At 72.8% G+C, this 43088-nt stretch carries 42 protein-coding genes; 18 read left to right on the top strand and 24 right to left on the bottom strand.

Features of this window, described 5'->3' with window-relative positions; translation table 11 throughout:
* Positions 1 to 277 precede the first annotated feature (277 nt).
* Complete coding sequence (locus AC07FY_RS23810) at positions 278 to 649, top strand: hypothetical protein (protein ID WP_479009323.1); 372 nt, start codon at positions 278 to 280, stop codon at positions 647 to 649.
* A 79-nt stretch (positions 650 to 728) separates the two neighbouring features.
* Here the strand turns inward: AC07FY_RS23810 and AC07FY_RS23815 are convergent, their stop codons facing one another.
* Positions 729 to 1223 carry a MarR family winged helix-turn-helix transcriptional regulator gene (locus AC07FY_RS23815; protein WP_479009325.1) on the bottom strand — a complete coding sequence of 165 codons (495 nt, stop codon included), beginning with the start codon at positions 1221 to 1223 and terminating at the stop codon, positions 729 to 731.
* A 74-nt stretch (positions 1224 to 1297) separates the two neighbouring features.
* Between AC07FY_RS23815 and AC07FY_RS23820 the strand changes: the two genes are divergently transcribed.
* Positions 1298 to 3427, top strand: coding sequence for an MMPL family transporter (locus AC07FY_RS23820; RefSeq protein ID WP_479009327.1), 2130 nt, complete (start codon positions 1298 to 1300; stop codon positions 3425 to 3427).
* A gap of 58 nt (positions 3428 to 3485) precedes the next feature.
* Here the strand turns inward: AC07FY_RS23820 and AC07FY_RS23825 are convergent, their stop codons facing one another.
* A complete protein-coding gene (locus AC07FY_RS23825) occupies positions 3486 to 5081 on the bottom strand; it encodes a hypothetical protein (protein WP_479009329.1) in 1596 nt (531 codons plus the stop codon).
* A gap of 315 nt (positions 5082 to 5396) precedes the next feature.
* On the opposite strand from AC07FY_RS23825, the gene AC07FY_RS23830 reads away from it, so the two are divergent.
* Entirely contained in the window at positions 5397 to 5897 is a 501-nt protein-coding gene (locus AC07FY_RS23830; RefSeq protein WP_479009331.1) for a C40 family peptidase, read from the top strand.
* Between the two features lie 128 nt (positions 5898 to 6025).
* Here the strand turns inward: AC07FY_RS23830 and AC07FY_RS23835 are convergent, their stop codons facing one another.
* On the bottom strand, positions 6026 to 6433 hold the full coding sequence (locus tag AC07FY_RS23835) for a DUF3662 domain-containing protein (protein WP_479009332.1): 408 nt from the start codon (positions 6431 to 6433) through the stop codon (positions 6026 to 6028).
* Positions 6434 to 6665: 232 nt separating this feature from the next.
* On the opposite strand from AC07FY_RS23835, the gene AC07FY_RS23840 reads away from it, so the two are divergent.
* Complete coding sequence (locus AC07FY_RS23840; RefSeq protein WP_479009334.1) at positions 6666 to 6908, top strand: protealysin inhibitor emfourin; 243 nt, start codon at positions 6666 to 6668, stop codon at positions 6906 to 6908.
* A 125-nt stretch (positions 6909 to 7033) separates the two neighbouring features.
* Here AC07FY_RS23840 and AC07FY_RS23845 read toward each other — a convergent pair whose 3' ends face one another.
* Entirely contained in the window at positions 7034 to 7288 is a 255-nt protein-coding gene (locus AC07FY_RS23845; protein ID WP_479009336.1) for a hypothetical protein, read from the bottom strand.
* Positions 7289 to 7704: 416 nt separating this feature from the next.
* Between AC07FY_RS23845 and AC07FY_RS23850 the strand changes: the two genes are divergently transcribed.
* Positions 7705 to 8175: a hypothetical protein gene (locus AC07FY_RS23850; protein WP_479009338.1), complete on the top strand. Its 471-nt coding sequence runs from the start codon at positions 7705 to 7707 to the stop codon at positions 8173 to 8175.
* Between the two features lie 43 nt (positions 8176 to 8218).
* Here AC07FY_RS23850 and AC07FY_RS23855 read toward each other — a convergent pair whose 3' ends face one another.
* From AC07FY_RS23855 to AC07FY_RS23870, 4 genes are all read right to left on the bottom strand, one after another.
* The gene (locus tag AC07FY_RS23855) at positions 8219 to 8680 is read right to left on the bottom strand and encodes a DUF3618 domain-containing protein (RefSeq protein ID WP_479009340.1); all 462 of its coding nucleotides are present in this window, start codon (positions 8678 to 8680) and stop codon (positions 8219 to 8221) included.
* Positions 8677 to 9090: a phage holin family protein gene (locus tag AC07FY_RS23860; RefSeq protein WP_479009342.1), complete on the bottom strand. Its 414-nt coding sequence runs from the start codon at positions 9088 to 9090 to the stop codon at positions 8677 to 8679. The genes AC07FY_RS23855 and AC07FY_RS23860 overlap by 4 nt, the downstream gene beginning before the upstream one ends.
* Positions 9091 to 9301: 211 nt before the next feature.
* Positions 9302 to 9784 carry an MSMEG_6728 family protein gene (locus AC07FY_RS23865; protein WP_479009344.1) on the bottom strand — a complete coding sequence of 161 codons (483 nt, stop codon included), beginning with the start codon at positions 9782 to 9784 and terminating at the stop codon, positions 9302 to 9304.
* A gap of 105 nt (positions 9785 to 9889) precedes the next feature.
* Positions 9890 to 10165, bottom strand: a complete 276-nt coding sequence (locus AC07FY_RS23870) for a hypothetical protein (RefSeq protein WP_479009346.1) — start codon at positions 10163 to 10165, stop codon at positions 9890 to 9892.
* Positions 10166 to 10543: 378 nt separating this feature from the next.
* On the opposite strand from AC07FY_RS23870, the gene AC07FY_RS23875 reads away from it, so the two are divergent.
* From AC07FY_RS23875 to AC07FY_RS23885, 3 genes are all read left to right on the top strand, one after another.
* A complete protein-coding gene (locus AC07FY_RS23875; RefSeq protein WP_479009438.1) occupies positions 10544 to 11017 on the top strand; it encodes a VOC family protein in 474 nt (157 codons plus the stop codon).
* Between the two features lie 105 nt (positions 11018 to 11122).
* A complete protein-coding gene (locus AC07FY_RS23880) occupies positions 11123 to 11731 on the top strand; it encodes a DJ-1/PfpI family protein (RefSeq protein WP_479009348.1) in 609 nt (202 codons plus the stop codon).
* A 103-nt stretch (positions 11732 to 11834) separates the two neighbouring features.
* Positions 11835 to 12503 carry a CatB-related O-acetyltransferase gene (locus tag AC07FY_RS23885; RefSeq protein WP_479009350.1) on the top strand — a complete coding sequence of 223 codons (669 nt, stop codon included), beginning with the start codon at positions 11835 to 11837 and terminating at the stop codon, positions 12501 to 12503.
* A 118-nt stretch (positions 12504 to 12621) separates the two neighbouring features.
* On the opposite strand, the gene AC07FY_RS23890 is transcribed toward AC07FY_RS23885, so the two are convergent.
* Positions 12622 to 12876: a hypothetical protein gene (locus AC07FY_RS23890; protein WP_479009352.1), complete on the bottom strand. Its 255-nt coding sequence runs from the start codon at positions 12874 to 12876 to the stop codon at positions 12622 to 12624.
* Positions 12877 to 13096: 220 nt separating this feature from the next.
* On the opposite strand from AC07FY_RS23890, the gene AC07FY_RS23895 reads away from it, so the two are divergent.
* The gene (locus AC07FY_RS23895) at positions 13097 to 13690 is read left to right on the top strand and encodes a VOC family protein (protein ID WP_479009354.1); all 594 of its coding nucleotides are present in this window, start codon (positions 13097 to 13099) and stop codon (positions 13688 to 13690) included.
* Between the two features lie 143 nt (positions 13691 to 13833).
* On the top strand, positions 13834 to 14496 hold the full coding sequence (locus AC07FY_RS23900; protein ID WP_479009356.1) for a GNAT family N-acetyltransferase: 663 nt from the start codon (positions 13834 to 13836) through the stop codon (positions 14494 to 14496).
* 49 nt (positions 14497 to 14545) lie between these two features.
* Here AC07FY_RS23900 and AC07FY_RS23905 read toward each other — a convergent pair whose 3' ends face one another.
* The 3 genes from AC07FY_RS23905 to AC07FY_RS23915 all read right to left on the bottom strand — a co-directional run bounded on the left by AC07FY_RS23905 (position 14546) and on the right by AC07FY_RS23915 (position 16788).
* Positions 14546 to 15670, bottom strand: a complete 1125-nt coding sequence (locus tag AC07FY_RS23905; RefSeq protein ID WP_479009358.1) for an ABC transporter substrate-binding protein — start codon at positions 15668 to 15670, stop codon at positions 14546 to 14548.
* Positions 15671 to 15832: 162 nt separating this feature from the next.
* Positions 15833 to 16183: a hypothetical protein gene (locus AC07FY_RS23910; RefSeq protein ID WP_479009441.1), complete on the bottom strand. Its 351-nt coding sequence runs from the start codon at positions 16181 to 16183 to the stop codon at positions 15833 to 15835.
* A 5-nt stretch (positions 16184 to 16188) separates the two neighbouring features.
* Positions 16189 to 16788 carry an RNA polymerase sigma factor gene (locus AC07FY_RS23915; RefSeq protein WP_479009360.1) on the bottom strand — a complete coding sequence of 200 codons (600 nt, stop codon included), beginning with the start codon at positions 16786 to 16788 and terminating at the stop codon, positions 16189 to 16191.
* Positions 16789 to 17147: 359 nt separating this feature from the next.
* Here AC07FY_RS23915 and AC07FY_RS23920 point away from each other — a divergent pair, with 359 nt between their 5' ends.
* The 3 genes from AC07FY_RS23920 to AC07FY_RS23930 all read left to right on the top strand — a co-directional run bounded on the left by AC07FY_RS23920 (position 17148) and on the right by AC07FY_RS23930 (position 19885).
* Positions 17148 to 17633 (top strand): cation:proton antiporter regulatory subunit, encoded by a 486-nt coding sequence (locus tag AC07FY_RS23920; protein ID WP_479009362.1) that lies wholly within the window; start codon positions 17148 to 17150, stop codon positions 17631 to 17633.
* Between the two features lie 6 nt (positions 17634 to 17639).
* Positions 17640 to 18884, top strand: a complete 1245-nt coding sequence (locus AC07FY_RS23925) for a cation:proton antiporter (protein ID WP_479009364.1) — start codon at positions 17640 to 17642, stop codon at positions 18882 to 18884.
* Positions 18885 to 19153: 269 nt separating this feature from the next.
* Positions 19154 to 19885, top strand: coding sequence for a carbonic anhydrase (locus AC07FY_RS23930; RefSeq protein ID WP_479009366.1), 732 nt, complete (start codon positions 19154 to 19156; stop codon positions 19883 to 19885).
* A 4-nt stretch (positions 19886 to 19889) separates the two neighbouring features.
* On the opposite strand, the gene AC07FY_RS23935 is transcribed toward AC07FY_RS23930, so the two are convergent.
* The 6 genes from AC07FY_RS23935 to AC07FY_RS23960 form a co-directional block, all read right to left on the bottom strand.
* Positions 19890 to 21173 (bottom strand): extracellular solute-binding protein, encoded by a 1284-nt coding sequence (locus AC07FY_RS23935; protein ID WP_479009368.1) that lies wholly within the window; start codon positions 21171 to 21173, stop codon positions 19890 to 19892.
* Positions 21174 to 21373: 200 nt separating this feature from the next.
* Positions 21374 to 22306, bottom strand: coding sequence for a carbohydrate ABC transporter permease (locus AC07FY_RS23940; protein WP_479009370.1), 933 nt, complete (start codon positions 22304 to 22306; stop codon positions 21374 to 21376).
* Positions 22303 to 23646 carry an ABC transporter permease gene (locus AC07FY_RS23945; RefSeq protein WP_479009372.1) on the bottom strand — a complete coding sequence of 448 codons (1344 nt, stop codon included), beginning with the start codon at positions 23644 to 23646 and terminating at the stop codon, positions 22303 to 22305. Before AC07FY_RS23945 ends, AC07FY_RS23940 begins: the two co-directional genes overlap by 4 nt.
* Before the next feature lie 10 nt (positions 23647 to 23656).
* Positions 23657 to 24991: an ABC transporter substrate-binding protein gene (locus AC07FY_RS23950; RefSeq protein ID WP_479009374.1), complete on the bottom strand. Its 1335-nt coding sequence runs from the start codon at positions 24989 to 24991 to the stop codon at positions 23657 to 23659.
* 98 nt (positions 24992 to 25089) lie between these two features.
* Positions 25090 to 26772, bottom strand: coding sequence for a glycoside hydrolase family 13 protein (locus tag AC07FY_RS23955; RefSeq protein ID WP_479009376.1), 1683 nt, complete (start codon positions 26770 to 26772; stop codon positions 25090 to 25092).
* 240 nt (positions 26773 to 27012) lie between these two features.
* Entirely contained in the window at positions 27013 to 28287 is a 1275-nt protein-coding gene (locus AC07FY_RS23960) for an ABC transporter substrate-binding protein (RefSeq protein ID WP_479009378.1), read from the bottom strand.
* A 167-nt stretch (positions 28288 to 28454) separates the two neighbouring features.
* Here AC07FY_RS23960 and AC07FY_RS23965 point away from each other — a divergent pair, with 167 nt between their 5' ends.
* The 5 genes from AC07FY_RS23965 to AC07FY_RS23985 all read left to right on the top strand — a co-directional run bounded on the left by AC07FY_RS23965 (position 28455) and on the right by AC07FY_RS23985 (position 34603).
* On the top strand, positions 28455 to 28961 hold the full coding sequence (locus AC07FY_RS23965; RefSeq protein WP_479009380.1) for a PadR family transcriptional regulator: 507 nt from the start codon (positions 28455 to 28457) through the stop codon (positions 28959 to 28961).
* Entirely contained in the window at positions 28958 to 29722 is a 765-nt protein-coding gene (locus AC07FY_RS23970) for an ABC transporter ATP-binding protein (protein WP_479009383.1), read from the top strand. The genes AC07FY_RS23965 and AC07FY_RS23970 overlap by 4 nt, the downstream gene beginning before the upstream one ends.
* Positions 29723 to 29724: 2 nt before the next feature.
* The gene (locus AC07FY_RS23975; RefSeq protein ID WP_479009386.1) at positions 29725 to 32052 is read left to right on the top strand and encodes an ABC transporter permease; all 2328 of its coding nucleotides are present in this window, start codon (positions 29725 to 29727) and stop codon (positions 32050 to 32052) included.
* Positions 32053 to 32217: 165 nt separating this feature from the next.
* Positions 32218 to 33258 carry a vWA domain-containing protein gene (locus tag AC07FY_RS23980; RefSeq protein WP_479009389.1) on the top strand — a complete coding sequence of 347 codons (1041 nt, stop codon included), beginning with the start codon at positions 32218 to 32220 and terminating at the stop codon, positions 33256 to 33258.
* 223 nt (positions 33259 to 33481) lie between these two features.
* Positions 33482 to 34603, top strand: coding sequence for a nucleotide disphospho-sugar-binding domain-containing protein (locus AC07FY_RS23985; RefSeq protein WP_479009392.1), 1122 nt, complete (start codon positions 33482 to 33484; stop codon positions 34601 to 34603).
* 68 nt (positions 34604 to 34671) lie between these two features.
* Here the strand turns inward: AC07FY_RS23985 and AC07FY_RS23990 are convergent, their stop codons facing one another.
* The 6 genes from AC07FY_RS23990 to AC07FY_RS24015 all read right to left on the bottom strand — a co-directional run.
* Positions 34672 to 35742, bottom strand: a complete 1071-nt coding sequence (locus tag AC07FY_RS23990; protein WP_479009395.1) for a polyprenyl synthetase family protein — start codon at positions 35740 to 35742, stop codon at positions 34672 to 34674.
* Between the two features lie 194 nt (positions 35743 to 35936).
* Positions 35937 to 36671 (bottom strand): DUF4360 domain-containing protein, encoded by a 735-nt coding sequence (locus AC07FY_RS23995; RefSeq protein WP_479009398.1) that lies wholly within the window; start codon positions 36669 to 36671, stop codon positions 35937 to 35939.
* A gap of 79 nt (positions 36672 to 36750) precedes the next feature.
* Positions 36751 to 37404, bottom strand: coding sequence for a DUF4360 domain-containing protein (locus tag AC07FY_RS24000; RefSeq protein ID WP_479009444.1), 654 nt, complete (start codon positions 37402 to 37404; stop codon positions 36751 to 36753).
* A 269-nt stretch (positions 37405 to 37673) separates the two neighbouring features.
* On the bottom strand, positions 37674 to 38039 hold the full coding sequence (locus AC07FY_RS24005) for a hypothetical protein (protein ID WP_479009401.1): 366 nt from the start codon (positions 38037 to 38039) through the stop codon (positions 37674 to 37676).
* Between the two features lie 217 nt (positions 38040 to 38256).
* Positions 38257 to 40680, bottom strand: coding sequence for a PP2C family protein-serine/threonine phosphatase (locus tag AC07FY_RS24010; protein ID WP_479009403.1), 2424 nt, complete (start codon positions 40678 to 40680; stop codon positions 38257 to 38259).
* Positions 40677 to 43088 (bottom strand): response regulator (locus AC07FY_RS24015; protein ID WP_479009406.1); only part of this gene is annotated, 2412 nt, incomplete at its 5' end. The genes AC07FY_RS24015 and AC07FY_RS24010, both read right to left, overlap by 4 nt.

Here is a 43088-nt window from a genome sequence, read left to right on the forward strand (position 1 = left end):
GGACACACACGAAAACCCCTCGTTGTTCTACCCCTCCCGGCGGCCTTGCAACCACCGACCCCCGGCGGCGCCCTCCTTCCCCCCCGCGGCCGCGGCGTCGGCGCCCCCCGCGCGGACGGCCGGCCGGGCGAAGGCGGTCGCGGCCTCAGCCACCGGCTCCCGCTGAGGCGGCCTACGCCGCCGTCCCGCCCCCGCGGCCCTGAGGGCCGCGCATCGCACGCCCTCGGATCCCGGTCGGCCTCGGCCGGGATCCGACCGGAACGACGAGGAGCACCCCATGGCAGACGCCCGTCACCCCGCCCATCGGCCATCCCTCGGCTCGCTGCTCCACCCCGCCGGCCTCGGCCCGCGCCTGCTGTCGATGGTCGCGCGCAGGACCGGGCGCCGTACCGCCCCGAGCACCGCGGCCGTCTGCCCGACGGCCGCCTCCTACCGGTCGGGGGCCGGCCGGTCCGGTGGGCCCGGACCGGGCCTGACCGACCGGGCGCGCTGCCCGGACCCCGTCCCCGGCGGCGCCTCCCGGCGTGAACGGGCCCACGAGACCGTCGCCTCCCGCACCACCGGGGCGCACGACCTCGCCTCGCTCCTGGCCATGCTGGGCCTGCCGTCCGGGCCGGACGGCGGGACGTCCCGGCCGGAGGACGGCTGAGGGCCGCCCCCGTGGCCGGGCCGCCGGGTTAGGGCCGGCCGGTGGCGCGTCGGCGCCCTGCGGGCCGCCGGCGTACGACTCACCGGCGTACGAGCGCGAGCTGCTGGTTCATCTCGGCCAGGAACCGCACCACCACGTGCAGCTCGTCCTCGCTGAACCTGGCCCGGACGGTGTCCGTGCCGTGGGCCAGGGGGCGGAAGTAGTCGCGTGCCACGGCCCTGGCCGCCTGCGCGTAGTGCAGGTGGACCACGCGGCGGTCGTCGGCCGCCCTGACGCGGCGGATGTGCCCGGCCTTCTCCAGCCGGTCCAGGCAGGCGGTCATGGTTCCGGAGGTGAGGTTCATCCGCTTGCGCAGCCGGCCCGGCGTCATCGGGACGCCGTCCTCCTCGTGGTCGGCGTCCAGGACCGCGATGAGCGCCTGCACGTCCGTGAGGTGCAGGCCCTGCGCCTGGGCGAATTCCTGCGCGATGCGGTTGAACTCGGCGTTCATCCGGCGGAGCAGCACGGCGAAGGACTGCATCCCGATCGGGTCGTCGGCCGGAAGGGGAGGCGAGGTGCTGTCGGTATCACGCATGACCTCAGGATAAGATCTCTCGATCATTGAGATTGTTCACCGGTGACTTACCGGTTCACGGCAAGGGGTTATGCATGAGGAGCACACCACGTTGGGCCCGCTGGATCGTGCCGCTCGTGCTGCTGCTCGTCTGGCTGGGCGTCGGCGGGGGGCTCGGCCCGTACGCGGGCAAGCTGGGCGAGGTCGCCACGAACGACCAGGCCGCCTTCCTGCCGCGGAGTGCCGAGTCGACGCGGGCCCTCGAGGCCCGCAAGGCGTTCGAGACGTCGGAGTCCGTCCCCGCCATCGTCGTGTGGACGGCGGCGCAGGACCGACCGGTGGAGGTGGGGCAGCAGGAGGCCGCCACCCGCGCGGTCGGCGCTCTCGCCGGGCGGCCGGGCATCGCCTCCGCGCCCTCGCCCGCGGTCGTCTCCGCCGACGGCCGGGCGATCCAGGCGGTGGTCCCGCTCGCCCCCGACCTGGGCGAGGAGCTCGGAACGGTCCTGGACGAGGTGCGGACCGCGGCGCGGGGCGTACCCGGCACCACCGTCCACATCGCCGGTCCCGCGGCCAGCCAGGCGGACCTGTCGGACGCGTTCGCCGGAATCGACGGGCTGCTGCTGGGCGTTGCCCTCGGCGCGGTGCTGCTGATCCTGCTGCTGGTCTACCGCAGCCTGCTGCTCCCCCTGGTGATCATCGTCGGAGCCGTGCTCGCGCTCGGTCTGGCCTGCGCGGTCGTCTACGCCTTGGCCGACCGGGGAATCGTGCGCGTGGACGGCCAGGTGCAGGGGATCCTGTCCATCCTGGTGATCGGGGCCGCGACCGACTACGCACTGCTCCTCGCGGCGCGCTTCCGGGAGGAGCTCGCCGCACGGGGGGACCGGGCGGACGCGGCGCTGGCCGCCGTGCACCGGTCGGCCGGGGCGATCACCGCCAGCGCGGCGACCGTGGCCCTGGGACTGCTGGCGCTGCTGGCGAGCGACCTGACCAACAACCGGGCCCTCGGACCGGTCGGCGCCATCGGCATCGTCTGCGCGGTCCTGAGCACCTTGACCTTCCTGCCGGCCGTACTGGCGCTGCTGGGCCGGGCCGCCTACTGGCCGGCCACCCCCGGGCCCGCCGACGCCGCGGGGGAAGGCCACGGGGTGTGGCGCCGCGTCGCGGCGCTGATCGACCGCTCGCCGCGCCGCGTCTGGGTGTCCACCACGCTCCTGCTGCTGGTCCTGGCCGGCTTCTCCCCCACCCTGTCCTCCAAGGGCGTGCCGCTGGAGGAGATCTTCGTCAACGACGCGCCCTCGGTCAGCGCCCAGCGGACCGTCGCCCGGCACTTCCCCGGCGGTTCGGGCAATCCGGTGGTCGTCATCGCCGATGCGGGACGGGCCGCGGAGGTCCGCGCGGCGGCCGAGGGGACGGCAGGCGTCGCCACGGTCGTTCCCGTCACCACCGGCGGCCGGCCGGGCACGGGCGCTCCGCTCGTCGTGGACGGCCGGGTGCGCCTGGACGCCACGCTCGAGGCGGCCGCCGACAGCGACGCCGCGAAGGAGACGGTCCAGCGGCTGCGCGAGCGGGTCCACGCGGTGCCGGACGCCGACGCGCTGGTGGGGGGTTACACGGCCCAGCAGTTCGACACCCAGCTGACCTCGGCCCGGGACCGGGCCGTGATCGTACCGGTCGTGCTGGGCATCATCCTGCTGATCCTGGTCCTGCTCCTGCGGTCCGTGCTCGTGCCCGTCCTGCTGGTGGCGACGGTGGCGCTCAACTTCCTCGCCACGCTGGGGGTGTCGGCCCTGGTCTTCGGCCACGTGCTCGGTTTCAGCGGGACGGACGCCTCGGTCCCGCTCTACGGCTTCGTGTTCCTGGTCGCCCTCGGTGTCGACTACAACATCTTCCTGATGTCCCGGGTACGCGAGGAAGCGCTCGCCTCGGGGACGCGCGAGGGCGTCCTGAAGGGGCTGATCACCACCGGCGGGGTGATCACCTCCGCGGGCGTGGTCCTCGCCGCGACCTTCGCGGCCCTGATGGTGATCCCCCTGGCCTTCCTCGTCCAGATCGCCTTCATCGTCGCCTTCGGGGTCCTGCTGGACACGCTGGTCGTGCGGTCCCTGCTGGTGCCGGCCCTGGTCATCGACATCGGCCCCCGCGCCTGGTGGCCCAGCGCACTGGCCCGCCGGAGCGGGAAGCCGACGGATCCGGGGAGCGCGGCCCCGGCGACCGCGGCGCGGTAGTCGGGCGGGCGGCCGGAGAGCCGGGCAGCACGGGGCAGCGCCGCGCCGGAGCGTCGACTCAGCGCAACAGGGCTCCGCGCAAGGTGATGCCGTGGCGCGTGCGCAGCCGCCGCAACTCCCACATCGCCACGGCGGTGACGGACAGGGGCGCTCCCAGCAGGAAGGCCAGCCGGGCTCCGAACGGCACGCTGTCGTAGGTGCCCCGGAACAGGTCGAAGAGGGCGAGCTCCCACACCAGGAGCGTCGCCAGCAGCGGGGGGAGCGTCTCGTGGAGGTCCGCCGTCCTGAAAACGTGGACGAGTGACTGGGCGATGCCGTAGAAGGCGAAGGGCGCGAGCCACAACAGGAAGGCGCCCAGGGCGAACAGCACTACCACCCGGCCGGCGGACGCCGTCCAGTCGGTGTTCTCGTCCACCCAGCCGAGCCCGGTGGGCAGGCGGGGCGCGGCCAGCGTGAGGACCAGCGCGAGCAGCGCCCCGGCCGGCTTTCCGGCGCGGCGCAGGAACAGCCGCCGATGGGGTGGGCGGGCCACGGCGATGAAGGCTGCGACGGCGACCGGGAAGGTCACCGCCAGCACGATCAGGGCCGTACGGATCTGCCCGAACCGGTCGTCGACCACGCCGTCGGCGTCGGCCACCACCCCATAGGAGAGCAGCATCCAGGTGATGGCGACCAGTCCGATCACCGTCCGCAGGACCTGGACCCTCTTCACCACGGGATCGTGCACGCGGTCCGGCCGGGACGGCGTGAACACCGCGCGCCCCACGGCGATCGGGTTGAAGAGCCGTCCGAAGGTCAGCCGGCGCGCCGCGGCCGGGGGTCCCGGGACGGGCGGCCGGCTCTGCACGGGGGGTCGACCCGATCCGTACGCGTTCCACGGCGTCCCGCCGCCGTCCCCGCTCGCGTTCATCCCCGTGTCCTTCGTCTCGCCGTACCGCCGACCTCCAGGAGCATAGGCGGGGATCTCCGGCCCGCGTGGACGCGGCCGCCGTGCCCGCTCCCCGGCCGCCCGGCGGGGACCCGCGCACGGGTGTGCCCCCGGCGTCGCACGCGCCGGGGGCACACGCGGAGTCGCGCTACGGCGCCGTCGCCGGCATGACGTGACCGAGCAGGCCCTCCCTCGTGCACAAGGCCCCTCGCAGTCGGCCCGGTTGGAGACGAAGTGGTCGAACGCGGCAGGGGCGAAGCACCGGTAGAGCGGCACCGAACCGGGCACCGCCCTGTTGTACACGTATCCGACTGCCCCCAGGGGCTGTTGGCCCTCGCAGCGCGGGCCGGGGGTCAGCAGCGAGTGGTCCGCCTCCTTGCACTCGTAGAGCCGGGTGGTGCCGGGCGCCGGTTCCCGCAGTACCTTCCAGACCCCTTCGTGCGTGAACCCGGCGGGCAGGGGGCGCGAGGAGGCCAGGTGCCCGGCATGCGGGCGGTACCCGCGGACCAAGGGCGTGTAGGGGGTGGTGTGGCCGCCGGCGCGCCCCCAGGTGCGCAGGTAGCCGTCGGCACTTTGCATGAGTTCGTCCACCACGTCCTGGCCGCCCGTGACCCGGATGTCCTCGATCCAGTCCAGTACGAGGCCGTAGTGGGTGCCCCCTCCGTCGGTGTTGACGTCCCAGGTACGCGAGCCGGTGACCTGCCGATCTGCGGAGCCCGGATTCACCGCCCTGCGGGCCCGTGCAGCGCCGCCCGCCCCGGTGTGCGGCCCATGGCCGGCCCGCTCCTGCCGACCCGGCTCGGCGCGGTTCGCGACACGCCGGTGCCCGTGCGGTGTCCGCACGGCTCTGCGGGGTGATCCCGCAGCACAAACGCCTGAAGGCCCGATGGCTTTACGTGACCGAGATATGCAAATTGCCTATAAGCGTGACGAATAAGACATATTCCGGAAGACTGAGCGGCCGTCGAGAGCAAAGAGCACCTCGCCGGGGCCAGTTCCCCGGCGTGAGGCAGAACCTGCATCCCGCACGGAGGTTTCACGATGGTCTCCACCCGAACGGACACGGCCGGTTCCCCGGACACGCCGGGGCCCTCACCCCGCTGCCCCCAGAGCCTCACGTCGTCCATTCTCGTCATCTTCCTGGCCGTCTCCACGATGACCTGCGGCACCGCCTCGGCCGACGCGGCCGTACCGTACGGCGTAAAGGCGGTGGCCGTGGCAGCGTCCAAACGGGGGGCTCCGTACGCCTACGGCGCGACGGGGCCGAAACGCTTCGACTGCTCCGGCCTCACGCTCTACGCCTTCCGCAAGGCCGGACGCAAGCTGCCGCGGACGGCCAACCAGCAGTATCAGCAGACGCGCCGCATCCCCCCGGTCCAGCGCGCCCCTGGTGACCTGGTGTTCTTCCCGAAGGGAACCACGATGAGCCACGTCGGCATCTACGCCGGCCGGGGCAAGATCTGGCATGCCCCGCGCCCCGGCGGGCACGTGCGGCTGGAGCGGATCTGGAGCCGCAACGTCCGATACGGGCGCGCCGGCTGAGCCCGCCCGGAGTGCGCCGACCGGGCTCCAGGGGACGACACGCAACCCGCGGCCCTGGCACCCGAACCCGCGCGCCATGCGAACGGCGCCTCAAGCGAGGCGAGTTGGGCCGACACCCGCCGCGCGACCTACACCGTCGCCTCGCCCAGCGGCGCGGAGGTGATGTGTGCCATGGGGGCGCAACGGACCTGGTAGCGCCCATTGGGGACGCGTTCGGCCTCGGCGAGCCGGACCGTGAGCGGACCCGCCCACTCGAAGCCCTGGCTCTCACCGTGGCGCGCCAGCCGGTCGGTCAGCTCCTGCCCCACGGCGGCGAGGTGCGGGGCGATCTGCGCGTAGGCGGGTCCCGGCAACTCGACCGTGTACACGTTGGGTGCCATGGTGCGATGCGAACTGCACACGACGACATGCTCGTCACACGTGCGCAGGAGCGCCGCCACCACCTCCGCTTCCACCTTCTCGCCGCCGAACAGCTTCTCCGCGACTGCCTGTTCGGCCCTCTCGATGACCCTTTCCCAACTCTTCAGTGTGCCCATGAACCGCGCTTTCCCTGGTTCCGCGAGGGCACGCGTCCTCGCGCACCGGATGGCACGAACGGCTCAACGGGAACCGTCGTGTCCTGGGGAGGGGCCGGCCACGGAGGGGCGCTTTCCGGACGTTCGCGAGGGGGTGCCCCTGCCGCGTGACGGTGGGCCCGCGTTGGGGGTATCCGCGGTGGTGGCTGCAAGGTGCAGACCGTGTGCCATCACCGGAACAAGGAGGTCAGCCATGCTGATCACGGTCACGCGCACAGGAGGATTCGCCGGCTTCGAGAAGGTGCGCGCGCTCGACACGTCGGAGCGCGAGGACGCGGCGGAACTGGAGGAGCTCGCGAAACGGGCCGTGGCTTCCGTCGCCGACGGGTACCAGTACCGGATCACCGTCGACGACGAGGTACTCGACGTCCAGGATCCGTGCCTCACCGACGAGCAGCGCACCCTGATCCGAACCGTCCTCGGCGAAGGAGCCTGACACGCCCCGGGGCTCCGCCGGGCTGCAACGGAAGGTCAAGTCCAGTGCGAGCGACAGGAGTCGGGCCGTCATGACACACGGCCAAGTCGCCAGCGGCGCGAGCCGCGCAACCGACTCCCCGGCGGCTACCCGGGACCGCGGTGCAGGCCCAGGCGCGCGGCGAAGGCCGAGAACGTCGGGGCCACGACCCGCCACCGGCAGGTGGCGGGGTCCGTCCAGAAGTCGCTCCCGACCACGCACGGGTCTGCGGGGTCGGTGCGGTAGTCGAGCGCGAGGGCACCGTCGTCGCCGGGGTTGCGGGTGAGGGCGATCAACACGGCCTGATCAGCGTCGAGCCACGGCAGTTCGAGCGGGGTGGTCGCATGCCGTCCGCGTGCCACGGCGAAGTCTGCTCGGGGTTCTTCACAAAGGCGAGCGCGTCCTCGAACCAGGGGACGGCCTCGGCCGGCGCCGCATCGCCCGGATGACGCCACAGGTCCTGGTCGATGAGGGATGCCAGTCGGGCGGGGAGAGCGAGCCCGCGGACTGTCGAAGGCGCCATCGAGCACACTTTTTCGCACGGCGGGGCGGCGTCGCCGCAGTCCCCCGGTCGGACGCGGGGCCCGTACGGCGCGCGTACGGGTGAGTGGCTGCTGCGATCGGCTGGTAGCTCGGCCCGATCGGGGCGGCGTCCCGCGCGGCGTGGCCCCGCGTTGCATCATGTGCCTGCTGACGGCCCGTCCCCGCCTGTGGACGGCGTCCCGTCGGCCCGCCGGTCCCGCACGCGCCGGCCACCCGAGCCGCATGGAGGCCCCGCATGAACCGTGCCTGGACCCGCGCCCTGCCGGCGGCCGCCGTACTGGCGGCTCTCGCCGCGGCCACCACGGGCTGCTCGGGTGACAGCACACCGTCCGATGTCGCCTCGAAGGCGGCCTCCGCCGTGCAGTCGGTCGGCGCGGGGCTGGACGCCGCCGCGGCCGACGCCAAGAAGAAGCTCGAGAACGTCAAGGACGGGGTGGACGCGAAGGCCGACGTCCGGCTCGGGGACCCGGCCAAGGACACGGACGGACACGGCACGGTGCCACTCACGGTGTCCAACACCGCGCAGGACAAGAAGTCGTTCGCGGTCCAGGTCGACTTCCGCGACTCCGGCGGCAACCTCCTCGACACGGTCGTCGTGACCGTCCCGGACGTCGCCGCCGGAGCCACGGGCCAGGGCACGGCCCGCAGCACCCGCGGCCTGTCCGGAGACGTTCGGGCGAGCGTCGGAACCGCCCTGCGCTACTGACCTCCGTCGTGGCCGCACCGGCGGCCGCCGCTCCCGGCGGAGCTCACCCGCGCCCCCAGCACCGGCGCGCCAGCACATAGGCGACCAGGACGGCGCCGACCACGAGCAGCGGGGTCCGGTTGGCGCGTACCGTCGTGGCGAGGTGACCGGCTCGGGACGAGCCGTCCGCGCCCGGGTCGGCCGCCGTCTTGTCCCGCACCAGGTGTGCGGCGTATTCGACCTTCTCGCGGATCTGCGCGCTGACCTGCGCCGCCTTCTCGGTGGCCTGCTCCTTGACCGCCACTGCCTTCTCCGCGGCCTGCTCCTTGACGGCCGCCGCCTTCTCCTTCGCCTGTGCCTTGACGTCCGCCTTCGCCGCCAGGGCCTCGACGGTCCGGCCGAGCTCGTCGCGGGTCTGCTCGATCTGCCCGCGCAGTTCCTCGGCGGTGGGAGCGGATTCCTTGTCGGACGCCTTCGACCCGTTCGAACCGTTGACCCCGTGGGATCCGTTGGACTCGTTGCTCATCGGTGTGCCTTCCCCTTGATCTCGGCGACGTCCGCCTTGACGCTGTCGATGGTCTGCTCGGGCGTCGGCGCACCGGCCCGCTCGATCTGCTTCTTGCCCGCCATGCCGACCACCGCGGCCGTCGCCGCCAGCACCGCGGCGACGATCAGCGCCGAGGCCCATACCGGCAGTACCAGGGCCAGGGCTGCGATGCCCGCCGCCACGAGGGCCTGAGCCGCCAGGATGCCGAGAAGACCGGCTCCGCCGAACAGGCCGCCGCCGGTGCCGTACCGCTTCCCCTTCTGCGCCATCTCCGTCCGTGCGAGCCGCATCTCCTCGCGGACCAGCTCGGAGATCTGCTGTGACGCCCGCGAGACCAGCGCACCCACCGAGTCGTCGGCAGCGCGGACCCGCTGCTCGGTCGTAGTCACGATTCGTTCACCTCGTCCCACTTGATCGATGCGCACCGTCCGCGCGGCGGCCGCCGCCGGCCCCTGGCCGGCGCGGCCCGCCCGGGCGCGGTACGGCACGCGTGTGTCCCCGTCACCCCGCGACTACCCGACGGCGGCGCGGTCACCCGCCTTCCGCGCAGATGGCTCCCGCCGGCCGCTGGGGCACGGGCGCCTGCCGCGTTGCGCACGCTCAGGAGTCCACTGCCTGCGGATCCCGGTCGGAAGCGGGCCAGACGTACGGCAGGTCGTCCGGAACCCCGGGGAAGCGGTCCCGGTAGAAGGCCGGGTCCTTGCGCACGAGCGCGGACTGGTGGCTGCGGTGGAACTCCGGCGCTCCCAGCCACGGCGGCAGCTCTCCGCTCGCGGCCAGCTGCTCCTGCGCGCGTACGGTTCCTCCCGGCCGCCACGCTCCGAAGTCGCCGAGCAGGGTCACGGCGCAGGTGTCGGAGCGGCCCTCGGCCGTCCACACCCCGCAGACGTCCAGTCCGTAGCGGACGAGGGCCTCCTCGTAACCGGTCCACATCCGGACCGCGGGGTGTCTGCGCCAGCCGTATCCCGGGACGATCAGCCCCCGTAGCACCTGCAGTGCCTCGACCCGTTGCTTGCCGAGCCGCCGGCCGTCCAGTGACCGCGCCGACGCCTCGAACGACGGGAAGGGGAGAAACGTCTGCACAGGGACCTCTCCTCTCGCGCTTCCTGCCCTGCGGCTTCCCGCGCCGGCCCCGCTCACACCGGGCGCGGCGGGCCGGCTCCCGGGCGCGCGGGGACCGGCCCGGGCTCAGGGGGCCACGCGGCACGCGGTCACGGCGGTCCCATTGGTCACGCCGCCCGCCGTCAGTCCCGACACGCACCTCTCGTGGTTGCCGGACGATCCGGTGGAGCACGCGGTGCGGATGTTCTCCGCGGCCTCGCCCCCGCGCAGCTCCCGCTCGACCTGGTTGATGCAGGCCGCGACATCCGCGTGGGCGGCTGGGGCGGAGAGGGCGACGCCGCCGAGCGTGAGGGCCATGGCGGCGAGGACGGGGGCGATACGGGTGGATGTGCGTGTGCGCATGGGACGCACCTGCTTTCGGATCGTCGCGGGACCGGCACCCGCATATGACGTACCGGCATTCCACGGAACGGCGCCGAGCGCTTCCGGCCGACCGCAGGGCACGTGCCGGACCGGCTGCCGAGCCGGGGCCCGGCCCAGCGCCTGACCGGCTCGGCTCGGCTCGGCAGGACATGCCCCTCCTTCGACGCTAGGGCAACGCCCCGCACCCCGCACCCCGCCGCCGGTCGTGCCCTCCGCGGGCGCTCGACCGCGGCGGGCAGTGCGGGGCCCGGCGGCCCCTGCCCGAGATCGGCCGACGGGCCCTTCGGCGCGTCGTGGCGCCGGACGCCCGCCCCCGCGGCCCCCTACCGTGAGCGCATGGATCAGGACCGCAAGCCCATGGAACAGCGCATCACGCTCGTCACCCTCGGCGTCCGCGACCTCGACCGCGCCCGACGCTTCTACGAGGCACTGGGCTGGCGCGGCCAGGAGGTGCAACGCACCGTCTTCTACCAGGCCGGCGGCCTCGGGCTGGTCCTGTGGGACCGCGATCTCCTGGCGGCGGACTGCGGCTTGGGCTCCGGACCGTCGGGGGCCGAGGGCAGGCAGGGGCCGTCCAGCCCCGCCGCCGGCCGCTTCGGGGGCATCGCCCTGGCCCACAACGTCCGTTCCCGCGCCGAGGTGGACGAACTCCTGGCCGCCGTGGAGGCAGCCGGCGGGACGGTGACCAAGCCCGCCGCCGACAACGCCATCGGGTTCTACTCCGGCGCGTTCACCGACCCGGACGGGCACCCCTGGGAGGTCGCCCACAACCCGGGCTTCCCCCTCGCCGCCGACGGCTCGTTGACGTTGCCCGACTTCGGCGCCCCCTGAGGCGGCATCCCGGTCGAGGTAGGCCACCGGCTGCCCATTGGCCGGGGCCCGTGGCACGGCGGCCCTGCGAGACTCGCCACCAGACGCCGCACTCAAGGAGTTGTGATGCAGGTAGCCGTGGTGACGTTCGACGGTTTCAACGAGCTCGACAGTTTCATCGCCTCCGCACTGATCAACCGGTGCCGCAAGGACGGCCTGGAGGCTTTCATCACCACCCCCACGCCGGTCGTCACGTCGATGAACGGCGTCGAGGTGACCGGCCAGCGCCCGATGGAGTTCGTGACCGCGGCCGACGTCGTGCTGATCGGCAGCGGGGTGAAGACGCGCGAGGTCGTCGCCGACGACCGGCTGCTCGCCATGCTGCCGCTCGACCCCGCGCGTCAGCTGATCGGTTCGCAGTGCTCCGGGGCGCTCGTGCTGGCCCGGCTCGGACTGCTGGACGGCATGCCGGCCTGTGCGGACCTCACGAGCCGGCCCTTCGTGGAGGCCTGCGGCGTCACCGTGCTGGACGCGCCCTTCCACGCCGAGGGGAACATCGCCACGGCGGGCGGTTGCCTGGCATCGGAGTACCTCGCCGCGTGGGTGATCTCCCGGACCCTGGGCGAGGACGCCGCCCGGGACGTCATCGACTACGCGGCGCCGGTCGGCGAGAAGCAGGCGCGGGTCGAGCAGGTCATGCGGGCCGTGCACGCGGGCGAGGCGGCACTGCGCTGACGCGCCGCGCCCCCTCCGCGGGTTGTCGTGCTTCGGCTCGGACGGTCAGGCTGGAGGGGGCGCCGCCGGCGTCACCCGCCCACCGAGCCGAAAGCAGTCCGCCGTGCACCCACTTCCCGCCGACCGCGACCCCCGCCCGGACCCGGACCCGGCGGTGCTGCACCCGCTCCCCGGCCAGCCGCGGGTGGTCCTGCTGCAGCCCCTGGTGACCTCGCCGCTGATCGAGGTCGGCGCGTACTCGTACTACGACGACCCGGTGGACGCGACCGGGTTCGAGACCCGCAACGTGCTCTACCACTACGGGCCGGAGAAGCTCGTCATCGGGAAGTTCTGCGCGCTGGGCACCGGCGTCCGGTTCATCATGAACGGCGCCAACCACCGTATGGACGGCCCCTCCACGTTCCCCTTCCCCCTCATGGGCGGCCCCTGGTCTGACCACTTCGACCTGCTCGGCGGCCTGCCGGGGCGCGGGGACACCGTCGTCGGCAACGACGTCTGGTTCGGCTACGACACCCTGGTGATGCCCGGAGTGCGCATCGGGAATGGCGCGATCATCGCTTCGCGCGCCGTCGTCGTCGACGACGTCCCCGACTACGCGATCGTCGGAGGCAACCCCGCCCGGGTCATCCGCACCCGCTACGACCGGGACGACATCGCCCGCCTGCTCGCCCTCGCCTGGTGGGACTGGCCGGTGGAACACCTCACCCGGCACATCAGGACCATCATGTCCGGCACCGTCGACGACCTCGAAAGGGCCGCGCCGCGCGGCTGAGCAGCCTGACCGGCCGCCCTCCGCCGGGGGGAGGGCCGTGACCGGCGACGGACCGGCCGAACGCCGCGGGGCGGACCGACCGTTGCCGGTCCGCCCCGCAGCGCGCAAGCCGCCCGGATCAGCCGCCCAGGTGGTGCCCCTGCGCCCACTCCACGCCGCCGTCAGCGGCACAGTTCGAGGTGTAGATGGGGCCGGTGAACCCCGGGCGGCTGGCGGGTACCGCGGCAAGCGACGAGCACTCCGCCGCGAAGCCCGCGCGACCGCCGAAGAAGGATTCGAGCTCGGTCCCGTCGTTGGCCAGGGCGGCACCGGCCCCGCCGAGCAGGATGCCGGCGGCCAGGGCGGATGCGGTGACAGCAGAACGAATGCGCATGACTCTCCTATGGATCCACGAACGAAGCGCAAGCAGATGTGCGCGTCGGCCAGTCCAACCGCCCGGAGGCGCCGTCGGGAACGCCAGTTCACTCCAATGCCACCAGCGGTAACGTTTCGGCACTTCGCGTCCCTTCGGTGCGCCCCTGATGAGCCGTCACACGCCCCTGCCGCCGTTGACCATGGGCAGCGCCGGGGAAGCTGACGACGGGGGAAGCCGCATGCTGACGGGAATCGTGATCGACGCGCTGGACGTCGTACACATGGACCGCTTTTGGCGGGCGGCGGCGCACGGCCGCACGAACGGACTGCGCCTGCGCTTCGAGCCGGCCGCGGCGCCGAAGGAGCCGCACAAGAACCGGCTCCACCTCGACCTGGCCGGGGGGCCGGAGTGGGAAGCCGAGGTGGAGCGCCTGCTCCGGCTCGGTGCGACGCGGGCCGACATCGGCCAGGGGGACGTGCCGTGGGACGTACTGGCCGATCCGGAAGGCAACGAGTTCTGCGTGCTGCGTCCCGGTCACCCGGGTGTGCTGACCGACGCGGGGCTCGTCGCGGTCTGCCTCGACGTCTCCGAGGAGGAACGTCCCGCCCAGGAAGCCTTCTGGCGGCATCGGGCGGACTGGCGCGCGGCCGAATCACACGACTGGGGCGTCCGACTGCGCCGGAGCCCCACCAGCCCCGTATCGCTCGTGATGGGTCCGCCCGCGGCCCCGAAGACGGCCCGCAACAGACTGCGCCTGGAGGTCACCGACAGCGGCACGGAACCGGGCGAGTTCCGCGACGCCGGCGGGAACGAGTTCCACGTCACGCACTGACCCGCGCGACCGGGCGGACCGTCGCGACGGCGCGCCTGGCGGGTCCCGGCGCGCAGCCGGTGGCCGAGCGCACGGGTGGGCCGTACGGCGTGTCCACCGCGAGACGGCGGGGCGGGGCCGGTGGCGCTGCCTACCGTGGGCCCATGGACAGTCAGTCAGCGCGGCCGGTGGCCGCGTACGGGATCCGGTCCGCACGGCCCACCGAGGCCGGGGCGGTCGCCGGGCTCCTGGCCCGCGCCTTCGCCGACGATCCCGTGATGGCCTGGATGTTTCCCGACGCCGCCGACAGGGAGCGCAGGAGCGCCCGCTACTTCAAGCTGGCCCAGAGGCAGCAGCGGCCGCGCGCCGGCGCGGTCCGGGTCGCCGCGACCGGCGAAGGACGGCTGCTGGCGGCCGCGCTCTGGTCCGGACCCGGGCGTTGGAAGACCTCCGCCGTACGGGAGCTGGCGGCGCTCCCCCACTACGCCCGCGTCTTCGGCCTGCGCGGGATGGAGCGGGCCGGGGAGGTGCAGAACGCCCTCCACGAAGCCCATCCCGGCACCCCGCACTGGTACCTGCCCTCCGTGGGAACGGACCCCGGGCTGCGGGGGACGGGAGTCGGTTCGGCGCTGCTGCGCCAGCAGCTGGCCGACTGCGACCGGCTCGCGCAGCCCGTCTACCTGGAGTCCAGCAAGGAGGCCAACGTGCCCTTCTACGAACGCCTGGGCTTCCGGGTGACCGGCGAACTCCGGCTCCCGGGAGGCGGGCCGACGCTGTGGCCCATGTGGCGCGAACCGCGTGCCGGGGCCGGGCCGACGGCCCCGTAGGACGCCCTTGTCCCTGCGTTGCCGCCACGGCCGCCGCGCGGGCCCGCCGTCACCCGGTGTGGAGGATCCGGAAGCGGTCGGGGTGCTCCGGGTCCCGGTCGGCGACCTGCACCGGCGCCCAGGCCCATTGCCACACGCCGATGCCCGGCGTACGGGAGAAGCGGATCCTCCCCCGCGTGCCTTCCACCGCGACGCACGGCCAGGATCCGCCGGTGCGCCCCGGGGCCGCACCCCGGGCGCGCAGCACATCGGCGAGGACGGTGACCGTGTCGTAGCCCTCGAAGGCGACGAAGGAGGGTGCTTCGCCCAGCCGCTCGCGCAGGGCCGTTTCCACGCGCCGGCCCAACGGGCCGAGGCGCTCGGGCAGGTAGCGCAGGAACGGCACCCCGGTGGCGTCGTCGCCCAGCAGCGTCACCCACTCGGTGAACTCGGGCTGTCCGGCCGGTGCGCCGATCAGCATTCCGGCCAGACGCCGGTCCGCACGGACGGCCCGGACGATCGGCACCGCCGGGCGGGGGTAGCCGGCCAGCAGGAGGAGGGCTGTCGCACGGTCGTCGACGAGTGCCTCGCACAGGGCGGCGGGGGTCAGGGCGTGCAGGTCGCGTTCGATGACGGTGCCGCCGCGTGGAGCGAGGCGCTCGCGCAGGATGCGGGTACCGGACGCCCAGTAGACGCTCGACTCGGCTGCCACCGCGATGCGCTCGTGGCCCGCGCCGAGGAGGAAGTCGGCATAGATCCGCCAGCCGTGGGACTGCGCCGGGGCGAGGCGCGCGACCAGTTCCGTGGGCTGTTCGGTGAGCGCGTCGATCACCGCCGAGGAGCAGAGGAACGGCAGGCCGAGGGCGTCGGCCCGGGCGGCAGCGGTGCGGGCGACGACGCTGTGGTACTCCCCCGCGAGGGCGGCGACCCCGAGGCGGGCCAGGTCCTCCACGGCCGCCGCGGCCTTGCGGGGGTCGGCCGCCGTGTCCCGGACCAGCAGTTCCAGGGGCCTTCCGGCGATCCCGCCGGAGGCGTTGACCTCGCGAGCCGCCAGTTCGATTCCGGTGAGCAGGTGCCGCCCCGCCTCGACCCAGCCGGGTCTGCTCAGCGGGACGAGCACGCCGATCCGGACGGGGGAACCGGAAGGGGGCGGGTTCGTCTGTTGTCGCCGTGGCCGGCGCATGGGGGTGACCATGCCGGACATTGCATCCACCGCGGTCACCGGGGGCAACCGATTTCCGGGGCTCCGGCCCCCGGAGCGCGCCGGCCCGCACCGGGTTTGCCGGACGAGAGGGGGTGCGCCCTCGGGTGCACCCCCTCGGTGGCCCGCGCCCGAACGGTCGGGGGCGGGGTGACGTCACCGTCGGGCGTGGGTGAGCGTGCAGGCGCCGTCCGTGCACCTGCGTTCGAGCCGGCCGCGGGAGACGGTCTGCGCCAGGCCGACCATCCAGCAGGTGGGACAGCCGCGGAAGGCGACCAGCGCCAGCGGGGTCACCAGCAGGATGGCCGGGCCGGCGACGGGCAGCAGCGCGATCGGTCCGATGATCAGACCGAAGCCGATGGCACCGCGCGCCAGATGGCGGGGGACGGACCGGCTGGCGAAATGCGTCGCCCGTACGCGGCCGGAGTCGGCGGTGGTCGGGTCCTGCGCAGCCTCTGCGGGATTCCGGGGGGCGGTTACGTGCTTCGTGGAGCTCGCGTCGGTCATCGGGTTCACGGTCGTGGGTCTCCTCCGGTTGGTCGGTGGCTGGGCTGGTGGGGCGGTTGCCCGGTCGCCGCCAGATCGCGCCGCAGAGCCGCGCGTGCGCGGTGCAGCCGCGACTTCATGGCGGCGCCGCTGAGGCCGAGCGTCTGGGCGACGGTCTTGCCGGGCAGGCCCTGAACGTCCCGCATGATCAGGACCTGCCGCAGGTCGCGGGGAAGGGCGCTGACCGCCGCCGCGATCCGGCCCGCCTCCAGCCGGCGCAACACCGCCTCCTCAGCGGACGGTTGGGCGAAGGCGGCCGGTCCGTCCGCCGCCTCCTCGCTCCGCAGGACGAACGACCTCACCTGGCGGAGGCATTCGTTGCGCACGATCCGGAACATCCACGAGGCGAGCGCGCCGGTGGCCCGCAGGGTGCCGATCTTCCGGTAGAGGATGATCAGCGCTTCCTGCGCGGCGTCCTCCGCGTCCTGCGGGGTGGCGCACAGCGACAGGGCGAACTTGCGTACGTGGGGCTGGGATTCCATGACGACGGTGGTGAGCGACGTGACGTCGCCGTCCTGCGCCGCCTTGATCAGCCGTTCGTCCGGCCAGCGGAAGTGCGGGGTCATCTGCTGCTCATCTCGTGGGGATCTTCCGCTCGCGGCCGCGCCGGTCAGCCGCGGCTCCGGTAGCGCCGCATCAGGTGCCAGCTGCACGCGCACACGAGCAGGACTCCGATCACTACGAGGCCGGTGACCATCATGCGTGTTCCCTTCGGTTCTCCAGCGGCCCCATCGGCCGGTACGGGGACAAGAGGCGGGCGGACCCGGAAAGGATTCGGCCCCGGCCGAAGTTTTTTCGCATCGCCTCGCCTCGAGCAGGGCTCCGGAGCCGGGGAGGGCCATGCCGTACCGGCGTCGATCTTCCGTACCCGCGGAACGTGGCACGATGGGCCCACCGCGCCGCAACCAACACGAGAGGGACAGTTTTGCCTGCTCCACGGATGAGCACCACGCCACTGCCCGGCATCGGGGTCCAGTACGACCTCACCACGCGCGAGCACCGCCACCTGTCGGTGATCGCGCACCGTGACGGCACGCGGACGGTGAACGTCTACCGCGCCGACGATCCCGACGCATGTGCACAGTCGCTGCACTTGAGCGGGCCGGAGACCGGCGTTCTCATCGACGCCCTGATGCCCGCGCACCACAGCCCGAACGTCCTGCACACCACCGATCTGGGGCTGGTCGCGGAGCGGATCGAGCTGTCGGCGCATTCGCAGTGGAACGGCCGGCTGCTGGGCGAGACGCGGATGCGGACCGAGACCGGCGTCTCGATCGTGGCCGTGCTGCGCCGTGCGGAGGCCCGCCCTTCCCCGGCGCCGGACTTCCGTCTGGCCGGCGGGGACACGCTCATCGTCATCGGCACCCGCGAGGGCGTCGACGCCGCCGCCGCGATACTCGGGCGGGAGTGAGCGCCCGTGCATTCCGCTCTCTTCCTGATCGAGTTCGGTGCGATCATCCTCGGCCTGGGCCTGCTCGGCCGGGTCGCCGGGCGCCTGAAGTTCTCCCCGATCCCCCTCTACCTCCTGGCCGGCCTCGCCTTCGGCACCGGCGGCCTCCTGCCGCTCCCCGCCAGCGAGGAGTTCGTGGCGATCGGCGCCGAGATCGGTGTGATCCTGCTGCTGCTGATGCTCGGCCTGGAGTACACGGCCAGCGATCTGGTCTCCAACCTCAAGACCCAGTACCCGGCCGGGCTGGTGGACTTCGGGCTGAACGCCGTGCCCGGGGCCGCCGCCGCGCTGCTCATGGGCTGGGGCCCCGTCGCCGCCGTCGTGCTGGCCGGGGTCACCTGGATCTCCTCCTCCGGGGTCATCGCCAAGGTGATGGGCGATCTCGGCCGCGTGGGCAACCGCGAGACACCCGTCATCCTCAGCATCCTGGTCCTCGAGGACCTGGCGATGGCCGTCTACCTGCCGATCGTCACCGCCCTCCTCGCCGGAGTCAGCCTGGCCGCCGGCAGCGCGACGCTCGCCATCGCCCTCGGCGTCGCGGGGGCGGTGCTCTTCGTCGCACTCCGCTACGGCCGCCACATCTCGCGCTTCGTCTCCAGCGACGACCCGGAGAAACTGCTGCTCGTCGTACTCGGTCTGACCCTGCTCGTCGCGGGCATCGCCCAGCAGCTGCAGGTGTCCGCCGCCGTCGGCGCGTTCCTCGTCGGGATCGCCCTGTCGGGCGAGGTCGCCGAGGGCACGCACACCCTGCTCAGCCCGCTGCGGGACCTGTTCGCCGCCGTGTTCTTCGTCTTCTTCGGCCTGCACACCGACCCCGCGAGCATTCCGCCGGTCCTGCTGCCCGCCCTCGCGCTGGCGGTGGTCACCGCCGGTACGAAGATCGCGACCGGGTACTGGGCCGCCCGGCGGGCCGGGGTCGGGGTGAAGGGCCGCTGGCGGGCCGGCGGCACGCTCGTCGCCCGCGGCGAGTTCTCCATCGTCATCGCCGGCCTCGCCGTCACCGCCGGGATCGAACCCGCCCTGGGCCCGCTCGCCACCGCGTACGTCCTGATCCTCGTGGTGATCGGCCCTCTGACGGCCCGCTACACCGAGCCCGCCGCGGCCTGGGTCATCCGGCGGCGCACGCCGCCGTCTGCGGCCCCGGCGGGCGCACCCCGCCGGACCGGAGCCCCGGAGGCAGTCCAGGACCAGGACCCGGTCGGCCGAGCCTGACCGAGGGGGCCCGGCTGCGGCGGGGCGGGCCGGCCGGCAGGCCGGGCGGCGGGCGGCGGGCCGGGCGGCGGGCGGCGGGCGGCGGGCGGCGGGCCGGGCGGCGGGCGGCGGGCGGCGGGCGGCGGGCGGGGACACCGATCGCCGCCCACCGGCCCGTCGCCGTCGCCGTCGCCGTCGCCGTCGCCGTCGCCCAAGAATTGGCCAAGGGCAGGCCAAAACCGGGAGCGGCGGCGCACACGCAGGGCCGGCCTCGTCTAATTTGCCCCCACATGACAGGCAATGCCGAACCGCATGCAGCCCTCGGACGCCGCAGGCTCGTCCGGGCGTCACTGGCCGGGGCGGCCGTGGCGCTCACCGCCGGGCTGGTGGCCGACGCCCCGTCGGCAGGAGTCGGCGGGCAAGGGCAGGGGACTCGGCCCGATACGCCCGAGTCCGCCCTGCGGGTGCTTCTCGCGGGCAACGCCCGCTGGCAGACGCTCCACGAGCGGCATCCGGACGAGACGCGGGCCGTGCGCCAGACCCTGGTCTCCGGCCAGCACCCCTTCGCCACCGTCCTGGGGTGTGTGGACTCCCGCGTCCCGCCGGAGCTGGTGTTCGACCAGGGCCTGGGCGACCTGCTGACCGTGCGCTCGGCGGGCCCCGTCCTCGACGAGGCGGTGCTCGCCAGCATCACCTACGGGGTCCTCGAACTCGGCATCCCCCTCGTCGTCGTGCTGGGCCACCAGTCGTGCGGAGCCGTCACGGCGGCCGTCCGCGCCACCGGGACCGGCGAGCGGTTGCCCGGGCACATGCAGTACCTGGTCGACCAGATCCGTCCCGGGATCGACCCCGCCCTCCGGCCGGCGGAGCGCGTGGACGCGGCCATCACGGCGAACGTGCGGCTGGTGCGCTCCCGCCTCCTCGCCGAGCCCGGCATCGCGGCGGGAGTCGCCGCGGGCGGACTGGCCGTGGTCGGGGCGCGGTACGAACTCACCAGCCAGCGGGTTCGCCGCATCGGCTGACCCGTCAGTCCCTCCCCCCGGCCTCGGCGGCCTTGGCGGCGATGTCCTGCAGGACCGCCTGGGGATCGGCGCCGGGTTCCACGGCCCGCCCGATGCTGCGTTTGATGGTGTCGCTGACCGCCATCCACGCCGGGTCGTTGACGGGGTAGAGCTGGGCGCCGCGCAGGGCGGCCAGGAACTGCTCGTCGTTCTCGTCGAGGCCGCCGCCGGCCGGGGTGCGGGAGGCGGTGACGGTGGACGGCAGCAGGTGGTATCGGTCGGCGAAGTCCGAGAGGTTCTTGTCCTGGTAGAGGAAGTCCAGGAAGGCGCCGATCTCGGCGCGCTTGCCGTTCTGCTTGAACGCCATCATCCAGTCCGCCACCCCCACGGTGGGCGGGGTCTCGCCGGGGCCGAGCGTGTCCGACACGGGCATCGAGACCGTGCCGACGGTGATGCCCTTGGCACGGGCCTCGTGGGCGAGCGAGGGATAGCCGTTGAGCATGCCGACCTCGCCGCGCAGGAAGGCGGCGAAGGCGTCGGCGCGGTCCAGGCGGGAGGGCGGGATGGGGCCCGTGAGGCCGGGGGCTACGAGGTTCTCCTTGACCCAAGCCCAGGTCTCGACGTTCGCCTCGGAGGCCAGGCTGTAGCCGCCGCCGTTGTCGGCGTAGCCACCGCCGTTGCTCAGTTGCCAGATCAGCGCCTCGGCGTGCGCCTCCTCAGGCCCGAGCGGCAGGGCGTACGGGAACGTCACCCCCTTCTCCTTGAGCGCCTTCGCGGCGGCCTTCAGCTGGGACCAGGTCTTCGGCGGCTGGGCGATCCCGGCCTTGGTGAACAGCGCCTGGTTGTAGAAGAGCAGGCGGCTGCTCGCCACGAACGGCAGCCCGTAGAGGGTGGTGCCGACGGTGCCGGCCTCCGCGAGCGGCTGGAGGAAATTCGCCTCGGCGGCGACCGGCAGGAGCTCTTCGGCGGAGTAGAGCCGTCCCTGGGCCGCGAAGTCCGAGTAGGAGCCCATGAGCGCCATGTCCGGCGCCTTGCCCGCCTTGACCATGCGGGAGACCTCGCGGTCGATGTCGGCCCACGGCAGCAGCTCGACCTCGACCTTGACGCCGGGGTGCGCGGCGGTGAAGTCCGCGGTGGTCTTGTCCCAGAACGCCTTGGAGCTGGTGGCGGGGGTGTCGCCGTACTCGGCGGCCACCAGGCGCAGTGTGCCGGCGTCCGCCCCGCCCTCGGTGCTCCTGCAGCCGGTCAGCGGTATCAGCAGTCCGAGTACGACCGCGGTGGCGGCCGTGCCCTGAGTTCTTCGTCGCACGAACGTGTTCCCCTGATCTCGTTCTGGTTCCGGATACAGCTCATGTCGCTCCGGGTCAGGGGTGCCACGCCGAGGCCCGTGGGCCGGGATTCTCTCCCGAGCACGGCGTGATTGCTTCCGCTTGTGCGTGATGTGTGGTCGATGATCCAGCCGGGGACTTGCCTGCTCGTAGGTTTCGACATCCGTCTCGGAGGATCCGGCTATTTCACCGAGCCGGCCATGACCCCTTGCACGAAGTGCCGTTGGAAGGCGAAGAAGACGATCAGCGGAACCACCAGGGACAGGAACGCCCCGGGCGCGAGGACGCCGATGTTGCTTCCGAACTGCCGCATCTGGGACTGCAGGGCGACCGTGAGCGGCTGGGACCCGCTGTCCGCGAAGAGCAGCGCCACGAGCATGTCGTTCCAGACCCAGAGGAACTGGAAGATCGCCAGGCTCGCGATGGCCGGCCGGCCGAGCGGCAGCACGAGTCGGGAGAAGATGCGCCACTCGCTGCCGCCGTCCATGCGTGCCGCTTCCAGCATTTCGCGCGGTATCTCGGCGAAGTAGTTGCGCAGCAGGAAGATCGCGAACGGCAGTCCGTAGGCGACGTGGAAGAGGACGACGCCCGCGATCGTGCCGAACAGGCCCACCGCGCCGAAGAGTTTGGCCACGGGCAGCAGGCCGATCTGCACGGGCACGACCAGCAGTCCGACGACGACCAGGAAGACGCCGTCGCGGCCGGGGAACTCCAGCCAGGCGAAGGCGTATCCGGCGAGTGAGGCGAGGGCGACCACCAGGGCGGTGGTGGGCACGGATATCAGGAGGGTGTTGCCGAAGGCCTCCGCGATGCCCGCGTCCGCCAGCAGGGTGCGGTAGTTGTCCAGGGAGAGCTGGGACGGGTCGGTGAGCGCGGTCCACCAGCCGGCGGAGGCGTTGTCCCGCTCGGAGCGCAGCGAGGACAGGAGCAGGCCCGCCAGCGGGGTGATCCACACGAGGGCGGTGAGGATCAGTGCGCCCTGGACGACGGAGTTGCCCAGGAAGCGCGTCAGCCGGTTCCCGCGCCGGGGCCGGGGCACGGGCGCGGTGGCGGAGGGAGGGACGGCTGCCACCCGCGGGGCGTAGGGGCGCTCGACGGTGCGGTGGCCGCTCATGCTCCACTCCTTCGGAATCGCTTGATGTTGAAGACCATGGCCGGGACGACGAGCAGGAGGAGCACCACGCTCAGCGCGCTGCCGAGGCCCTGGTCGTTGCCGCCGCCGAAGGAGACCAGCCACATGCGGGTGGCCAGGACGTTCGCCTCTTCCTGGACGGGTCCGGGCGCGATGATGTAGACGAGGTCGAAGACCTTCATCACGTTGATCACGAGGGTGACGAAGACGACGGTGAGCACCGGCGCCAGCAGTGGCACGGTGATCTTGCGGAAGATCTGCCCCTCGGTGGCGCCGTCCATCCGTGCCGCCTCCAGCGCGTCGCGCGGGACGGCCGCGAGGCCGGCGCCGATCAGGACCATCGCGAAGCCGGTCCACACCCACAGGTAGGCCCCGATGACGGCCGGGGTCACCAGCGCCGGGCCGAGCCAGTTCACTCCCTGGTAGGGGGCCTCGAAGTTGGCGGCGGGCAGGGCGAGGGTGTACTCGCCGTCGGTCAGCCCGGTGAAGCGGAAGGACCCGTTCTCGGCGGTGGTGGCGGTCGCGGCCACCCGGCCGTCCCGGACGGCTTCGACCGTCATGCCGGGCAGCCCCTTCTCTCCCGGGTCGACCGCGCCGGGGGTACCGGCGCCGCCGGGGGCGAAGTCGAGGTGGACCACTCCCCCGATCGCGCGGCCGTCGGGTGCCGCCGCGGCCGCGGCCTTCGCTCCGGCCGGCACCGCGTCGGGCGCCACCCCGACGAAGCCGAGGCTGACCTGCTGGCCCGGCCGTACGGTCCGCCCGGTGCTGTAGGGGCCGCCCGCGGGGCCGGTCAGGCCGTGCCCCTCCCGGGGGCGGGCGGTCGGATAGGCGGCGGCGTCGTCGAAGGCGTCGTGGACGCCGACGACGGCGGCATTGAGCACGCCCCGGTCCGGGTCCTGTTCGTAGGCGAGCCGGAAGATGATCCCCGCGGCGAGGAACGAGACGGCCATCGGCAGGAAGAGGACGAGCTTGAAGGCGGTCGCCCAGCGGACCTTCTCGGTGAGTACGGCGAGGAGCAACCCGAGCCCGGTCAGCAGGGCGGGGGCGACGACGACCCACAGGGTGCTGTTCCGGATGGCCTTGAGGGTGGCCGGGTCGTGGACGATCGCGGCGTAGTTGGCGGCTCCGACGAAGCGGTCGCCGCCGGCGTCGAAGAGGCTGCGGCCGACGGAGAAGAGGACGGGGTAGACGACCAGCGCGCCGAGCAGCAGCAGGGCGGGCAGGACGAAGACGACGGCGAGGCGGCGCTTCTTGCGCTCGGCCCGGCGCCGCCCGTCGGTGTCGGGGCGGGGGCGGGCGGCCGGGGTCTGGGTCTGGGCCATGGGTGCGGCCTCAGTTCCCGTAGGCCTTGGCGGCCTCGGCTTCCAGCTTCGCGGCCGTCCCCCGGGGGTCGGAGGGGTCGCGCAGGAAGTCCTGGAGGAGCTTCCATTCGCCGGCGCCCTTGGTCCCGCCGAACGCGGCGGGTGCCTGGTCCGACATGTCGAAGCGGATCGAGTCGCCCGCCGCGATGAGGGATTCGGCGGTGCCGCGGGTGACGGGGTCGCCGTACGCGGCCATGTCGACCTTGATGCTCGGGGACAGGAAACCGCCCGCGCCGGCCCAGATCTCGGCCGCTTCCGGGCCCGCCAGGTACTCGACGAGCTTCATGCCGGCCTTGCCGTTCTTCCCCTGCTTGAGGACGACGGCCGCGTCTCCCCCGCTGACGACGGGTGCCTTGCCGCCGTCGACCGCGGGGAACGGAAGGAACTTCGCGTCCTTGCCCGGCTGCTTGCCGAACTGGTCCTTCGCCACACCGGCCACGAAGTCCCCCTCGTAGACCATGGCGGCCTTGGGGGCGGGGCCGAAGACCTGCTCGACGGACGTGGGGAAGTCGGTTCCCAGCGCGGTCTGGGCGCCGCCGGCGACCAGCCGGCTGTCCTTGAACAGGTCCCCGAGGGTAATCAGGGCCGTGACGACGCTGTCGTCGGTCCACTTGAGCGTGTGCCGGGCGAGCTGGTCGTACTTCTCGGGGCCGGCCTGGGAGAGGTAGATGTTCTCGAACCAGTCGGTGAGGGTCCAGCCGTCCTCGCCGGCTATGGCGAAGGCGGGGCGGCCGGAGTCGGCGAGGGTGCGGCCGGTGCTCAGCAGGTCGGCGTAGGTCTTGGGTTCGCTCACGCCCGCCTGGGCGAAGGTGTCGGGGGCGTACCAGATGGTGGACTTGTGGGCGGCCTTGAAATAGAGGCCGTAGTACGTGCCGTCGACGGTGCCGTAGTTCCTCCACACCGGGGCGAGGGTGGAGTCGGCGGTCCTGGCGGTCTGCTCCGACAGGGGCTGGAGCCAGCCCTCCTTGGCGAACTGCTGGAGCACGCCCACCTGGGGGACCATGACGACATCGGGGGCGTTGCCGCCCTCGATCTTGCTTCCGACGAAGGTGGAGACGTTGTCGCCGGAGGGGACGAAGACCGTGGTGGCGCCGGTCTTCTCGGTGAAGGCGTCCAGCACCTTCTTGAAGTTCTTCTGTTCGGTGCCGGTCCAGACGCCGGCCACGGTCACGGTCTGGCCGGCCAGTTCACCGCCGCTCGCGGGTCCGGTGGTGGCGGTGCCGCAGGCGGTGGCGCCGAGGGTCAGGGCCAGGGCCGCCGCGGCGGTGGCAGCGGTACGTCGGGTCGCCTTGCCGGGTCGTCGCATGAGGAGTCCTTTTCGCAGGGGGAGGCGGGTGGGAAGACGGATCGGGAGGCCGGTCGGGAGGCCGGTCGGCAGCAGTGGGCCGGCGTCGGTTCGCTCGGTCACGGGGCCGGGCATTCGGCCGTCCACCAGGCGGCCGTGGCCGGGGGGAGCACGCCGTCGGGGCAGGGGCCGCTGGCGAGCAGCGGGGTTCCGGGGACCGGAGCGGGCACCGGCTCGGTGCCGAAGTTGACCGCGCAGACCAGTCCCTCGCCCCGCACGACGGCCAGCACGTGCGCGGGGGCGTCCAGCCAGCGCAGGGTGCCCTCGCCGAGCTGCGGCAGGGTGCGCCGCAACTGGAGCCCGTCGCGGTAGAGGTGCCAGAAGGACCGGGTGTCGGCCAGGGCGCGGTCGGTGGCGTGCTCGGCGAACCATTCGGGCTGCGGCAGCCACGGCTTGGCGACGGCCGCTTCCTGGCTGAAGCCGAAGGGTGAGGCGTGCCCCGACCAGGGCAGCGGCACGCGGCAGCCGTCCCGTACGTGCCTCCGGTTGCCGGTGCGGTGGAAGATCGGGTCGGTGAGGACCTCGTCGGGCAGGTCGAGGACCTCGGGGAGGCCGAGCTCCTCACCCTGGTAGACGTAGGCGGCGCCGGGCAGGGCGAGCATGAGGAGGGCGGCCGCGCGGGCGCGGGCGGCTCCCAGTCCGCTCCCCTCCACCCCGGGCTCGCCCGCATAGCGGGTGACGGTGCGGACCTGGTCGTGGTTGTTGAGCAACCAGGTGACGGTGGAGCCGGTGCCGGCGATGTCGCGCATCGCCTCGGTGATCGTCGCGCGGAAGGCGGCGGCGTCCCAAGGGGCGCTGAGCAGGTCGAAGAAGAACGCCTGGTGCAGTTCGTCGGGGCGGACGTACTCGGCGTGCTGACGGGCGGTCGGCACGGACACCTCGCCGACGAGCAGCCGCTCGCGGCCGTCCCGGGCGGTGTACTCCTCGCACACCGAGCGCCATCGGCGCCACACGTCGTGGACCTCGGGCTGGTTCCAGGCGAGCTGGTTGACGGCGTCGCGGGCCCGCTCGTCCGCTGCGGGGTCGTCGGAGTCGGGCAGGTCCGGGTGCTTGAACAGTCCGGCGGCGACGTCGATGCGGAAGCCGTCGACGCCGCGGTCGAGCCAGAAGCGCAGCACGCGCTCGAAGTCGTCGCCCACGGCCGGGTCGCGCCAGTTGAGGTCGGGCTGCTCGGGCGTGAACAGGTGCAGGTACCACTCTCCGGGGGCGCCGTCGGGGCCGGTGGTCCGGGTCCAGGCCGGCCCGCCGAACATGGCACGCCAGTTGTTGGGCGGTTGCGCGCCGTCCGGGCCGCGGCCCGGTGCGAAGTGGAAGCGGGCACGCGGCGCGCTGCCCGGCGGCGAGGCGAGCGCCTCGCGGAACCACGGGTGCTCGCTGGAGCAGTGGTTGGGAACGATGTCGAGCAGCAGCTTGAGCCCGAGGCGCCGGGCGTCGGACACCAGTCGGTCGAATTCGGCGAGGTCGCCGTAGACGGGGTCGATGTCGCAGTAGTCGGCGACGTCGTAGCCGTGGTCGTGCTGCGGCGACGGGTAGAAGGGGCTGAGCCATATGCCGTCCACCCCGAGCTTCATGAGGTAGGGCAGCCCGGCCCGTACGCCGGCCAGGTCGCCGACGCCGTCCCCGGTGCTGTCGAGGAAGCTGCGGACGTAGACCTGGTAGATCACCGCGTCGCGCCACCAGGAGCCCGGTGCGGTGGCGGTGCGGAGGGAGCGGCCGGTACCGGCCGGAAGGGTGCTGAGCATCTCGCGTCGACCTGTTCTGCTGAAGTGCGAGAGCGTCCTCGATGAGGTGCGCTGTTATGCATGCATGTTAGGTAGGCATGACGGGAGGGTGTCAACGATGCGTCCACAAACAACCGAAAGTTGGGATGCTTTGTACCGATCTCTCCACATGCCCAAGCCCAGGGCCTCTACCTAACAAGTAAGTAGAGGCCCTGGAGGATGAGGATCAGCAGGGAAAAGAGAAGCGGGTGAGCGGGTGGCTCAGCCCGCGCGGGAGATGGCCCCGAGTTCGCGCGCGAGCCGCGCCGCCGCCTGCTCGGGCGTCTGGCGCAGGGCCATCACGTCCTGCGCCACGGCCTGGACGGCGAGGCTCACCTGGTCGTAACGCGGGCTCTTGGGGCGCGGGACCGCCGACAGCAGGCTCTGGCGCAGCGTGGGCAGGTAGGGATGCGCAACGACGAGCTCGGGGTCCTCGTACAGCGCGGCGCGCACCGGTGGCAGCGCGCCCTCGGTGAGCACCCGCTTCTGGACCCGCTCGCTGGTGAGGTAGGAGATGAGGTCGGCTGCCGACGCCGGGTGCCGCGCATCGGTGCTGACGGCCAGGTTGGAGCCGCCCAGCACGCTGGCGCCGGGCCCGTCGGGTCCGGGCAGCGGCACGGCGCCGAATCTGCCGGCGATCTTCGACCCGTCCGCATCGGCGTCCGCGTACACGTAGGGCCAGTTGCGGAGGAAGAGCAGCCGGCCGTCCTGGAACGCCTGCCGGGACTCCTCCTCCTTGTAGCCGAGCGCCTCCCGGGAGATCCACCCCTCCCGCACGCCGTCCGCGAGGAACCGCAGTCCGGCGCGGGCGGCCCCGGAGTCCACGGTCACCCGCGCACCGTCGTCCCGCAGGATCGAACCACCGCCCGAGTGCACCGCCTCGGTGACGTTGACGGTGAGCCCCTCGTACGGCAGGAACTGGCCGGCATAGCCGTCCAGTCCGTGCCGCGGGGCCACCTCGCGGGCCTGCCGGGCCAGTTCCGCCCAGGTGCGCGGGGGCTGCTCGCCCTCGCGGTCGAGGATGTCCTTGCGGTAGTAGAGCAGTCCCGCGTTGGTGACGTAGGGGACCGCGTACAGCCGGCCGTCGAAGGTCGCCGTGTCGACGACCGGCCGCAGGAAGGCGTCGAGCGGGAACCGGTCGCGCTCGAGCGGGGAGATCCATCCGGCGGCCGCGAACTCCGAGGTCCAGGCGACGTCGATGTTCAGTACGTCGAACCGGCCCCGGCCCGATCGCAGCTCACTGATCATCTGGGCCCGCGTCTCGTCCGCCGAGTCGGGCAGCTCGACGAGCGTGACGCGCTCGCCGGGGTGGTCCTCGTTCCAATCCTGGAGCAGTGGGGCGAGGTAGCCGGTCAGGTCACCGGCCGTCACGAGCGTGAGGGGACCGCGTCCCCCGGCGGCGGCGCCGGCGTCCGGGCGCACCCCGAATCCGGCGTAACCCGCCAGTACCACCGCCGCGACCAGGAGAGCTCTACCCGCGGCACGCGTCCACCGCATAGATTCCTCCCGTACACGATCCGGCTGCGCCGCCGACCATCGCGGCCTATATATACCCGTTAGGCATAGGCGATACTAGACGTGCAGGCAGAGGAGCCGGACGCGGACGTCGAGCCGTTCGGCGCCGGGTGAACCGTTGACTACGGAGCGGGAAGGAGGGGGAGCGAGTGCGGCTGGCGCTCCTTGCGCTCCTCACCCGTAGCCCCGCGCACGGTTACGAGCTGAAGCAGGACCTTGAGAAGCTCCTGGGCTCGGCGTACCCTCAGCCGAACGTCGGGCAGATCTACGTGACCCTCGGGCGGCTGGAGAAGAGCGGCCTGATCGAGGGCGAGGACGTCGAGCAGTCGGGCCGCCCCAACAAGCGCACGTACCGGTTGACGGATGCCGGGCGCGAGGCCGTGCTGGCCTGGTTCGAGGACACCGCGGAGGAGCCCCGGGTCCGGGACGAGTTCTTCATGAAACTCGCGCTCGCACCGCGGTCGGGTCTGGCCGATCCCGTCGCACTGATCAACAAGCAGCGCCGGCAGTACCTCAACACCATGCGGGACCTGTCCAAGCTGGCCGCGGCCGAGGACCGCGACAACAAGATCTCCCACCTGCTGATCGAGGGCGCGATGCTGCACCTGCAGGCCGACCTCGACTGGCTGGAACGCTGTCAGGAGGAGCTGGAATGAGCGTCGGCGCCGCCACCGCGCCTGCCGCGCCCATCGTGCGCGCCGAGGGGCTGGTCAAGACGCATCACGGCGAGGGCGCGCCGGTGTGTGCCGTGCGCGGGGTGGACCTGGCCGTCCAGCCTGGCGAGTTCGTCGCGGTGACGGGACCCTCGGGGGCGGGGAAGTCCACGCTGCTCCACCTGATCGGCGGGCTCCAGCAGCCCGACGGCGGAAAGCTGTGGATCGGCGGCGAGCGGGTCGACGGGTACGGCGAGGCGCGGTGGGCGGTGCTGCGGCGCCGCAGCATCGGTGTCGTCTTCCAGTTCTTCAACCTGGTCTCCAACCTGACCGTCGCGGACAACGTCGAACTGCCCGCCCTGCTCGCCGGCGCCTCCCCGAAGGCCGCCCGCGACTCCCGCGCCGAACTGCTCGCCGAACTGGGCCTCGAAGGCCGGGAGCGGTCGATGCCGGGCGAGTTGTCCGGCGGCGAACAGCAGCGGGTCGCCCTCGCCCGGGCGCTGGTCAACCACCCCGCGCTGCTGCTCGCCGACGAACCGGCCGGCAGCCTCGACAGCAAGGGCACCCGCGAGGTGCTGCGGCTGCTCTCGCGGTTCCACCAGCGCGGCCAGACGATCCTGATGGTCACCCATGACGCGCGGATGGCGAGCGCCGCGGACCGCGTCATCAGCTTCTTCGACGGGCGCATGGCCGACGACGCCCGGCTCGGCGCCGGGCGCCGCGAGGCGACCGGGGTGCGCGGCGTGCTCGAACTGAAGGAGTGACCGTGCGGGCCACCCTGCGCTGGGCGAACGCCGACTTCCGCGCGCGCCGCGGCGAAGCCCTCTTCGTGGTGCTGGCGAGCGCCGGGATCATCGCCTCGCTCCTGCTGGCCGGCGCCCTGTTCGGGTACGCCGCCAACCCCTGGCAGCGGGTTTTCAACCAGTCCCGGGGCGCGCACATCTGGCTGCACGTCCGCGCGGGAGCGGACACCGGCGCCCTGGCCCGCATGGACGGGGTCGCCGCCCTGTCCGGACCCTTCCGCACGGCGGCGACGACCGTCGAATCGCGGGGTGCGCGGGCCGGGGTGACCCTGCGCGCGGCCGCCGCCTCGCCACCCGGGACGGGGCGGCCGCTCGTCACTGCTGGCAGCTGGCCGGCCCTGCCGGAGGGCGGCGGCCCGGCCGCCGGCGGCGTCGTGCTGGAGGCCTCGGTCGCGAGGGCGCTGTGGGCGGAGCCGGGCGACACCGTGCGGGTCACGGGTGCGGACGGCGTGCCGCACACGCTGGAGGTCAGCGGGATCGCCGAGGCGGCCGAGCCCCGCTACCGGCCGGGCGGCGGATCCGGCCTCGGCTGGGTGCTCTCCCCCACGATGGACGAGATCGCCCCCAAGGACACCGGGCAGAGCGTGGGGCTGCGCCTGGAGGACCCCGACGACACCGACTTCATGGTGCAGCGGGCCGTGACCGTCCTCGGCGCCGACCGGGTGGCCGGCGTCACCAAGTGGCAGCAGGCCAAGGCCGAGGCGGGCGGCGACGACCGGCTGCTCGGGCAGCTGTTCGGCGTCTTCGGGCTCGGCGCACTGCTCACGGCGGCGCTGGCCGCGGCGGGAGCGATCGGCGCACGGATCCGCGGACAGCTGCGGGACATCGCCGTGCTCAAGGCGGTCGGCTTCACCCCCGGCCAGCTGACGGGCGGCTTCCTCCTGCAGCACCTGGCCTTCGCGCTCCTCGGGGTCGCCCTCGGCACGGCGGCGATCGCCCTGCTGGGCGCCCGGATACCGGGGCGGATCGGAGAGGCGGCGGCGCTCTGGAAGGACCTGCCCGGCCATACCGCGCTGATGATCGGCCTCCCGTGCGGGGCGGTGCTGCTGATCGCGGCCGCCACCGGGCTCTCGGCCTGGCGCGCGGGACGGGTGCCTCCGGTGCCGGTGGCCCGGGCGGCCCTGCCGTCGGCCGCCCCGATGACCGCGCTGGGCCGGCGTGCCCTCGGGATGCGGGTGCCCCCGGCGCTGGTCCTGGGATGGCGCGCGGCGTTCCCCCGACGAGGCCGGACGCTCGTGTCCGTGGCCCGGCTGGCCCTGCCGCTGGCGCTCATCACCGTGGCGCTCGTCGCCTGGTCGACGCTGGACCAGTTCCGGAGCCGGCCCGCGCACATGGGCCTGGCCGCGGCGCTGACCGTACGGGCGGCGCAGCCGGCGGGGGCACTCGACACGCAACTGCGCACCGCGCTCGAGGCCGTCCCGGACGTCGCGGCGGTCCGTCCGGGCGCGGAGATGGCCGCGCTGGTGCCGGGGCAGACGGGCACCATCACGCTGCGCGGGCTCGGTACGGCACGGGACCCGTACCCGTCGGCCGTGGTGGAGGGGCGTGCGGTCGGCGGCCCGGACGAGGCGGTGGCCGGACAGGGGCTGCTGGACCTCCTCGGGGTGCGCGTCGGTGACTGGGTGCGGATGACCGTCGAGGGGCGGCCCCAGGTCCTGCACCTGGTCGGCCGCACCATCGAACCCGCGTCAGGGGGCCGGGTGGTCACCACCACCATGGACGCGCTGAGGGAGCGCGATCCCGGCCTGCGGCCCGAGTTCCACGCCCTGGTACTGCGCGAGGGGGCGGACCCGCGGGCGGTGAGCGGGAGGTTGGCCGCGGTGGCGGGCGGAACGCTGGAGGTCCGCGAGACGCCCGGTCCGGCCGACGGGCTCGAACCCGCGCGCGCGGTGATCGCCTCGCTGATCGCGGTGCTGGCACTGATCGGTCTGACGGAGCTCCTGACGCTGATCGGCACGGGCGTCCGCGACCGGGGCCGCGACCTGCTCGCCCTCAAGGCGATCGGGCTGACGCCGCGGCAGATCGGGGCGATGATCGTGACGGCCGCCGGCCTGACCGCGCTGGCGGCCGCGCTGCTCGGGACGGCGGCCGGTGCGCTGTGCGGCCGCTGGCTGGTGGACGTCCAGGGCGCGTCGAGCGGGATCGGCGCGGGGATCGCCCACCTGCCCCCGGTCGCGGTGCTGCTGACGGTCGTCGCGGGGGCGGTGCTGGGCGCGGTGAGCGCCGCGGCCCTGCCGGCGGCCCGGGCCGCTCGGCGGCGGCTGGCGGACTCCTTGAGCGAGACCCTCTGAGCCGAGTCGAGACCCTCCGAGCCGACGGTGTGGAGGAGTCCGGCCTTCGGCCGGGCCCTTTCTGACGTCCCGGCACATCGAGCGTGCTCCGCTCCCCGACCGATTGTCAGTGGCGGGTGAGACGATCGATTCATCGATTCACCGATGGGAATGCGGGGGGACCTCATGTCCGGAAACCAGAACTACATCAACCACGTTGCCCTTGTCCTGGACGCCAGTTCGTCCATGTCGAAGCTGAGCGGCAAGGTCGTCGAGGTCGCCGACCAGCAGATCGCCTACCTGGCCCGCCGTTCGCAGGAACTGGATCAGGAAACCAGGGTCACGGTCTACGTCTTCGCGGACAAGGTGGAGTGCGTCATCTACGACAAGGACGTGCTGCGCATGCCGTCCCTGAAGCAGATGTACCGGGTCGGGGGAATGACGGCCCTGCTGGCGGCGACGCTGAAGTCCCAGAGCGAACTGGCGCAGACCGCCCAACTGTACGGCGACCACAGCTTCCTGACGTTCGTCCTGACCGACGGACAGGAGAACGCCAGTCACCGCTGCCCGGACGCCCCCGTCAGGGACCCGCGCGAACTGGTGAGGTCCGTGGCCTCGATGATCGAGACGCAGGAGGACAACTGGACCCTGGCCGTCCTGGTGCCGGACCAGATGGGCAAGCGCGAGGCCATGCAGTGCGGCTTCCCGAAGGACAACATCGCCGTCTGGGACGCCACGAGCACGCAGGGCCTGGAGGAAGCCGGAAAGGTCATCCTGAAGGCCACCGAGAAATTCATGGTGGGCCGCAGCAAGGGAATCCGGGGATCGCGGGCCGTGTTTTCCACCGGCTCCGACACGGTCAACAAGAAGTCCATTCAGGCAGCCGGTCTCACCCCGCTGAATGCGTCGGAATACCAGCTGGTTCCGGTGGCCCGCGACGCGGCGATCCGGGAATGGGTCACCGAATCCGGGCACACCTATCGCACCGGGTGCGCCTTCTACCAGTTGAGCAAGCCGGAGAAGATCCAGGCGCGAAAGCAGATCGCCGTGCTGGAAAAGAAGACGGACCAGGTGTACACCGGTCCCCAGGCCCGGGCCCTGCTCGGCCTGCCGGATGCGGAAGTGCGCATCAAGCCGAACCACAACGACGACTTCACCATCTTCGTGCAGAGCACCAGCGTGAACCGGAAGCTGGTGCCGAGCACGCGCCTGCTGATCATGGGCTGACACCCGCGAGCCCCGCCGTGACGCGGCGGGGCATGTGGAGGGTCGCGACGCGGTCGAGGCCGGAGGTCCCGCCCGGAAACGTCCGTCCCAGAACGTCCGGATTTCGCTCCCCACGGGGGGAACATGCCCTGCCCGCCCGGTAGTTCAACGAGAGGCAACAAGGAGACCGGGGCGGGCCCGCACGACTCGTCCTCGACGGGCAGGACAACGGCAAGGAGAAACCGTGCGCATACTCTTCACCGGCCCCGCCGCGGCAGGCCACCTCTTCCCGATGATCCCAACCGCGCAGGCTCTGCGCGCCGCCGGTCACGAGGTGCTGTTCGCAGGCTCACAGCCGCTGCACCAGCTGCGCGAGGCCGGATTCCCGCTCGTCGAGATCGGCGACGGCCGCACCATCCGGGACGTGTTCGAACAGTCCACGGGGGACAAGGTCCGCTACGTCACGCCCGACATGACGTCGGACGAGATCCTCGACCGGGCGGCCCACAGCTTCGCGCTCGTCTCCCGCGCCACCGTGGGCGGCCTGCTGGAGGTCGCCGAGGACTGGGGCGCCGACCTGCTGGTCTACGACTCCTTCCAGGCCTCCGCCCCGCTGGTCGCGGCCAAGCTCAAGATCCCCTCGGTGATCCAGAACTTCGGCGTCGCCTCCGGCCTCGACATGGTCGGCCGACTCGCCGCCCATTTCACCGAGGCGTACGAGACGTACGGGGTCCCCGGCCCGGCCGCATCCACCGCGCTGAACATCGTCCCCGCCTCGCTCGGCGGTGACCCCGGCGGCCTGCGGATGCGCTACCTGCCGTACAACGGCGGCGGCATCGTCCCCGCCGAGCTGCTCCGCCGCGGCACCCGCCCGCGCGTCACGGTCACCCTCGGCACCGTACTGACCGAGATGGACGGCGTTCGCGCCATCGTCCGCCTGATCGAGGCCGCGGCCTCGGTGGACGCCGAGTTCCTGCTCGCCGTCGGCCACGCCGACCTCACCCCGCTCGGCACCCTCCCGGACAACGTCCGCCCGCTGCCCTGGATCCCGCTCGCGGAACTGCTGACCGGATCCGACGCGCTGATCCACCACGGGGGCGCGGGCACGATGCTCACCGCCCTGCAGGCGGGCCTGCCCCAGCTCCTGCTCCCCCAGGGCGCGGACCACTTCCTCAACGCCGACGCCCTCACCCGGACCGGGGCCGCGCTGCGCTCGATCTCCGCGGATGTCGACGCCGCGCTCCTCACCCGCCTCACCGCCGACCCGGAACTGCGCGCAGCCGCCGTCCGCCTCCGCGCGGAGAACGCCGCCCTGCCCAGCCCGGCCGAGACGGTCCCTTCCCTGGAGGCGCTGACCACCGCCTGACACGCCGCTCTCCCACCGGTGCCGGGGCGCGGCGGGGGCCCCGGTCCGGGCGGTGGGTGGGCGCCCGGTCAGCTGCTGCGTACGACGCTCCACAGCGGCAGCTGCTCGAAGAAGGCGACCGACTCCTCGCGCCAGCGCGGACGCCAGCCGGCGGCCACTTCGGAAGCCCGCCGCGCGTAGCGTCCCATGTCCGCCTGCATTCCGGCCCGCACACCCCGGCGCTCACCGATCTCCCGGACGGCGGCGACGGCTTCGGCGGTCAGGGACGGGTTACCGAGCGCGGCCAGCACCGTGCGGCGCTCAGCGCCGTCGACCGCCGCCAGCAGGGCCCGGACGGTGTAACTGTTCTTCCCCGCGCGGAGGTTGGTGCCGGTCGGCTTACCCAAGGTGGCCGCGTCCGCGAAGAGGTCCAGGTAGTCATCGCTCATCTGCCCGCAGATCCCCACCAGCCGGGCGTAGTGGCGCAACTCCTCCTCGAAGGGCTCCGGCTGCTCGCCCGCGGCCAGCAGGCCGAGCTGCAGGGGCGCGAGGATCGAGTAGCGGGCGGACTTGTAGTCGCTCACGCAGTGCAGGACCGCGTCGTCCGGCACGGGGCCGAAGTCGCGTTCCAGATCGGCGATCTGGCCCATGAACGTGTCGGTGGCCGCGCGGATGTGCACCTCCACCATGGCCTGCCGCACGGCCACGGGCACGTCCGCCTCGAGCAGCGCCCGCAGCGACAGGGCGAGGGCGAGATCGCCCGCGAGGACGGTCAGGCCGAGGGCCGCCCGCGGGTGTTCGGGGAACCGCTCGCGGTAGGAGTGGTATGTGGACGGTCCACCGCGCCGGGTGGGGCTGTCGTCGATGAGGTCGTCGTGCACCAGGCCGTGGGTCTGCAGCAACTCGATGCTCAGCGCGGCGGCGTCCAGACCGGCCACCGGCGCGGCCGTCACCAGGCCCGCCGCCTCGTGCAGCAGTACGACCCGAATCCGCTTCCCGCCCCGCAGGGACAACTGCCGCAGCAGATCGAGGCACTCCGGGGTGAAGCGGCTGAACGACGGGGCGTCGAGTTCCGCGGTCACGGTGTCGAAGTACTCCTCGAACAGCGATTGGAACCGCTTCTCGTAGCCGGCCACACGCTCGGGGATCTGCTGGGTCATGAAGCGTCCTTCCTGCTCCGGGTGGGTCGGCGGACACCGGTGTACCCCTGCGACGGTAGTGGAAGGGGTGCGGGCCGGTCCCCGCCGGTCCCGGCCCGCACCTCTCGACCCAGGTCTGCGCCGAGCCCGGTGACAGCGGCGGCCCGCTCTACTCCGGCACCCGGGCACGCCTTTTCCCGGCGCTCGGCCTGCGGCTACGACGTCCCGGGCTCGGGGCACACCTGCCAGGCGAGGTGGTAGAGGGTGCTCACGCTGGCGTCGGTGGAGTCCATGGCCATGAAGCTGGTGGCCGTCTGCGGGTTGGACGTGCCCGCGTTCACGCGCAGTTCGGTGTTGATGTTGAAGTTGCGCTTCTCACCGCAGGGGGCCCAGACCAGGTCGGCGTACTCCGTCTTGTCGCTCGTCTGCCAGTTGTCGTTGAGCGGCCCGTTGAACTGGTGGGTGCGCTGGGAGGTCTGCGGCATGCCCTGGAAGTAGTAGCTGGCCTTTTCCTGCCCCCACGCACCGGGCTGGAGGAAGGCGAATCCGCGGTAGTCGGCCTGCACGATGGCGTAGGTGAAGCCGGACGGTACGTGGACGCGGAGATTGAGCTGGCAGTTCTTCCGGAAGGCGGTCGGCGGGGCGCCGGGGCCGACCTGGGCGAGGTAGTCGCTGTAGGTGACCGTGAAGGCGGTGTTGTCGGGGGCGACGGCCACTTCGGCGGTGCCCTCACGGCAGCCGGAGCCGTTCACGGTGGCGAGTTCGATGACGATCTTGTCGGGCGGTGCCGTGATCGGGCCGCCCGCCACGGCGGGCGTCGAGGCGGTGATCAGGGCGGCGGCCGCAGCACTGACGACCAGACCGCGGGTGCGGGTGCGGGGTGGGGTCGGAAAGCGGGCGGGGATGCGGGCGGGGATGCCGGTGTGTTCGCGGGACCGGGGCTGAGACATCGTTGTCACTCCTCCTGGCCGTCGGATCGGTCGGTTGCGGCGCTCACGCGTCCGCGCCTTCGGGCGCACGCGTCTGCGCTCAGGCCGCGGGGCATTCCCGCCACTCGAAGTGGTAGACGGTGCTGACGCTGCCGTCCGTGGAGTCCATGCTCATGAAGTTCAGCGCCTGCGGGCTCGACGTGCCCGCGTAGACCCGCAGTTCCGTGTTGACGTTGAGGTTGCGCTCCTCACCGCAGGGGGCCCAGACCAGGTCGGCGTAGTCGGTCCGGTCGCCGGCCTGCCAGTTGTCCGTGAGAGGGCCGTTGAACTGGTGGGTGCTACGGGCCGTTTGGGGCGATCCCTGGAAGTAGTAGTTCGCGCGCTGCTGTCCGTAGGCCCCGCGCTGGAGGTGCGCGAAGCCCCGGTAGTCCGCGCGGGCGATGGCGTACGTGAACCCCTGGGGCACGTGGATACGCAGGGCCAACTGGCAGTTCTTGCGGAACTCGGTGCCGCCCGAACCGGCTCCCGTCTGCGCCAGGTAGTCGCTGTAGGTCACGGTGAAGGCCGTGTTGTCGGAGGCGGCGGCGACGTCCGCGGTCCCCTGTGGGCAGCCCGAGCCGTTGACCCCGACCACCTCGACCGTGACGCGGCCGGGCGGCGGGACAGCAGGGGAATCGGCCTGGGCCTGGGCGGGGGCGGCGACGGCCGACAGCACCGCGATCGCGGCGCCGGCGGCAATTCTGCGCAGGAGCATGTTCCGGTTCTCCATTCGTGGGGCGTGCGGGCGGGCAGGAGACTCGCCATGGACATGCCACCACGGCCCCTGCGGGGCGGTAACGGCGCGATACGGTCAACACGCGCCCGGGGCGTCCCCCGCCCGGCGCCCTGGCCGGATGCCACGACGCCCGCCCTCCCGCGCACACCCCCCCATCAGCCCGGCCCCGCTCCCCGGCCGGGTGGAGCGGACGGCCGGCGCCCGGACGATGTCCGGTTCCCCCCGTCCCGCTCCGCCCGGCGATGAGGTCAGGACGTGCGCTTCAGGGTCCAGCTGTTGGGGTTGAGGCTGGGGACGGCGGAGTAGCGGCAGCCGCTCGAGTAGTAGGTGCTGGTGATGGTCCAGCCGGCGGGCGGCCAGGTGGAGGCGCAGGCGTTGACCTGCGTGCCCACGGGGTAACCCCGGAGGTCCTTGATCTGCTTGGCGTTCGGCGTGAAACCCGAACCGCAGCCGGCGCTGTTCCACCACTGGGTGTCCACCCAGCCGGCCGGGGTGAGCGTGCTGGAGCACAGGTTGAGGGTGTCGCCGGGGGCGGCGGAGGCGGGGCCGGCGGTGAGCGCGAGGGCGGTGACGGCCAGGGTGGCCAGCGCGGCGGCACAACGGGTGCGGATCACGGTGGTTCCTCTCGGCGCGCTGGAATCGCCGCCGACCGTCGGCGGGCCGTGCCAGGCGCCGGGTCCTTGCTATCCGAGAGGACGGGGCTGCATACAGTCACCTTTTGGGCATAACTTCGTGACGGTTTAAGGCCGTTGCGGCGCCCTACGCCTGCTGCAGGGCGCTCAGCAGGTCGAAGGCGGGTCCGTCCACCGACCGACAGTACGCCGATGCCCTTCAGCCGACCTGGATGCCGATCACGCACGTGTCGTCGTCCGTGTCGGACCGGCTCTGGGCGAGGAGTGCGTCCAGCCGCCCGTCGAGGTCCCCGCGCCCCGCGCCCGCCGCCTGCAGGAGGTGGCGCAGGGAGTCCTGCACTGAGGAGTCCCTGCGTTCCACCAGGCCGTCCGTGAACATCAGCAGCGTGTCGTCCGGCTGGAGTTGCACCTCTCGTTCCTCGTACGTGACGTCGGGCAGGGCTCCGAGCAGCAGGCCCTCGATGAGGGGGAACGCGTGGGCCCCGCCCTCCCGGAGCAGTACGGGCGGCAGGTGGCCCGCACGCGCCCAGCGCATCACCCTGGTGGCCGGGTCGAAGAGGCCGCAGACGGCGGTGGCCGTCACGTGCTCGGCCAGGTGGTGGGTGACCGTGTTGAGCCAGGACAGCATCTGCGCGGGGCCCGCGCCCGTCACCGCGAGGCCGCGCAGGGCGTTGCGCAGGACCACCATGCCGGTGGCCGCCGCGATGCCGTGTCCGGCGACGTCGCCCACGGACAGCATGATCAGTCCGGACGGCAGCACCACGGTGTCGTACCAGTCGCCGCCGACGAGCGACTCGGTCTCCGCCGGCCGGTAGCGTACGGCGACCCGCAGGCCCGGGGCTTCGATAGCCGGGGGCGTCGGGGGCATGATGGCGTGCTGGAGCTGGAGGGCCAGCCGATTGCGTTCGGCCGACTCGGCTTCGCTGTGGGCGAGTTGGTCCCTGGTCGCGGCCAGGGCGACCTCCGTCCAGTGCTGGGCGGAGATGTCCTGGTAGGCACCGCGCACGGCGTACAGCCGCTGGTCCGCGTCGAGGACGGGTTCGGCGACCACCCGGATGTGCCGGGTGATCCCGTCGGGCCTCTGGAGGCGGAAGTTGACCGAGGCGGGGCGCCGGTGGCGCAGGACGGCCCGCAGGAAGCCGGCCAGGGGGGCGGCGTCGTCCGGGTGGGCGTAGCCGGGCAGTTCGCCCAGCCGTACCGGCGGCGCGGTGGCGGGGAGGCCGTGGAGAGCGTAGAGCTGCGCGTTCCAGGTCGTCTCTCCGGTGGCCAGGTTCTCCTCGAACCCGCCGATCCGGCCCAGGCGCTGGGCGTGCTGCAGGAGGTTGGCCAGCCGGGCCGTCTCGTCCTCGGTCCGCCAGATGAGCATGACGGCGGAGCCGTGTCGGCTGACGCTGATGTCCGCCACCGAGGTCAGCGGGATCTGGTCGACGAGCGCGGTCAGGCTCATGCGTTCGGCCCGGAAGGGCTCGCCTGTCGCGTGGACGCGCGCGATGACGTCGAACAGCCCGCTCTCCCCGCCGGCCATCGGGTACGCCTCCAGCAGCAGCGCGCCGTTGACGTCCCCGCGGGGCCGTCCGAGCGGATCGACGAACCGGCTGCCGACGTGCCGGATCCGGAAGTCGCCGAGTCGGCCGTGGGTGTCGAGGACGGGGGTCAGGACCACGGCGGGGTCGTGGAGTCCTTCGGCGAGGTCGATGAGTTCCGCGACGTCCGGGAGCACCGCCTCGGTGGCACCCGGGTCGTGCGGAGGCGCGTCGTCCATGGTGTGCGCGCACAGCTCGGCCAGGGCCTCGACCTGGCGCTCGATCTGCGGCGGCTGCGGTGCGAGGGGCCCCGGCCAGCAGATTTCGAGGACCCCGTGGATTCGTCCGCCCGTTCCCGTGGGCACGGCCATCCGGCCGCCGTCGGTCCATTGGAGGTGGCCGATCGAGGGCAGCCCTTCCCTCTTGAGGCTGCCGAGCGTCACCAGCCCCCGCTCCCGCAGGGCCACGCGCGCGACGGTCGCGACGCCGGGGGGTACGTGACGCCACCGGTCGGCCTCACCCGGGCGGAATCCGGCGTGGCCGGCGAGGGTGAGCGAGCCGTCGGGCACCGCGGTCCACACGGCGACGGCCACGGCGCCCAGCGGGTCGAGCGCGTTCGTCAGGAGGGACTGCGCCACCGCCTGGATGTCGGCGGCCGCGGCGAGCACGCCGCTCTCGGCGGTGCGCAGCCGGACCGACACCGCGGTGTCCCGTTCGGCCTGCTCGCCGGCCGTGCCGGCGCGTTCGACGAACTCGGCGGCGATCGCGCTGACGTGGTCGCGTGATGCCTGGTTGACGATGTCGGCGGCGAGTTCGAGCAGGGACATGCCGCTGTCGCGGCACAGCACGTCGAGCTGCCGTGCCGCCGCGGCGGGGGTGCACTGCAGCTGCCCGATCAGGATGCCCTTGGCAAGTTCGACCAGGGCGCGGCCGTCCGCCGCCGCCTGTGCCTCCAGCACCTCGCGGCGCAGCCGTCCCACGGTGGCGACGAGGCGTCCCAGCGGGGTCGTGGCCTGGTGCGGGATGGCGGCCGCGCCAGGGCCGGCGACCGGCGCCGGCCCGGGGCCGGACTCGTCGCGCTGTTGGGTGTCCCCGGTCATCGGGTGAGCCAGTGACGGACGCGGGCGATGAGGTCGTCGGCGTCGACGGGCTTGGTCACGTAGTCGCTGGCGCCGGCGGCGAGGCTCTTCTCCCGGTCCCCGGGCATCGCCTTGGCGGTGACCGCGATGATGGGCAGGTCCTCGTAGGCCGGCATCCGCCGGATCTCGGCGGTGGCCGCGTAGCCGTCGAGTTCGGGCATCATCACGTCCATCAGGATGAGGTCGACGCCCGCGTGGTGCGTGAGGGCGGCGATTCCCTTGCGGCCGTCCTCGGCGTGGAGCACCCGCATGCCGTGCAGTTCCAGGACCCCGCTGAGGGCGAAGAGGTTGCGTGCGTCGTCGTCCACGACCAGGACGGTGCGCCCGGCCAGGTCCCCGTCCGGCACCTGCTCGGCCTGGCTGCGCCGGGCGATGCCGGGGACGGGGGGCAGTACCTCACCCGGCTGTTCGGCGGACAGGTGCAGTGCGATGCGTTCCCGCAGCTCGTCCAGGCTGGTGAGGAGTTCCACGTGGCGTGACGCGGACCGCTCCCGCAGGGCGTCCTCCCGACCCGTCCTGGCCCGGGGGTTGTTGTGGGCGAGGACGGGCAGCGAGGACAGGGCCGGGTCGCCGTCGAGCGCGTCGAGGAAGTGCAGCGCCTCCCCCTCCGGCATGTCCAGTTCCAGGACGACGCAGTGGAAGGGGTCGGACGCCAGGGCGGCCGCGGCCTCCCGGGAGCTCGTGGCGTTGACCACCTGGATCCCGCCGGGCTCGCCCGTCACCCCGGGGCTGGGGGCGAAGTCCCGGGCGGCGCTCTCGGCGACGAGGGAGAGCAGGCCGTTCTGCCGTTCCTCGATCACCAGCAGGCGCCGGGGCCGCCGCTGCGCCGGGAGCACCGGGGTCTCGGGGCGGCCCGTGCCGGACCCCCCGGGGACGGTGTCGGCCGCGTCCGCGGCGGAGGCGTCGCCGGGGACGTCCTCCTCGTGGTCCGCGGGGCCGACCGGCAGGTAGAGGGTGAACGTGCTGCCCTGGCCCGGGCTGCTCTCCGCGACGACGGCCCCGCCGAGGAGCTGGGCGATCTCACGGCTGATGGAAAGCCCGAGGCCGGTGCCGCCGTACTTGCGGCTGGTGGTGCCGTCGGCCTGCTGGAACGCTCCGAAGACCGAGTCCAGCTGCTGCTCGGGGATGCCGATGCCGGTGTCCCGCACCCGGAAGGCCAGCAGGGGCCCGCGCCGGGGGATCCCGGCGGGGGCCTCGGAGGCCGCCGCGGGTTCGATCCGGAGCTCGACGCCGCCGCGCTCGGTGAACTTGACGGCGTTGGACAGCAGGTTGCGCAAAATCTGGCGCAGCCGCGAATCGTCGGTGAACAGGTCTTCGGGTGCGCCGGGCGCGGTGGTGACGGTGAAGTCGAGGCTCTTCTGCGTGGTCATCGGGCGGAAGGTGGCATCGACGTACTCGAGCAGGTGGGGCAGGTGCACCCGCTCGGGGTTGATGTCCATCTTGCCGGCCTCGACCTTGGACAGGTCGAGGATGTCGTTGATGAGCTGGAGGAGGTCGGAGCCGGCGGAGTGGATGATGCCCGCGTACTCGACCTGCTTCGGGGTGAGGTTGCGCGAGGGGTTCTGTGCGAGCAACTGGGCGAGGATCAAGAGGCTGTTAAGCGGGGTGCGCAGTTCGTGGCTCATGTTGGCCAGGAATTCGGACTTGTAGGTGGAGGCCAGCGACAACTGCTGTGCGCGGGTCTCCAGTTCCTGCCGGGCCTGCTCGATCTCCAGGTTCTTGGCTTCGATGTCGCTGTTCTGGCTGGCGAGGAGTGCGGCCTTCTCCTCCAGTTCGGCGTTGGAGCGCTGGAGCTCCTCCTGCTGGACCTGGAGCTCCGCCGAGCGCGCCTGGAGTTCAGCGGTCAGGCGCTGCGACTCGTCGAGGAGTTCGTCGGTGCGGGCGTTGGCGACGATCGTGTTGACGTTGGCGCCGATGGTCTCCATCAGCTGGGCGAGGAAGTCGCGGTGGACGGGGGTGAAGGGACTGAAGGAGGCGAGTTCGATCACGCCCAGGACCTGGTCGTCGACCACGATGGGCAGGATGATCAGGCTGCCGGGGGTGGTGTGGCCGAGGCCGGAGGAGATGACGTACGCGCCGGGGACCTGGTCGGTGGCGATGATGCGGCGGCTGCGGGCCGCCTGCCCGACGAGGGACTCGCCGAGGGCGAACTCGGTGCCCACGGCGGCGGTGGCGGGCCGGCCGTAGGATCCCACGAGGGAGAGGACGGTGCCGCCGGGGCGGTCCTCGGCCAGGTAGAAGGCGCCGTACTGGGCGGCGACGAGCGGCGTCAGTTCGTCCATGACGAGTTCGGCGACGACGGCGAGGTCGCGGTGGCCCTGCATGAGGCTGGAGATCTGCGCGAGGTTGGACTTGAGCCAGTCCTGCTC

Source organism: Streptomyces sp. NPDC045967 (genome assembly GCF_056430495.1).

Excerpts from the sequence above, each read along its gene's own strand:
- AC07FY_RS23870 (WP_479009346.1), bottom strand. The coding sequence starts at position 10,165 with ATGCGCACACGCACATCCACCCGTATCGCCCCCGTCCTCGCCGCCATG.
- AC07FY_RS23880 (WP_479009348.1), top strand. The coding sequence starts at position 11,123 with ATGCAGGTAGCCGTGGTGACGTTCGACGGTTTCAACGAGCTCGACAGT.
- AC07FY_RS23900 (WP_479009356.1), top strand. The coding sequence starts at position 13,834 with ATGGACAGTCAGTCAGCGCGGCCGGTGGCCGCGTACGGGATCCGGTCC.
- AC07FY_RS23890 (WP_479009352.1), bottom strand. The coding sequence starts at position 12,876 with ATGCGCATTCGTTCTGCTGTCACCGCATCCGCCCTGGCCGCCGGCATC.
- AC07FY_RS23835 (WP_479009332.1), bottom strand. The coding sequence starts at position 6,433 with ATGGGCACACTGAAGAGTTGGGAAAGGGTCATCGAGAGGGCCGAACAG.
- AC07FY_RS24000 (WP_479009444.1), bottom strand. The coding sequence starts at position 37,404 with ATGCTCCTGCGCAGAATTGCCGCCGGCGCCGCGATCGCGGTGCTGTCG.
- AC07FY_RS24010 (WP_479009403.1), bottom strand. The coding sequence starts at position 40,680 with ATGACCGGGGACACCCAACAGCGCGACGAGTCCGGCCCCGGGCCGGCG.
- AC07FY_RS23830 (WP_479009331.1), top strand. The coding sequence starts at position 5,397 with ATGGTCTCCACCCGAACGGACACGGCCGGTTCCCCGGACACGCCGGGG.
- AC07FY_RS23810 (WP_479009323.1), top strand. The coding sequence starts at position 278 with ATGGCAGACGCCCGTCACCCCGCCCATCGGCCATCCCTCGGCTCGCTG.
- AC07FY_RS23950 (WP_479009374.1), bottom strand. The coding sequence starts at position 24,991 with ATGCGACGACCCGGCAAGGCGACCCGACGTACCGCTGCCACCGCCGCG.
- AC07FY_RS23980 (WP_479009389.1), top strand. The coding sequence starts at position 32,218 with ATGTCCGGAAACCAGAACTACATCAACCACGTTGCCCTTGTCCTGGAC.
- AC07FY_RS23930 (WP_479009366.1), top strand. The coding sequence starts at position 19,154 with ATGACAGGCAATGCCGAACCGCATGCAGCCCTCGGACGCCGCAGGCTC.
- AC07FY_RS23960 (WP_479009378.1), bottom strand. The coding sequence starts at position 28,287 with ATGCGGTGGACGCGTGCCGCGGGTAGAGCTCTCCTGGTCGCGGCGGTG.
- AC07FY_RS23995 (WP_479009398.1), bottom strand. The coding sequence starts at position 36,671 with ATGTCTCAGCCCCGGTCCCGCGAACACACCGGCATCCCCGCCCGCATC.
- AC07FY_RS23945 (WP_479009372.1), bottom strand. The coding sequence starts at position 23,646 with ATGGCCCAGACCCAGACCCCGGCCGCCCGCCCCCGCCCCGACACCGAC.
- AC07FY_RS23990 (WP_479009395.1), bottom strand. The coding sequence starts at position 35,742 with ATGACCCAGCAGATCCCCGAGCGTGTGGCCGGCTACGAGAAGCGGTTC.
- AC07FY_RS23910 (WP_479009441.1), bottom strand. The coding sequence starts at position 16,183 with ATGACCGACGCGAGCTCCACGAAGCACGTAACCGCCCCCCGGAATCCC.
- AC07FY_RS23875 (WP_479009438.1), top strand. The coding sequence starts at position 10,544 with ATGGAACAGCGCATCACGCTCGTCACCCTCGGCGTCCGCGACCTCGAC.
- AC07FY_RS23895 (WP_479009354.1), top strand. The coding sequence starts at position 13,097 with ATGCTGACGGGAATCGTGATCGACGCGCTGGACGTCGTACACATGGAC.
- AC07FY_RS23850 (WP_479009338.1), top strand. The coding sequence starts at position 7,705 with ATGAACCGTGCCTGGACCCGCGCCCTGCCGGCGGCCGCCGTACTGGCG.
- AC07FY_RS23905 (WP_479009358.1), bottom strand. The coding sequence starts at position 15,670 with ATGGTCACCCCCATGCGCCGGCCACGGCGACAACAGACGAACCCGCCC.
- AC07FY_RS23820 (WP_479009327.1), top strand. The coding sequence starts at position 1,298 with ATGAGGAGCACACCACGTTGGGCCCGCTGGATCGTGCCGCTCGTGCTG.
- AC07FY_RS23815 (WP_479009325.1), bottom strand. The coding sequence starts at position 1,223 with ATGCGTGATACCGACAGCACCTCGCCTCCCCTTCCGGCCGACGACCCG.
- AC07FY_RS23940 (WP_479009370.1), bottom strand. The coding sequence starts at position 22,306 with ATGAGCGGCCACCGCACCGTCGAGCGCCCCTACGCCCCGCGGGTGGCA.
- AC07FY_RS23955 (WP_479009376.1), bottom strand. The coding sequence starts at position 26,772 with ATGCTCAGCACCCTTCCGGCCGGTACCGGCCGCTCCCTCCGCACCGCC.
- AC07FY_RS23855 (WP_479009340.1), bottom strand. The coding sequence starts at position 8,680 with ATGAGCAACGAGTCCAACGGATCCCACGGGGTCAACGGTTCGAACGGG.
- AC07FY_RS23970 (WP_479009383.1), top strand. The coding sequence starts at position 28,958 with ATGAGCGTCGGCGCCGCCACCGCGCCTGCCGCGCCCATCGTGCGCGCC.
- AC07FY_RS23915 (WP_479009360.1), bottom strand. The coding sequence starts at position 16,788 with ATGACCCCGCACTTCCGCTGGCCGGACGAACGGCTGATCAAGGCGGCG.
- AC07FY_RS23840 (WP_479009334.1), top strand. The coding sequence starts at position 6,666 with ATGCTGATCACGGTCACGCGCACAGGAGGATTCGCCGGCTTCGAGAAG.